This is a genomic window from Luteimonas sp. BLCC-B24 (assembly GCF_028550595.1).
Classification (GTDB): domain Bacteria; phylum Pseudomonadota; class Gammaproteobacteria; order Xanthomonadales; family Xanthomonadaceae; genus Luteimonas.
Genome location: NZ_JAQQGN010000010.1, coordinates 1 through 57,671 on the forward strand (window position 1 = coordinate 1; position 57,671 = coordinate 57,671).

Consider the following 57,671-nt stretch of genomic DNA (forward strand, 5'->3'; position numbering starts at 1 on the left):
AACCCACCAACCCAAAGTACCCTTCAACCCCGGGCTCTCCCAGTAACTCGTGGTACGGCTACTGGGGGCAGGTCAATCTCGTCACGGATGCCTTGACGTATGCGCGGTTCTACGCCGGCACACGCCACTCGCCTGCGTGCACGGAGGTTCCCGAGTGATCGACTCGTTCCATCGTGATGCGAAGTGAAGCCGGTGCGTTATCCATCCGATCACGCGGCCACTCAGGGGACGGTCACCCGAACCTGCCGGGGACACATCGAACGCGCCCTGGCGCTACTCCAGTCCAGCCGCGCACCTCGCTGTCAGCGCGTCGAGCTCGGCAAACAGCACTGGATCCGGGGCGACGAAATTGAAGCAGGACTTCCCCTGCATGCGCCCGCGCAATCTCTCGCTGAGCCCCGACAGAAGCGCCGGGTGCTCGTAGATCGGCATCAGGTGATAGCTGACGTAGGACTTCTTCGTCTGCACGGCCCCGAAAAACGCCGGCTTCGCGCCAGGTGCCGATGCAAGCCGCTCGATATAAAGGTTGCCCGGCTCGTCGACCTTGATCGACATGCCGTCCGTGTGCCTGCGCAAGATACTGGACAACGAGGCAAAGACTGACTCGGCTTCTTTCATGACAATCTCCGCGCCTCACCGGGATGAGAAGTGACCCTGGCACAGCTCCCATCTCGAATAACTGCCGTCATCCCCGCGAACGCGGGGATCCAGCGACTTCAAGCCTTTGAATCCCAGAGCCGCTGGATTCCAGCTTTCGCTGGAATGACGGCGGAATTCTTCAGACCTTCCTTAGCGACGAAGGGACTACCGAAGCTCACTGCGTAAATTTTTGGCACTACTAGTCACTTGAACCGCCTCCGCCCGAGTCCGTGAAGTCGGACGATGCAGGGATCCAGCCTTGTTGCGGCTGACCACCGTCGCCAGGTGTGTAAAGTGGTTCGAAGCCCTTATCCGGCCCATAGCCCCCTTGGCTGCGCACGAAGAGCAGGAGACCGGCAGCCCCTAGAGCTGGTAGAAGCCACACGGCAACGAGTTGAAGCATCAATTGCCTTCTCGTTGGATAGTTGCTCCTCGCAACTGCAATCGTGGCAAGTACATTCAGCGCAACAAGAGCGATGACTAGGATTGATAACCAGATCACGTTCAACCTCCAAACCGCCTGACATCAGATTTCTCCTGGTCCCGTGCATGGGCCAAACCGACAAATGAGAGAAGCCTTCGGGTGCGGTGTCCACCCTGGCCCGGATCGCAACGCCGATCCAACAAAACCGATTACGGAAATGCAGTCTGGCAACGCCTGAATCACCGAATCAATCTGGCGAGTGGTCCTGCAGCAAGATCGAAAAAACCGGCAACAGCAAATGCCTGACGCTCAAGGCGCGGAGATCATGCACTCGGGGTTGACGGGAAGCTCCTTACGGAATTGTTAGCCCGCTCGCCGTGCTATGCGATGGTCAGCTGGCACGGTAGCGGAGATCTTACGTAGCTCGGCGACCGGGAATGAAAGCAATGCTTTGCCGATTCCCTTCCTGTGTGAGTAGCGCTCATAGATGAGCTCGCCGGGGCCATTGTAGATCTCCTCATAATCGCCGTTCGGGTGAAGTTTGAAGCCAAGGTAAAAATCCGGAATGCTTTTAAAGGTCAGCGACTCTTTAAAGGTGGCTTTAACTTGGACGAGACGTCCGTCTGGCGTTACTCCGTCATGTTTCGCTTGCGAGACATCATGAGCCGTCATGTCGTATTCAAGTGCGGCAATGACCTCGCCGATATCTCCAACTAGACGTCCGTCGATAGTAAAGACTCGGTTCGGAAAGGCCTCTTTGAGACGATCGATGCCTTGGAAGATAAGTTCAAGTGATTAAGTTATAGCGCGGCGATGTGTCATAGGGGCTAACACCTGAATTAAGTCGACTTGCGGAGCAAGTTCGGCTTGAATTAATTGTTAGGCCGCATTCTAGCGAGCTTTGACATCTTGCACTCGCAGAACTTCGCCCGCGCGAAGGCGCTGCCGAAGGCCTTTTATCCTCTGGCGCTCCTGCCGATGGGCTCGCCATTCGCCTAGCGCCATTGACGATGCAAGAGTGACGCTGGCCAAAAGGACGAGCGGAGCAATCGCGGCGCGGTCATAGCCGGTGGGGAGAAGGTAGACGACAAGAAGGGAGCCAACAAAGAAGAGAACGCCGCCCAAGACGCACGCAACCACTCGGGCTGCAAAAGCACGTCGCAAGGCCATCTCAACGTTACCTAGTCGCTGTTCAGTGATGAGGTTAACATCTGTCATGCGGCCTAACGCTTGAGTTAAGCCGCGCCGCGAAGCGGCGTCGGCTTGAATGAATTGTTAGGGCTCACCCCGAAAGAGCGGACGTGCCCATTGTCATCGCTCCAAAAAACAGCTTCTTGATCAGTTCCCCCACTGTAGCTCTAGCTCCATCGTCCAGCGCCTCTGACAACTGCTGGGCAATAGGGCGCCGCTCCAACGACTCGTCCACGGTTGAAGGCACGGCCCCGAGAAGCGTGAAGCCCTTCAACGTTAGGACCGCATCGGGAAATGTAGTCACTGGCTGGTCAAGGGTTCTCAGATTGGGGGAGTACTGAGCAAAGCCCTCACGCACCAAGAAGTTCATAGAGTTAGCCGAGTCCTCGGTGTAGATGCGGAAGGCCTCGTCATCTGGGCTGTTGAGAAGCTCAGAAACCTCATGGCCAATTGATCGCGTCACGAGCAGACAGGGATTTGGAAACTCTTGATAGAGGCGATCCAAAATCCGCGCGGTGAGCTCCTGAAAGATCTGAATGTTGCGCGGGTCTGTCATGTGAGCCCTAACACTAGGTAGCGCTCAAAAAGCGCGATATGCACCGATGGTCCACAAGGCCAACCTCGGCGTCAATGACGAATAAATGCCCGCCGGTCAAGCATTTGCATAGCGGCTGCTCCGATCCGAGCCGCCCGCGCCCGCTTTGCATATGGAACAATCTGAGCGGCTTGCCAGCAGGCAGCTCGAAAAGTGCGATATGCGTATCCTGCCGTGCCGCCTAACAGCAGAGTCGGCGTTGAAGGTGAAGGATGAACCTGTGCCCCCGGTCGGTACGCACTCCGGCAGCACGTACCGGCGGGCCCGCCCGGCACTGTAAAATCGCCGTCTTTTGCGCGCCGCCCCCTTGGATTCCCCGCCCCGCCCCGCCCTCCACGGCCCGACCTTCATCCGGCTGCTGGCCCGCCTGACCGACGACACGCTGCCGCAAAGCGGCCCGGCGCCGGCCGAGCGCTTGAGCCAGTGGCTCGACTGGACGCGGGCGGTGGCGCTGTCGAAGGCGCTCGACGCAAAGCCGGCCGATGCTGAACACGGCGCGCAAGTCCTTGATCGCGATGACGCGGCCGTCTGCGCACAGGCGCGGGCGACGTTGCTGGCCGCGATCAGCGGAGCGCCGGAGCTGGCGATCCCGCAGCCGCAGGCGGTCGGGTCGTCGGACGATGCCGAAGCGCTGCCGCCGGCGCCGGTGGAGTTTGCGCCGTTCCGCCAGCGGCATCTGGCCCTGCAGCGCTCGATGCTGATCGCGACGGGCCGGTTGCGCGGCGATCTGCGCGAGCGGCTGGCGCAGCGTTCACCCGAAATGGCGCGGCTGGCCGAGCTGGACGCGGTGATGGAGGGCGCACTGAGCCCGCGCGGGCACGCACTGCTCGGCGCGGTGCCCGCGCTGCTCGAGGCGCATTTCGAGCGCTTGCGCACGGGCGCGGGCGCGTCGGCCGCGGATCCGTCCGCGGACTGGCTCGATGGTTTTCGCAGAGACATGCAGAGCGTGCTGATCGCCGAGCTGGATGTCCGTTTCCAACCGGTCGAAGGGCTGCTCGCAGCGCTTCGCACCCACTGACGCAGTGCTTATGTCCTCACGCAGTCGCATCACCGCTCTTCTTCCCGCGTTCGCGTTCGCCCTCGGCCTGGCCGTGGTGGGCTGGATCGCGATCGGCTACATCGGCTCTAACACGCTGGCGTTGGCCGCCGCGTTGTTGATCGGTGCCTGTTACATCGCCGGTGGCCTGGAGCTGCTGCGCTACCGGCGGGCGACGACCACGCTGGCCGACGGCGTGGCGCAATTGCGCGAACCGCCGGCGTCGCTGGACACGTGGCTGGGCGGGCTGGACGCCGGCCTGCGCAATGCGGTGCGCCTGCGCATCGAAGGCGAGCGCGTCGCGCTGCCGGTGCCGGCGCTCACACCGTATCTGGTCGGCATGCTGGTGCTGCTGGGCATGCTGGGCACGCTGCTGGGCATGATGGTGATGCTGCGCGGTACCGGCATGGCGCTGGAGACGGCGACCGACCTGCAGGCGATCCGCGATTCGCTGGCCGCGCCGATCAGGGGCCTCGGCGTCGCGTTCGGCACCTCGGTCGCGGGCATCGCCACCTCGGCGATGCTGGGCCTGGCCTCGGCGCTGCTGCGCCGCGACCGCGCCCGCGTGGTGCAGCAACTGGACGTCGCCGCGGCGACCACGCTGCGCACGCACTCGCAGGCGCACCAGCGCGAGGAGACCCTACGCCTGCTGCAGCAGCAGACCGAGGTGATGCCGGCGCTGGTGGAGCGGCTGGGCGCGATGATGGCGACGATCGAGCAGCAGAGCGCGGCCAGCGGCGAGCGCTACGCGGCCAGCCAGGACGCCTTCCATACCCGCACCGAAGCGGTGTACACGCAGTTGGCCGCCTCGGTGGAACGCGCGCTGCAGACCAGCGTGGCCGACAGTGCGCGCGCCGCGACGGCCGCGCTGCAACCGGTGTTCGAAACCACGATGGCCGCACTGTCGCGGGAAACATCGGCGCTGCAGGCGACGGTGGCCGAGGCGGTGGAGCGCCAGCTCGCCGCGCTGACCGCCGGCTTCGACGCCTCGACCGCACGCGTGAGCGAGCGCTGGCAGCAGGCCGTGGACGGCCAGCAGGCCGCGAACGACACCCTGGCGCGCGACCTGCGCAGCGCGCTCGACGGCTTCAATGCGACTTTCGAGCAGCGCGCGAGCGGCCTGCTCGGCGATGTCGCCGCGCGCCTCGACGCGACGACCGCGCAGACCACCGCGCTGCACGACACCGTGACCGGCGCCGTCGACCGGCAGCTGCAGGCGCTCACCGCCGGCTTCGACGCCTCGACCGCAGGCGTGGCCGAGCGCTGGCAGGCCGCGCTCGACGCGCAGCAGGCGGCACAGGCCGTGTTGGCCGCCGATCTGCGCCGCACGCTCGACGGGGTCGGCGAGACCTTCGCGCAGCGCGCGACCGCACTGGTCGACGGCGTCGCCACGCGTCTCGATGCGACCGCCGGCAGCGTGAGCGCGGCCTGGGCCGACGCACTCGACAAGCAGGCCGCAACGAATGATGCAATGAGCGCGCAGCACCAGCAGGCGCTGACCACCGCCGCAGCGGCGTTCGAGACGCATTCGGCAGCGTTGCTGCAGAAGGTGGACGCCTCGCACGTCAAGCTGCAGACCGCGCTCGCCGCGCAGGACGCCCAGCGCCTCACCGCGTGGACCGACAGCCTCACCGCGATGGGTACCGCGCTGCGCGAGGACTGGACACAGGCCGGCGCCGACACCACGCGCCAGCAGCAGGCGATCTGCGACACCTTGGCGCGCACCGCCGACACCATCGGCGCGCAGACACAGGCGCATGCCAGCGAGACCATCGCCGAGATCTCGCGCCTGGTCGACACCGCCTCCGAAGCGCCGCGCGCGGCGGCCGAAGTCATCGCCGAACTGCGCCAGTCGCTGTCGGAGAGCATGGTGCGCGACACCGCGATGCTGGAAGAACGTACACAGATGCTGTCGACGCTCGACACCCTGCTCAGCGCGGTGAACCACGCGTCCACCGAACAGCGCGCGGCGATCGATGCACTGGTGGCGACGTCCGCCGATCTGCTGGAACGCGTGGGCACGCGCTTCACCGATCACATCAGCGCCGAGACCGGCAAGCTCGACGGCGTGGCGACGACGCTCAGCGTCGGCGCGGCCGAAGTGGCGAGTCTCGGCGAGGCCTTCGGCGCCGCGGTCGAGGTCTTCGGCGAATCGAACCAGCAGCTCGCCACACGCCTGCAGGGCATCGAGGAAGCACTGGAGAAATCGCTGGCACGCAGCGACGAGCAGCTGGCGTACTACGTGGCCCAGGCGCGTGAGGTGGTGGATCTGAGCGTACTGGCACAGAAGCAGATCGTCGAAGACCTGCAGCAGCTCGGCGCGTCGCGGGCCGCCTCCGCATGAGCGTCGAGCTGGACGGCGATCACGAGTCGACCGCGCCGATCTGGGCGGCGTTCGGCGATCTGATGTCGGTGCTGCTGGGCGTGTTCGTGCTGATCCTGGTCGGCGTGATCGGTGTGCAGCTGCAGCTGGAAATGAAGCTGGACGCGGAGATCGCCCAGCGCGAGGCGGAAGAGAAGCGCCGGCAGACGCTGGAACAGGCATTGGCCGCCCCGCTGGCCGCGGGGCGCATCACCCTGGTGGACGGCCGCATCGGCATCCGCGGCAGCGTGCTGTTCGCCGATGCGTCGGACCAGCTCCAGCCCGAGGGCCGCGAACTGCTGCAGAGCCTCGCCGGCCCGCTGGCCGACTACCTCGCCTCGCGCGACGAGATCCTCATGGTCAGCGGCTTCACCGACGACCGCCTGGTGCGCGGCGGCCACCGGTTCGCCGACAACTGGGAGCTGTCGGCGCAGCGCGCGCTCAACGTCACCCGCGCCCTGATCCGCGACGGCGTGCCGGCCGAATCGGTGTTCGCCGCCGCGTTCGGCGCGCAGCAGCCGGTGGGCTCGAACGACGATGCCGAAGGCCGCGCGCAGAACCGCCGCGTGGAAATGGCGCCCGTGCCACGCCTGCAGGCCGCCGCCCAGCCCGATGGCCGCTGATCGCACCGACATCGACGCGCTGCTCGCGGCCTGGCGCGCGTGCGGCGCCGACCGCATCGATCCGGTGGGCTTCCATCGCATCGCCGCACTGCGACGGCGAACAGCCGCGCGCAGCGGAGCCGCACGCCAGGCACTCGAAACGCAGCTGGCCGCACAGGCGGAGGCCTTCGGCCGGCAGTGGGAGGGTCGCGCCGTGGCCGGCGCGCGCGCCGCCGCTGGAATGGCCGATGCGTTCGTCGCGGACGCGGAAGGCACGCACGCGCAGGCACGCGCGCCGTCCGCCCTCGGCGCCCTGATCGAGGCGATGGCGGCCGACGGAGACATGGCGTCCGAAGACGCGTCGCGTCGCCTGCGGCGCGCGGCCTACCCCGAACTGCCTGCGCTCGAGGAGGTCCGCCGTCTCTGGTCGGACGTGCGCACGCGCAGCCAGATGCGTCGCTCGCTGGCGGCGCCGACCGAAGACGCCGGCCCGCTGAATTCGAGCCGGCTCGTGCATCGCGCACTCACCCGGATGCGCGACGTGTCGCCCGGCTACCTGCGGCAGTTCCTCGCCTACGCCGACACCCTGTCGTGGCTGGAAACGCTGCAGGACGCCGGTGTGCTGGCCGGCAAGGCGCCCATTCCGACCGCCGCCGGCAAGCCGCGCGCGAAAGCGAAGCCAAGGACGCGCAAGGGGTAGCAGGGCTTCAGGCGCCGCGGCCATGACGAAGCTGGCGGAGGCAGGGCGGGACCGGTTCCCGCGCGGGCTGATGGCGTGTGCGCTCGCGTCGGACACGCCGTGCCGTGTGGCCGCCCGCGGGCCCGATGGGGCCTTCCCTGAGGGCGGCGCGCGCCCGGTGCGCGCCGGCGGCGGGTCGGGTGAATCGTTGCCTGCAGCCCAGCCGGTATCGGCGCGCCTGCCCTGAATCGCTCAAGGCCTTGCGCCGCAACGGGATTTTCCGCAGAATGGCCGGCTCGTTGCGTCCAGCCCATGGCGACATGGCCTGACCGGCGGCCCGGAAGCGCGATTCCCGGCCGCGGAGCACGAGGCGTCACCCCACCCGTATCGCGCGATGGCCACGCCATCGGGGCCGCCATCTCCCTGGCTAAGGGCGATATCAATTACTTCGAGGTGCGTAATGTCCCGAGTCTGCCAAGTCACCGGCAAGCGTACGACGCATGGCAACAACGTGTCGCATGCCATGAACAAGACCCGTCGCCGCTTCATGCCCAACCTGCATGAGCGTCGTTTCTGGGTGGCCAGCGAGAACCGCTGGATCAAGCTGCGTGTTTCCACCAAGGCCCTGCGCACCATCGACAAGAACGGCATCGACGTCGTCCTCGCCGAGCTTCGTGCCCGCGGCGAAAAGGTCTGAGGAGTTAGAACATGGCAGGCAAGCGCGACAAGATCCGTCTGATTTCCTCGGCCAACACCGGGCATTTCTACACCACGGACAAGAACAAGAAGAACACCCCCGGCAAGATGGAGATCAAGAAGTACGATCCCGTCGTCCGGAAGCACGTGATCTACAAGGAAGGCAAGATCAAGTGATGCACGGCCCCGCGCTTCAGCGCGGCTGACGTTGCATCCTCCCCGCGCAGGCGGGGATCCGGAAGCCCGCCGCAAGGCGGGCTTTTTTGTGCCTGCGGCCCGTGCGCAGAACGGAGCCGCCGAAAGGTCAGCCCCGCGCGGGCGGAAAACGCTGTTCAACAGCCGAATGGCTGATCATCCAACGCTTCTAAACGGAACCCACCGAAGGCGGGTGTGTGCGCCGAGGCTGCGCGCACGGGGCGCGTGGCGGTCCGAAGGTCATGCTGCGCAGGCGGGAAACGCTGATCGACAGCCCACCGGCTGGTCACTCAGCGCGTCCACACAAGCTGCGCACGCGGCGCGTGGCGGGACCTGGACCCTCCGGGGCGCACGGCGCCGCCGTGACCATGCAAGCACGCCCGTCGATCGTCCATGCCCATCCGACACGCCCGCCGTCGCACAATCGGCGCATGCACTGGCCGGCACTGAACCTGGGCCTCGCGATCCTGATCGCCGACTGGCTGATCCGGATCGCCGCCCTGCTCTGGATACCCGCACGCACCCGTCCCGCGGCCGCGCGCAGCTGGCTGCTGCTGATCGGGTTCGTGCCGCTGGCGGGCCTGCCGCTGTATCTGCTGTTCGGCCATCCGTGGCTGTCGCGTACGCGGATCGAGCGCCAGCGTCTGGCCTCGCAGGTGATCCGCGACGAGCAACGGCCGCTCGCCGAGCTGCGCTGGACGCCGCCGCCCCACGGCGCGTCGGCCGAGATGGCGCCGCTGCTCGAGCGCCTGGGCGCCTTCATGCCCACCCACGGCAATGCGGTGCGGCTGCTCGACGACTACGCCGCCTCACTCGACGCGCTGCTGGCCGACATCGACGGCGCGCAGGCGCGCGTGCATCTGCTGTATTACCTGCTGTTCGACGATGCGGCCGGGGATGCCGTCGTGCATGCGCTCGAACGCGCCGCCGCGCGCGGGGTGCGATGCCGCGTGTTGCTGGATGCGGTGGGCGCCAAGCGCGGTCTGCGCCGGTACGCAAAGCGCCTGCGCGCAGCGGGCGTGGAGGTGCATGCGATGCTGCCCGGCGGTCTGCACTGGCGGCGCAGCGGTCGCATGGACCTGCGCAATCACCGCAAGGTCGCGGTGATCGACGACACGGCCGCCTACGTCGGCTCGCAGAATCTCGCCGAACCGGACTTCATCGCCGGCTTTCCCAACCGCGAACTGGTGGCGCGTGTGCAGGGCCCGGCACTGGCGCATCTGGAGGCGGTGTTCGCCAGCGACTGGTTCATCGAGACCGGCGAGCGGCTCGAAGTCGCACCGACCACCGCGCTGCCCGATGCCGATGTCGCGGTGCAGCTGTTGCCCAGCGGCCCGGCGTATCCGTTCGAGAATGCGCGCGACACGGTCAACGCGCTGATCCATCTGGCGCGGCGCCGGCTGGTGCTGGCCACACCCTACTTCGTGCCCGACGACGCCACGCTGACCGCGCTGCGCATCGCCGCCCTGTCGGGCGTCGACGTGCAGCTGATTCTCTCGGCCAGCAACAACCAGCCGCTCACGGCCTGGGCGCAGAAGGCCTACTACGGCGAGCTGCTCGAAAGCGGCGTGCGGATCGCGCTGTATGCGCCGCATTTCCTGCATGCCAAACACATGAGCATCGACGACGACATGGCCCTGCTGGGTTCGATCAACCTCGACATCCGCTCGTTCGCGCTGAATGCCGAGATCGGCCTGCTGGCCTACGACCGTGACGTGGTCGCACACATGCGCCGGATCGAAGCCGATTATCTGGCCCATGCCACGCCGGTCACGCTGGACGACTGGAACCGCCGGCCGCACTGGCGACGCAGCCTGGAAGGCATCGCGCGGCTCGCGGATTCGTTTCTCTGACTGACACAGCACGCGCGTGCCGCAAGGCGCGGGCACGTGCGGCCGGGCGATGGGAGCGGAACGGGGGATCAGTATCTCGGGACGGCCCGCGCGCGCCTGCAGGGTGCGTCGCGGACGAAGCAGCCCCCAGCGGCGGAGCATCGCTCGCGGTGCCGCGCGCCTAGGAGACGGGCCGCGGACGATGCACGCGGAGTGCCGGCGGACGGGACGCGGTCAGAAGCCGCCGCCGGCGTCAAGCCAGGCCTGTTCCTCGGGCGTACTGAGACGGCCGAGCGCACGGTTGCGATGCGGGAAGCGGCCGAACCGCGCGATCACGTCGAGGTGGGCCTGGGCGTAGGCGCGGTACTCCGCGTTGTCGACATCGGCGAACAGCTGCACCGACAGGCGCTGGTCCTCCATCGCTTCGGAATGCTCGAACGGCAGATAGACGAAGCTGCGCAGATCGGCCGCGACGTCGCGATCGAACCCGGCGTCGACCATCGTGCGCGCGTGCTGCAACGCCAGACCGTCGGTCGCGAACGCATGGGCGCTGCCGCGGAAGATGTTGCGCGGGATCTGGTCGAGCAGGATCAGCAGTGCCAGACCGCCCTCGGCCGTCTCCAGCCAGTCGTCGCATTCGCGCCGGGCGGCAGCGAAGTGCGCGTCGCGGAAGCGGCGGTCGCATTCGCGGTCGAAGGCCTCGCCGCCCTTGAACCACTTGGCGGGGCCGGCGTCGGCCCAGAAGTCGAGAAGGTCGTGCGGGTGTGTGTGCATGCGCCCAGCCTAACCCGGCGGCCGGCATCGTGACGTCGCCGGGGTGGCAGGCGCGCCCTATACTCGCGCCCGCCTCTTCCGCCCCGGACTCCACCATGCGCCCGATCCGCCTGCTCACCGCCGCTCTGCTCACCACTGCGTTCGCGCTGGCGGCCTGCACCGGGGCGAAGGACGCCGAGCTGGCCCTGATCGCCGCGCCCGCGACCGGCGATGTCTACGCCGCCGAACTCAGCGAATTCTCCGGCTACGGCTTCACCGACGACGCAGGCAAGACCATCGAGCCGGCCTACGGGCTGCTGAAGGTGGTGGCCGTGGACGGCGACGACGTCGTGGTGATCACCGAGAGCAGCGCCGTCGACGACAAGGCGCCGTCGCGCCAGGCCCTGCGCGGGGATCTCGCCGCGGTCGCGTTCGACGACAGCGAGGAAATCCCGCTCAGCGGCGCCCAGCTGCGCGAGGCCTATGACGCCGGCCACATCTACGCCGTGCGTCGCCCCACCGCGCCCTGACGGCGGCGCGGCCGTCCGTGCGATGCCGCGGGCCCGACGAAGCGCGCCGCGTGCGCGCGAGCCGGCCTATTCGTCGAAGCGCAGATGGCGCACGGACTTGCCGTGCCGGCGGATCAGCTTCAGCGCCTCGATGCCGATGGTGATGTGGCGCTCGACGAAATCGGCACTGACCAGCGCATCCGAGGCCTCGGTCTTGACGCCCTCGGGAATCATCGGCTGATCACTGACCAGCAGCAGGGCGCCCGAGGGAATGCGGTTGGCGAAGCCGGCGGCGAACACGGTGGCGGTTTCCATGTCGATCGCCATGCAGCGCATCGCGCGCAGGCGCTCCTTGAACGCGCCGTCGTGTTCCCAGACGCGGCGGTTGGTGGTGTAGACGGTGCCGGTCCAGTAGTCGTGGCCGAGGTCGCGGATCATCGTCGAGACCGCGCGCTGCAACGCGAACGCGGGCAACGCCGGCACCTCGGGCAGCAGATAGTCGCTGCTGGTGCCCTCACCGCGGATGGCCGCGATCGGCAGCACCAGGTCGCCGAGCTGGTTCTTGCGCTTCAGACCGCCGCACTTGCCGAGGAACAGCACCGCCTTGGGCATGATCGCCGAGAGCAGATCCATCACCGTGGCGGCATTGGGACTGCCCATGCCGAAGTTGATCATCGTGATGCCGTCGGCCGTTGCACTGGGCATCGGCCGGTCCAGGCCCACCACCTCGGCGCCGGTGAGCCGGGCGAAGTGGTGCAGATAGCCGCCGAAGTTGGTCAGCAGCACGTGTTCGCCGAACCGGTCCAGCGGCACGCCGGTGTAGCGCGGCAGCCAGTTCTCGACGATCTGGTCTTTTTCTTTCATCGGTCGTCTCCTGTGTCGGCCCATTCTCGCATCGCCGCATGCGCCGCACGAGCGCACCGCGGTCGGTGACGCCGCGGCGGGCGCGGGTACACTCGACCCCGCTTCACGCCGTCGTCCTGCTCCGGCCCATGCGCCGCGCCGACGACGTCCGTCACCATCGCACCGGGGAAATTGCCGATGTATCGCGTCCTGTCCGCCGCTCTCGCGGTCGCACTTCTGGGTGGCTGTGCCACCACCTCCACACCCGCGCGCGGCGACGCCGCGGCGCCGTCCACGGCCTACGCCAGCACCTATGTGCCGATCGCGTCGCACCCGGTGCTGATCAGCGGCGCCACGGTGCTCACCGGTGACGGCGGTCGCCTCGAGAACGCCGACGTACTGCTGCAGGACGGCCGCATCGCCGCGGTGGGCACCGGCTTCGAAGTTCCGGCGAACGCGCAGCGCGTCGACGGCACCGGCAAATGGGTCACGCCCGGCATCATCGACGTGCATTCGCATCTCGGCGTGTATCCCAGCCCCGGCGCCAGCGCGCACAGCGACGGCAACGAGGCGACCGCGCCCAACACCGCGCAGGTGTGGGCCGAGCATTCGGTGTGGCCGCAGGATCCGGGCTTCGGCGCGGCCCTGGCCGGCGGCGTCACCACGCTGCAGATCCTGCCCGGCTCGGCGAACCTGGTCGGCGGCCGCGGCGTGACCCTGAAGAACGTCGCCGCCACCACCGTGCAGGCCATGAAATTTCCGGGCGCGCCCTACGGCCTGAAGATGGCCTGCGGCGAGAACCCCAAGCGGGTCTACGGCGAGAAGGGCGGCCCGGCCACGCGCATGGGCAATGTGGCCGGCTATCGCCAGGCGCTGATCGACGCCACCGAATACCGCCGCACCCAGGCCGGGGATTCGCCCGGCAAGCGCGATCTGAAACTCGAGACGATGGCCGGTGCGATGGACGGCGACATCCTCGTGCACATCCACTGCTACCGCGCCGACGAGATGGTGCAGATGCTCGACCTGGCGCAGGAATTCGGCTTCCGGGTCACCGCGTTCCACCATGCGGTGGAGGCCTACAAGATCGCCGACCGTCTGGGCGCCGACGGCGTCTGCGGCGCGCTGTGGGCCGACTGGTGGGGCTTCAAGATGGAAGCCTTCGACGGCATCCAGGACAACATCGCCATCGTCGACCGCGCGCCCGGCGGCTGCGCGATCGTGCATTCGGATTCCGACGAAGGCATCCAGCGCCTCAACCAGGAGGCCGCCAAGGTGATCGCCAGCGCACGGCGGGCGGGCATCGAGATCACGCCCGAGCACGCGATCCGCTGGGTGACCGAGAACGCGGCGCGTTCGCTCGGCGTGCTCGAGCGCACCGGCACGCTGACGCCCGGCAAGATGGGCGACGTGGTGCTGTGGAACGGCAATCCCTTCAGCGTCTACGCGCTGGCCGAACAGGTCTGGATCGACGGCGCGCACGTGTACGACCGCACCGATCCGGCGCGTCAGCCGGTCTCGGATTTCATGCTCGGCCAGGGCGCCGCAACCACCGGAGGTGCACGATGAACCGTCATGTTGCGAAGCGGCGCGTGCCGCGCACGATGGCCCGCCTGTTGATCGCCGGCGCGCTGCTCGCGGCGACATTGCCCGTTGCCGCGCAGTCGCTGCTGATCCGCGGCGCCACCGTGCACACCGCCGGCGCCCAGGGCTCACTGCAGAACACCGACGTGCTGGTGCAGGGCGGGCGCATCGCGGCGATCGGCACCGGCCTCACCGCCGGCGACGCGCCGGTGATCGAGGCCAACGGCCGGCCGCTGACGCCCACGCTGTTCGGCGGTGTGACCGGCATCGGCATCGAGGAGGTCTCGGGCGAGAGCGGCACCCGCGACGATCGCCTCGCGCTCGGCCCGGCCAGCGACATGGCCGTGCGTCCCGAGTTCGACGTCACCCTCGCCTACAACCCGGATTCGATCGTCATTCCGGTCGCGCGGGTGGAGGGCATCGGCTTCACCCTGATCTCGGCCGGCAGCGCGAGTTCGATCATCGGTGGCCAGGGCGCGGTGATGCGGCTCGACGGCAGCGTGGATCCCGCCGGCCCGAAGGTGCTGTATCTCGCCCTCGGCAGCGCCGGCGCGGGCCAGAGCGGCACCTCGCGCGCCGCGCAATGGATGCTGCTCGACCAGCTGATCGACGAGGCACGCGGCCGCGTGCCGGCGGACTCGCACGTCGCCGCGCTCACGCCGGCCGGCAAGCGCGCACTGGCGCCGTATCTCGACGGGCGCGGCACGATCGTCGTCGGCGTCAACCGCGCGTCCGACATCCGCCAGTTGCTGCGCTGGTCGCAGCGTCACGGCCTGCGCATCGCGATCCGCGGCGGTGCCGAGGCCTGGCGCCTCGCGCCCGAACTGGCCTCGGCGCAGGTGCCGGTGTTCGTCGATCCGCTGGCCAACCTGCCGGCGGATTTCGACCAGATCGGCGCGACGCTGGAGAACGCCGCACGCCTGCAGGCGGCCGGCGTGCGCGTCGGCTTCGCCCAGGCCAGCGACGCTTCGCACAATGCGCGCAAGCTGCGTCAGCTCGCCGGCAATGCCGTCGCCCACGGCCTGCCCTGGGACGCGGGTCTGGCCGGCCTGACCCGCGTGCCGGCCGAGACCTTCGGCGTCGGCGATCGCATCGGCACGATCGCCGTCGGCCGGACCGCCGATCTGGTGCTCTGGTCGGGTGACCCGCTGGATGTCGCCAGCACCGCCGACCAGGTCTGGTTCGATGGCCGCGCGATCCCGATGCGGTCGCGCCAGACCGAACTGCGCGACCGGTATCTGCATCCGGCGACGCCGGCCGACCAGGGCGGACTGCCGCGGGCGTACCGCACGCGCTGACCGGCCGGGCGCGTCGGGAATCGACGCGCCCTGCGTCTTCGCCAAGGCCGGTGCCGCACCGCACCGGCCGGTCGCATGCTTGCCTCTGTCGACGCGCAAGCAGTGGCCGCGGCGGGTGAACGCCGGCGCGTCGTGGTCCAGGTCACGCCACGTCACGCGCCGGCGTCGTCGCGCGCCGGGCATGCCGGGACACCCTGCACGCACACGCGCTGCGGGAACGCGCTCGCGCGCGATGCCGTTCCGGACGGGCGCCGCGCCGGCGCGTCCGCCGCAGTCCGTGCGACCGGAGGCGGTGCCGATGCGGCGCAGCGACCCTCAGCGTGCGTCGGGCGGAATTTCGTCCGGATCCGGGTCCACCGCCAGCTTGCCGGCGATCAGCACCGCCTGGGTGCGATTGGACGCGCCGAGCTTGCGCAGCACGGCGGTCATGTGCGCCTTGACCGTGGCTTCGGAGACATGCAGTTCGTAGGCGATCTGCTTGTTGAGCATGCCGTCGCCGAGCATCTGCAGCACCCGGAACTGCTGCGGCGTGAGATCACGCAGGCGCGCGGCGACATCGTGCTCGTGCGAGGTGACCGCCGGCGCGGACACGGCGGCCTCGGGCACGAACCGGTCACCGTCGAGCACCTGCACCACGGCGCGACCCAGCGTCTCGGCATCCGCCGATTTCGGCACGAAGCCGGCGGCGCCGTGGTCGAGTGCGCGACGCATGACCGCAGGCTCTTCGCGGGCCGAGACCATCAGCACCGGCAGCTGCGGGTATTGCGCGCGCAGATGCACCAGCGCGCTGAAGCCGTGCACCCCGGGCATGTTGAGATCGAGCATCAGCAGGTCGGCGTCCGGCTCGGACTCGACCATCGCGTACAGCGCGTCCACGTTGTGCGCCTCGCGCAGCCGCGCGTCCGGCACGGCGCGCGAGATCGCCCCGCGCAGAGCCTCGCGGAACAGCGGATGGTCATCGGCGATCAGCAGGGTGGTCATCGGCGCGGGTGATGCTCTGGAAAGTGACGTGCGGCGTGCAACTGCGGAACCCGGCTGAGCGCGCGGCCGGCGATGATGGGCGGCCGGGACGCGCCATGCACCCCGCGCCCCGGCCCCGCCTCGCCTGCCGCGGGGCGATGCCGCGCGGCACCCCGAAGCCGGGGCCTGCCCTCGTGCAGCGCCGGGGCCATGCTCAGCCCTGCGGGATGTAGCGGTCCTTGACGAGTGCGTCGACGACGCCCGGGTCGGCCAGCGTGCTGGTGTCGCCGAGCTGGTCGGGCGCGTTCTCGGCGATCTTGCGCAGGATGCGGCGCATGATCTTGCCCGAGCGGGTCTTCGGCAGGCCGGGCGCCCACTGGATGTGGTCGGGCGAGGCGGTCGGCCCGATCTCGGTGCGCACGTGCTTCACCAGTTCCTTGCGCAGTTCCTCGGTGTAGTCCTCGCCGGCCTTGAGGGTCACGTAGGCATAGATGCCCTGGCCCTTGATGTCGTGCGGAAAGCCGACCACCGCGGCCTCGGCGACCTTCGGGTGCAGCACCAGGGCGCTCTCGAGTTCGGCGGTGCCGATGCGGTGACCGGAGACGTTGATGACGTCGTCGACGCGGCCGGTGATCCAGTAATACCCGTCCTCGTCGCGGCGGCAACCGTCGCCGGTGAAGTAGCTGCCGGGATAGGCCTTGAAGTAGGTGTCGATGAAGCGCTGGTGGTCGCCGTAGACCGTGCGCATCTGGCCCGGCCACGAATCGGTGATCACGAGGTTGCCCTCGGCGGCGCCTTCGAGCACGGTGCCATTGGCGTCGACCAGCGCGGGCTGCACGCCGAAGAACGGCTTGGTGGCCGAGCCGGGCTTGGTGTCGACCGCGCCGGGCAGCGGCGAGATCAGAATGCCGCCGGTTTCGGTCTGCCACCAGGTGTCGACGATCGGACAGCGGCCGTCGCCGACGACATCGGCATACCAGCGCCAGGCCTCGGGATTGATCGGCTCGCCGACGCTGCCGAGCAGGCGCAGCGACTTGCGCGAGGTCTTCTTGACCGGGCCCTCGCCCTCGCGCATCAGCGCGCGGATCGCGGTGGGCGCGGTGTAGAAGATCGTGACCTTGTGCTTGTCGATGACGTTCCAGAACCGCGAGACGTCGGGATAGTTCGGTACGCCTTCGAACATCAGCGAGGTCGCGGCATTGCACAGCGGGCCGTAGACGATGTAGCTGTGGCCGGTGACCCAGCCGACGTCGGCGGTGCACCAGTAGACATCGTCGTCGCGCAGGTCGAACACCGCCTCGTGGGTGTAGCTGGCGTAGAGCAGATAACCGGCGGTGGTGTGCAGCACCCCCTTGGGCTTGCCGGTCGATCCGGAGGTGTAGAGGATGAACAGCGGATCTTCCGCGTTCATGCGCTCGGGTTCACAGGTGTCGGGCTGGCTGTCGACGACGGCGTCGTACCAGCGGTCACGTGGCATCTGCATGTCGACGGCGCCGCCGGTATGGCGCACGACCAGCACGGTTTCGACGGTCTGGGTGCCGGGCAGCTTGAGCGCCGCGTCGACGTTCGCCTTCAACGGCACGGTCTTGCCACCGCGCAGGCCTTCGTCGGCGGTGATGATCAGCTTGCTGCCGCAGTCGCCCACGCGATCGGCGATCGAATTGGGCGAGAAGCCGCCGAAGACCACCGAATGCACCGCGCCGATGCGCGCGCAGGCCAGCATCGCGACCGCGGCCTCGACGATCATCGGCAGGTAGATGGTGACCCGGTCGCCCTTGCCGACGCCGAGGTTGCGCAGCGCGTTGGCCAGTTTGCACACGCGCGCGTGCAGCTCGCGGTAGCTGACGTGGCGGGCGCCGGTCTCGGGGCTGTCGGGCTCCCAGATCAGTGCGGTCTTGTCGCCCTTCGTGGCCAGGTGGCGGTCGAGGCAGTTGACGCTGACGTTGAGTTCGCCGTCCTCGAACCAGCGGATGCGGAAATCGGCCGGATCGAAGCTGACGTTGCGCACGATCGTCGGCGCACGGTCCCAGTGCAGGCGCTTGGCGGCCTCGCCCCAGAACGCATCCGGCGCCTGCACCGATCGCGCGTAGTCGCGCGCGTAGTCGTCGGGGCCGATGGTCCCCGGGCCGGCGAATCCGGCGGGAACCGGGTGGATTTCTGCGGAATTGGACATCGCGGGGGTACCTCCTTCTGACGCGTCCGACCAGTGTGCCGTATCCGTCCGAATGCCGGTCTAGACCTTGGTCTAAGCGTGTCGCCGGCGTGCGGGTATCGACCAATGGCGAATGGGCGTGCCCCCGGCATCGGTGCAGTCTCCGTGACGGACCGGGCTGCGGCGCGTTGCCGTTGGCCGATTTTCAGTTGACCCGTGGGAGGGGAGCGATGACACAGACACACCAGGCACGGCCGCGCCTGTTGGCCACTGCGGTGCTCACCGCACTGATGCTGCCCGGCGCCGCATTCGCGCAGACCGCCAAGGAGCGGGAGCTGGAAGCGCGCGTCGCGCAGCTCGAGCAGATGGTGCAGCAGCTGGTCGCCCAGCAGCAGCAGACCGAAACCGCAGTGACCGAAGTGCGTACGGCCCAAGCCGCGCAGCCGGCACCGGCGCCCGCGGCCGCCACAGGCACCGGCGCTGCGGCACCGATCCAGACGACGACCATCGTGCCGACCTCCGGCTCGACGTTCACCGTCGGCGGCATGATCCGCACCGACGGCCTGGTCACCAAGACCACCGACGGCGCGATCGGCAAGGGCACCGCCGGCCGCGACTTCTACGTGCCCGGCGCGATTCCGGTCGGAGGCAACGGCCCGGACACCTATTCCGACGCGCATCTGAAGTTCTCGCGCCTGTGGTTCGACGCCAGTACCGTGCTCGGCACCGGCGACAGGCTCGGCGCCCGTGTCGAACTCGATTTCTTCGGCGGCGCGCTCGGCAACTCGGCGGCCACCAACACCTACGGCGCCACGCTGCGCCATGCGTATCTGACCTACAACAACTGGCTGGTCGGCCAGACCTGGTCGAACTTCATGGACACCGCCGCGTTGATCGACGCGGTCGACTTCGTCGGCCCGACCGATGCGGTCGTGTTCGTGCGCCAGCCGCAGCTGCGCTACACCAGCGGCCCGTGGGCGGTGTCGATCGAGAGCCCGGAAACCACGGTGCAGCCCTTCGGCGGCGGCGCCCGCGTGATCGCCGGCAACAACAGCGCGATTCCCGACGTGGTCGCCCGCTACACCCACAAGGGCGACTGGGGCCACGTCAGCGTCGCCGGCATGGCGCGGCAGCTGAAGTACGAGCCCGTGGCCGGCAGCAACAGCACCGACACCGGCTTCGGCGCGACCGTCAGCGGCCTGGTCAAGCTCGGCGACAGCACCGACATCCGCTACCAGGTCAGCGGCGGCGAAGGCATCGGCCGCTACATCGGTCTGGCCACGGTGCAGCAGGATGCGATGGTGGATTCGGCCGGCAATCTCGACGCGCTCGGCGGCTGGGCCGGCTATGTCGGCCTGCGCCAGGTGTTCAGCCCGCAGGTGCGCGGCAATCTCTACTACGCACGCTCGCAGTGGGACAACGACACCACCTGGACCGGCTTCGGCGTGACCCGCAAGGTGCATTCGCTGCACGCCAACATGATCTGGTCGCCGGTGCCGCGCCTGGACTTCGGCGTCGAGGCGATCTGGGGTGAGCGGACGCTCGAGTCCGGCGTCGACGGCGAGCTGATCCGCCTGCACACGATGGCGCGCTACACGTTCTGATCCGGACGCGGATCCGCCGACCGGGTCCGCGCTCCGAACGTCCGCCGGGACGGGTCAACTGCTTCCAGCGCCGCGCCGGCAGCGGCGCCGCACTGCACCGCCGCTTCGCCATCGCCCATCACGCTTTCGAGGGGGAACGAACATGTTGGACAAAACCGCAAGCAACTACTGGAAGGCCAATCTCAGGATCATCGGCATCTGCATGTCGATCTGGGCTCTGGTCTCGTTCGGATTCGGCATCATCCTGCGGCCGCTGCTCAGCGGCATCCGCATCGGTGGCACCGATCTGGGGTTCTGGTTCGCACAGCAGGGCTCGATCCTGGTCTTCATCGCCCTGATCTTCTTCTACACCTGGTACATGAACCGGCTCGATCGCGAGTACGGCGTGGACGAGCAATAAGGACCGCGACCCATGGATCAGTTCACCATCAATCTCATCTTCGTCGTCGGCACGTTCCTGCTCTACATCGGCATCGCGATCTGGGCCCGTGCCGGCTCCACCTCCGAGTTCTATGCGGCCGGCCGCAGCGTCAATCCGGTGGTCAACGGCGCCGCCACGGCCGCGGACTGGATGTCGGCGGCCTCGTTCATCTCGATGGCCGGCCTCATCGCGTTCGTGGGCTACGGCAACTCCAGCTATCTGATGGGCTGGACCGGTGGCTACGTGCTGCTGGCGCTGTTGCTGGCGCCGTACCTGCGCAAGTTCGGCCGCTTCACCGTGCCCGACTTCATCGGTGACCGCTTCTACAGCCGCAGTGCGCGTCTGGTGGCGGTGGCGTCGTTGCTGATCATGTCGGTCACCTACGTGATCGGCCAGATGACCGGTGCAGGCGTGGCGTTCTCGCGCTTCCTGGAAGTCGATGCGACGACCGGCCTGCTGATCGCCTCGGGCGTGGTGTTCGTCTATGCGGTGCTCGGCGGCATGAAGGGCATCACCTACACGCAGCTCGCGCAGTACGTGGTGCTGATCATCGCCTACACGATCCCGGCGGTGTTCATCTCGCTGCAGCTCACCGGCAACGCGATTCCGCAGCTGGGCCTGTTCTCCACGCATACCGAATCGGGCCTGCCGCTGCTGGCCAAGCTCGACCAGGTGCTGCTGGAACTGGGCTTCCAGGACTACACCGGCAATCACGGCTCGACGCTCAACATGGTGCTGTTCACCATGTCGCTGATGATCGGCACCGCCGGTCTGCCGCACGTGATCATCCGCTTTTTCACGGTTCCGAAGGTCTCCGACGCACGCAAGTCGGCGGGCTGGGCGCTGGTGTTCATCGCCCTGCTCTACACCGTGGCCCCGGCCGTGGGTGCGATGGCGCGTCTGAACATCATCACCACGATCTATCCCCAAGGCACCGAGAACGCGTCGATCACCTACGACGAGCGTCCGGACTGGATGCACAACTGGGAACAGACCGGCCTGCTGAAGTTCGAGGATCTCAACGGCGACGGTCGCATCCAGTACTACAACGGCGCGAACGAGGAGTTCGCCGCAGTCGCCGAGTCGCGCGGCTGGGCGGGCAACGAAATGGTGACCTTCAACCAGGACATCCTGGTGCTGGCCAATCCCGAGATCGCGCAGCTGCCCGGCTGGGTGGTGGGCCTGATCGCCGCGGGCGGTCTGGCGGCAGCCTTGTCGACGGCGGCAGGCCTGCTGCTGGCGATCTCGTCGGCCATCAGCCACGACCTGATCAAATCCACCTTCAAACCGAACATCTCGGAGAAGGGGGAACTGCTCGCGGCGCGCATCTCGATGGCGGTGGCGATCGTGGTGGCGACCTGGCTGGGACTCAATCCACCCGGCTTCGCCGCACAGACGGTCGCACTGGCATTCGGGCTCGCGGCATCGTCGCTGTTCCCGGCGATCATGATGGGCATCTTCTACAAGCGCATGAACTCCACTGGCGCCATCGTGGGCATGCTCGTGGGTCTGATCTCGACCTGCCTGTACATCTTCACGTACCTGGGCTGGTTCTTCATTCCCGAGACCAACATGCTGCCCAACACGCCCGACAACTGGCTGTTCGGCATCTCGCCGCTGTCGTTCGGTGCGGTGGGTGCGATGCTCAACTTCATCGCGGCCTACGTGACCATGCTGTTCACCAAGCCGACGCCGGAGCGCGTGCAGGAGCTCGTGGAGAGCATCCGCGTGCCCCGCGGCGCCGGGGCCGCCGTGAATCACCACTGATTCCGGTACCCGCGTGACCCACGGCCCGTCCTTCGCTCTGCGAGGGGCGGGCCGTTCCATATCCGCAGCCGGGTTCCGCCCCGGGTGCGGACGTCCGCTGCACCGGGGACGTCGACGGCCGGGCGTGCGCGCCCGCGCACGCCGTCGCGGATCCCACCGATACTTGGGCGATCGCCCTCGCCGCGCGGCCCTCGCCTCGCGGCCACGCTCTGACAGGACCTTCCATGCTGCTGGAATTCATCGCCATCATCGCCGCCGGCTTCGGCCTGGCCGGCCTCGCCCTGATGCTCAACGTGCTCCTCCGCAAGCGCCTGCCGGGCTGGGTGATGCCCGCCTCGGCCGGCGTCGGCATGCTCGCAATGGCCGTATGGCTGGAGTATTCGTGGCTCGACCGGGTCACGGCCAACTACCCGCAGGAGGTGGAGGTGGCGTCCACCAATGCAGTGCGCGCCTGGTACCGCCCGTGGACCTTCGTCGTGCCCCAGGTCAACCGCCTGATCGCGATCGACCACCGCTTCGACCGGCGCAATCCCGCGCACCCCGATCAGGTGCTGACCCAGGTGCTGCTGGTCGGTCGCTGGGAACCGTCGCGCCAGTTCGCCGTGGTCTTCGACTGCGCGGCCCGGCGCCGCGCCGACCTCGTCGATCAGGTCCGTTTCGCCGAAGACGGCTCGCTCGAGAACGCGCAATGGCGCGTGCTGCGCGAGGACGATCCGGTGCTGCGCGCCGCCTGCCGCGCCTGAGCAAGCCGCCCGGACCGCGTGCCGCCCGCATTCCAGCCGGAATCGGCTCGCCTCATGCGTGACGTATGCCGCTGCCGGTCGTGCGGCCCCGTATGACGCGGCGGGCATCGTCCCGGTTGCGCACGCCATTCCGACCGCGGGCGCCGCGCGCAACACACCCCAGTGCCCGTTGGTGCCCGGGCGTCACGCCGCCGCTCAGCGCTGCGGCGGTGCCGCGAGTTCGCGGGTATCTAGAAAGCCGTCGCGGTTGATGTCCTGGCGGTTGAACGCGGCCGCCAGCTTGGCCATGTGTTCGGCCAGCGTGATCGGGCGACCCTTGCCGCCCGGCAATTCCTCGGGCGCCAGCACGCCGTCGCCGTTGCGGTCCATCTGGTCGAACGCATAGCGCATCCAGGCCTGGTACTCGGCCAGCGAGACGCGGCCGTCGCCGTCGGTGTCCATGCGCTCGAGGTAATCGCGCGTCTGGGTGACCTGGGCCGATGCCGCGCCGGCCAGTCCCATCGACAGCAGGACCGCGCATGCCCAGGCCGGCTTTCGAGCGGGCGCGACACGCGGCACGTCGGGCAGCCGCGCGCTCAGGCGCGAACGCTCTGCAGCGAATACCCCTTCAGCCGCGCCGAATACTCCTGCAGCGCGCGGATGCCCGTGGCCTCGGCCTCGCGGCACCAGGCCTGCAGGTGATGCAGGGCATCGGCCGCATTGTGCGAACGCGCTTCGAGCACCGCCGACAGGCGCGCACGGTATTCGACCAGGGTGCGGATGCGCGGACGCTGGTCCACCCATTGCTGGAGCTGAGCACGCGCGTCGGGCTGCAGCCATCGGCCGTCGTCCACCAGGCCCTTGCGCAGCTTGCGGGGCAACAGCGCGCGCAGCCGGGCACCGGCGGCCTGCGCTTCTTCGCGCAGCGCCGGTGTCAGCACGTTGCGCTGGTAGTCGGTCATGGCCTGGAAGCGGTGCGTGAGCAGCGCCTTCATCGTGTCGGTATCCGGGACGTGGATGTTCGGGCGCACATCGAGCGACGGCGCGACCCGGAGCACCTTGGCCAGGCCGACGGACTCGAGGCCACGGATCACCATCCAGCCGATGTCGAATTCCCACTTGCGCAGCGCGAACTTCGCCGACGAGGGAAACGCGTGGTGGTTGTTGTGCAGTTCCTCGCCTCCGATCCATACGCCCCACGGGGTGAGGTTGGTCGCGGTGTCGGTGGTCTCGAAGTTGCGGTAGCCCCACCAGTGGCCCAGCCCGTTGACGACACCCGCGGCCCAGAACGGGATCCATGCCATCTGGATCGCCCACACGGCAACGCCCTTGAAGCCGAACAACGCGAAGCTGACGAACAGCAGCAGCGTCGGGCCGAAGGTCGCCCACGGCGTGTAGAGCCTGCGTTCGATCCAGTCGTTCGGCGCGCCCTTGCCGTACTGCTCGATGTCGGCGCGCATGCCGCGCGCCTCGCGGTACAGCTCCACGCCTTTCCAGAACACGGTCCTGATGCCCTTGAAGCGCGGGCTGTGCGGATCGTCCTCGGTCTCGCACTTGGCGTGATGCTTGCGATGGATCGCCACCCACTCGCGCGTGATCATCGACGTGGTGAGCCACGTCCAGAACCGGAAGAAGTGCGCGATCACCGGATGGAAATCGACACCGCGATGTGCCTGGCTGCGGTGCAGGTACAAGGTGACGGCGAAGATCGTCAGCTGCGTGGCGATCAGCAGATACACCAGCATCGCGCCCCAGCCGAACTGGAGCAGGCCACCGGAGAGAAACTCGGACAGGGAAGCGGACATGGCGCGCGCGGCTTGATGAGGTGAACGCGTCCATGATGCGTCCGGCCCCGGGGCTTTGCCATCCCTGCGAGACCGTATGGGGCCACGGGGGTTCAGTCTCGCCGCGCCGCAGTCCGCATTCAGCGCGGCGCCACATCGCACCGCGCCACCGGCGTGTTTGCTGCCCGGTGCATTCGCCCCGCATCGCAGCACGCCTGCCGGCGAACCCTGTGCGATAGTCGGCGCGCATCACCGCTGTTCAGTCTTGGCATACCGACTCTGGGAGGGGTTCCATGCTCGAGCAACACGGTTTGTGGCTGGCACTGGGCTGTGCCGTCATCGCGATTCTCTACGGCGTGATCTCCGCCGCCTGGATCAACCGGCAACCCGCCGGCAACGCACGGATGCAGGAGATCGCAGGTGCGATCCAGGAAGGCGCCCGCGCGTATCTCAACCGCCAGTACCTGACCATTTCCGTCGTCGGCGCCGTGCTGTTCGTACTGATCGGCGTGTTCCTGGGCTGGGCCACCGGCATCGGCTTCCTGCTCGGCGCGGTGCTGTCGGGGGCGGCGGGCTACATCGGCATGAACGTCTCGGTGAAGGCGAACGTGCGCACCGCCGAGGCTGCGCGGCGCGGCATCGGCGCGGCGATGGACGTCGCGTTCCGCGGCGGTGCGATCACCGGCCTGCTGGTGGTCGGGCTCGGCCTGCTGGGCGTGGCCGGTTACTGGATGCTGTTGCCGCGCTTCGGCATCGCCGGCGAGGCGGCGCTGCACGCGCTGGTGGGCCTGGCCTTCGGCAGTTCGCTGATCTCGATCTTCGCGCGCCTGGGCGGCGGCATCTTCACCAAGGGCGCCGATGTCGGCGCGGACCTGGTGGGCAAGGTCGAGGCCGGCATTCCCGAGGACGACCCGCGCAACCCGGCGGTGATCGCCGACAACGTCGGCGACAACGTCGGTGACTGCGCGGGCATGGCGGCGGATCTGTTCGAGACCTACGCGGTCACCGTGATCGCGACGATGCTGCTCGGTTTCCTGATGGCGTCGACCGTCGGCGGCAACGGCGTGCTGTATCCGCTGGTGCTCGGTGGTGCGTCGATCCTGGCCTCGATCGTCGGCACGTTCTTCGTGAAGGTGCAGGCCGGCGGCTCGATCATGGGCGCGCTGTACAAGGGCGTCATCGTCTCGGGCGTCATCGCCGCGGCGCTCTTCTGGCCGATCACCCAGCAGCTGATGGCCGACAACACCCACGGCGCCACCAATCTCTATCTGTGCGCGCTGATCGGACTGGTGCTCACCGGCGCGATCGTCTGGATCACCGAGTACTACACCGGCACGCAGTACGCGCCGGTCAAGCACATCGCGCAGGCATCCACCACCGGCCACGGCACCAACATCATCGCCGGCCTGGGCGTGTCGATGAAATCGACCGCGATGCCGGTGGTCGCGGTGTGCTTCGCGATCTGGGCGTGCTTCTCGTTCGCGGGCCTGTACGGCATCGCGATCGCGGCGACGGCGATGCTGTCGATGGCCGGCATGATCGTCGCGCTCGACGCCTACGGCCCGATCACCGACAACGCCGGCGGCATCGCCGAGATGGCGGAGCTTCCGTCGGAAATCCGCGACATCACCGACCCGCTCGATGCGGTGGGCAACACCACCAAGGCGGTGACGAAAGGTTACGCGATCGGCTCGGCGGCGCTCGCGGCGCTGGTGCTGTTCGCCGACTTCACCCACAACCTGGAAGCGAAGTATCCGGGCACCGAGTTCCGCTTCGACCTCGCCGATCCGGCGGTGATCATCGGTCTGTTCATCGGCGGCCTGATTCCGTATCTGTTCGGCGCGATGGCGATGGAAGCCGTGGGCCGTGCGGCGGGCGCGGTGGTCGAGGAAGTGCGGCGCCAGTTCCGGGAGATTCCCGGAATCATGCAAGGCACCGGCAAGCCGCAGTACGACCGCGCCGTCGACATGCTGACGAAGTCGGCGATCAAGGAAATGATCGTGCCCTCGCTGCTGCCGGTACTGGTGCCGGTGGTGGTGGCACTGGGCATGAACGCGCTGATGGGTCCGGGCGCCGGCATCCGCGCGCTCGGCGGCCTGCTGATCGGCACGATCGTCACCGGCCTGTTCGTCGCGATCTCGATGACCACCGGTGGTGGTGCATGGGACAACGCCAAGAAGTACATCGAGGACGGGCATTTCGGCGGCAAAGGCAGCGAGGCGCACAAGGCCGCCGTCACCGGCGACACCGTCGGCGATCCCTACAAGGACACCGCGGGCCCGGCGATCAATCCGCTGATCAAGATCATCAATATCGTCGCATTGCTGCTGGTGCCGCTGCTCTGATGTCGCCCGGCGCAGGACGACAGCACGTCCCTCATCGGCACGGGTGAGGGGCGCAGCAGGTCAGGGCCGGCCTGCCCCGCGTCGCCACGCGCACGCCTCGCGCGGCGCGCGTGCTCACTGGAAAGCGTGCGCAGCAAGATCGAACCACGGCGTGCACACGAGACGCTGCCGGTCCGCCAGTTCGAAACTCGCCTGCCAGACCTCGACCCCACCCACGCGCTCCGGGCTGCTGAAGGACGCGGGATCGAATTCCACGACGCCCAGGCACCAGCGCAGGCGCTTCGGCGGATCGAGTGTCGTCGGCGAGGCGCGGAAGCGGCCTTCGAGCACGCCGCCGGCGTCGACCCGGGCGGCCAGCGGCACCGGCGGAAGCGTCGGCGAGGGCGACGGCAGGGCGCGCGCGATATGGGACAGGGTGACGTCGCCCGCACCCTCATCACGCGTGCCCGGCGCGCCGACGTCGCCCGTCGCCTGTCGACCCGTCAACACGCCATGGCGGTCGCCGCGGTCGAATACCGCCAGCGGCGTCGCGCCGGTGTTCTGCAGCCGGTAGCGCACCTCGACCGGCGCGCCCGGCCGCACGTCGAATTCGACGTCGAGGGCGACGCCATCCGCGTCGATCCGGGTGCTCTGGGCTGACATTTCGGAGGTCTCGCTGGCGTGGGAGGCGCGGGCGTTCGGCGTCTGCGCACAGGCGGTGGAGGCGATCGCAAGAGACAGTGCCACGATCACGGCAAGCCGGGAACGAACGGATCGACACGGGGCGTCGGATGGCATACGGGGTCCTCGGACGACGGCAGGCGCCAGCGTAGCGACGCGCGCGGCGCCGCGTGTTCACATCGCGTCACGCGGTGCCGCAGACGGCGCGCGAAGCCCGCTCACTCAGGGCAGTGCGTAGCTCGGGCGTTGCTCGAATCCCATTTCGCCGCGCATGCCGTTCTCGGTCAATGCCTGCGGATTGGAACTGGTGACCCGCCCGTTGCCGTAGTCGTACTCGGGATGACTGCTGGGCAGGCCGACGGCCTGGCGCTCGAGATTGGGCACCCCGGCCGCGGCATCACGCGCGTCGTCGGGCGTCGCGGTGCCGGTGAACGCCCCCGGCATGAAGGTGCCGGTGACGCCGTTGAAGGCGTGCGACATCTCGTGATACAGGATCACCGACGGCGCCGGCAGATCCTCGACGAAGAACTGCGGGTTGTAGGAGATCGTCACGTCGGTCGCCGGCCCGGCCTGCCCGTTCCGGATGTAGCCGGGCACCATGCTGGCGTAGCCGTTCTGCTCGTTCTGCAATTCGCGGATGGTCACGACATGCCCGCTCGCGGCCGCCTGGTCGAATTCGGCCAGCATCTGCTGCCCATTGGGCGAGGCGCGCAGCATGTCGATATCGGCCTGCACACGGCTCACGAACGCCTCGGTCCCTTCGATACGCACGCTGCGGCCGAGGGCGGGATCGATGGCGACGTTGACCACGGTGGTCCGCCCGCCGTTCTCTGCGCTGATGCGGTCGCCGATCGCCTCGCTGGCGTAGACCACCGCGTTGCCGCCCTGGTTGACGACGGTGCTGTCGGCGCCGGCATACACGCGTGTGTCGCCGGTCCCGGTGAGGATGGTGTTGGTGCCGGTGCCGCCGATCAGCACATTGTTGCCGGCCACGCCCTCGATCCGGTCGTCGCCCGCACCGCCGTCGACGTAGTCGATGCCCCGGCCGGCGGTGATGCGGTCCGCGCCGTCGCCGCCGTAGAGCACGTTGCGACCCGCACCGTCGACGCGGAGGGTGTCGTCGCCGGCGCCGCCGTCGACGTAGTTGTTGCCGGCACCGACGGTGATCGTGTCGCTGCCGGTGCCGCCGGTGATGCGGTCGTTCCCCGAGCCGAGCGCGGTGATGGTGTTGTCGCCGCTGCCCCCTTCGATGACGAAGTTCACCGCCACGCCTTCGGCCACCTCGATGGTGTCGTCGCCGTCGCCGCCGCGGATGGTGATCTCCTGGCCCGAGGCCAGTTCCACTGCGTACTGTTCGCCGTTCACCTCGAGGGCGAGCGCGCCATCGCGGCCGGGCGTGACGCGCACGCGGTCGTTGCCGTTCCCGGTGGCGATCACCAGCTGGTCGGACACGGCGTACAGCTGGCCGCCCTGCTCGACCGCGGTGCGTTCACGGGTGATCGTCACCTCGGCCGACTGGTGCAGCGGATCGATCAGCACCGGTTTGCCATCGGTGGTCTGCGAGCGCGTGCGCCCGCCTTCGTTCGTGGCCTCGCCGTCGATGCGGGTGGCGCCCGCGTCCGCGCCGCCGTTCGTGCCCGTGCGGTCGGCCGCCGGGTCCCACGGCGTCTGTCCGATCATGCCCGGATCGAGACGGGCCTGCGGGTCGAACGAGGGTTCCCACACGCTGGCGCGGGTCTGGGAGGCGGACTGCGGATCGAACGAGGTCATGGCCGGGGCACCTGGGCGAGTGGATCGGAGGTCCATATGTACGCCGCCGTATGGCGCGGCCACACTGGGGCGTGCCCTTGGTCGGACGCCGGTCCGACCGTTGCAGCCGAAACCGTCGATCGCCGCAGCGCAGCATCGTTGGCCTTAGAATGGCGCCCCTTTCACGTCAATGGATCGCAGCATGGGCCTCGACTCCGTCCCCACCGGCAAGAACCCGCCGGACGAAATCAACGTCATCATCGAGATCCCGAAGGATGCCGAGCCCGTCAAGTACGAGGTCGACAAGGAGAGCGGCGCGATCTTCGTCGACCGCATCCTGTCCACGCCGATGCGCTATCCCTGCAATTACGGCTACGTGCCCAACACCGTCTGCGGCGACGGCGATCCGGCCGACGTGCTGGTGGTGCTGCCGCTGCCGCTGATCCCGGGTTCGGTGATCCGCTGCCGTCCGGTCGGCGTGCTGAAGATGACCGACGAGGCCGGCAGCGACGAGAAGATCCTCGCCGTACCGGTGGAGAAGGTGTTCGGCGGCTACGCCCATGTCGACGACCTGGACAAGGTGTCCGGCCACTGGCTCGAGCGCATCGGCCACTTCTTCGAGCACTACAAGGATCTCGAGAAGGGCAAGTGGGTCAAGATCAGCGGCTGGGGTGATGCGGCCGAGGCCAAGGCACTGCTCACCGACGCGATCGCCGCCTACAAGGCGCAGTAACCACTGCGCGGGCGCAGCGCCCGTCACAGTTCCCGACATCGCGCCGGTGCGCAGCCGGCGCGATTGCTACTATCGCCGCTGCCACCACCAGGTGTGTGTCGTGGCGATCAGGGGGTTCCATCGTGCGTATTCTGTTCGTGGGCGGCGAAGACAGCCTGCCATCCGATCTCACCGCCCTCGTGGCCGACATGGACGACAGCTGGGAGGTCCAGCGCGCCGCGGACGGAACCTCGGCCACGGCGCTGATTGCCGACAGCCCGCAGGACGTCGTCGTCGTGGCCCCTGCGCTGCCGGACATGCCGGTCGCCACGCTGCTGGGCCAGGTGCGCACGCTGCGTCCGGAAACCTCGCGCATCGCCGTGTTCGGCGGCCAGCCGCCGGCGCGCGTGCTGTCGCTCGCCCACCGCTTCCTGCCGCTGCCGGTCGGCGAGGCCCAGCTGCTCGAGGCCATCGGCAGTCTCGAGGAACTGCGCGAACTGCTCGACAATCCGGCCCTGCGCGAGCGCATCGGCCAGATCGAGAAGCTGCCGTCACCGCCGCAGACCTACATCGCGCTGGCGCACGCGCTCGAAGCGGAAGAAGAAACGAGCGCCAGCGACATCGCGCAGCTGATCGCCGGCGATCCGGCGATCGCGGCGAAGGTGTTGCAGCTGTGCAATTCCGCCTATTTTTCCGCGGGCCGGACCATCACCGACTTGCGCTCGGCCGTGACCCGGCTGGGCATGTCGACCATGCGCGACCTCGTCCTGGCCAGCGAAGTCTTCGCCCACGGCGGGCGCAGCGATCTGGATCGCCCGGCGATGCAGCAGCGCGCGCTCGTGGCCTCGCAGCTCGCGCGGCGCATGCTGCCCGAATCGAGCGCCGAGCTCGGCGCGACCGCCGCCCTTCTGGCCGACATCGGGCTGTTGCTGCCCGGCATCCGTGACGAACGTGCCGATCCGGATACGCAGCCGGCCGATGCACCCGGCCATACCGAAGCCGGCGCCTACCTGCTCGGCCTCTGGGGCCTGCCGATGCCGATCATCGAGGCCGTGGCCTTCCAGCGCGACCCCGCCCGTGCCGGCACGCGCAGCTTCTGGGTGACCGGCGCCGTCCACGTCGCCACCGCGCTCGCCGCCGGCGAACCCGTGCGTGAGGACTATCTCCAGCGCACCGGCATGCTCGACAAGCTCGACGGCTGGCGCGGACACGCCGAGCGCCTGCTGGGCATCGACGAGTCCCAGCACGCCTGAGGATCCGCCCGCGCGCCGGGCGTTTCTCTTGTCACGGTGCGTCGACGGCGATCTTCCGCCGTGCGAAGCGGCGCGCTGCGTCCGCGTGCGTCGTCCGCCGTGCATGACCTCCACCGACACGCGCCGAGCCGCGGGCGCGATATGCCCCGGGTTCACGCCGGCCTCGATCGGGGACGAGACAACGCACCGCGCTCGCCGGCGCATGATGTCCCGCATTCGGAGCGGCCGGAACTCGAGAACAAAAAAAGGCGGGCCCGAAGGCCCGCCTTTCTGCGTTTCAGGATCGCGGAGCGATCAGAAGCGCTGGGTATAGCGCATGTACATGAAGCGACCGATGTCGAACTCCGGGTAGTACGGGAAGCCCGTGCTGACGTTGCCGCCGTTGAACATGATGGCGGCTTCGCGATCGAACACGTTGTCGACGCCGAGCGACACCGTCGCATCCCACGGTGCGTTGTACGACACCTGCAGGTTGTGGAAGGTGTTCGAACCCAGGCGATTGCGCGGCGCGGTTTCGCCGTTCTGGTAGCGATCCGGATCCGAGCACGGACGGTTGGCCACGCAGCCGTCGTTGATGCCCGAGTAGTAGCGCATGTTCCAGGTCGCGTTCCAGTCCTCGTTGATCTCCCAGTTGGTGCTGAGCGTCGAACGGATGCGGAAGTAGCCCGGATCACCAGCGCCGCCGACGAAGATGTCATCGCCCGCGGAATTCTGGCCCAGCGTGTCGTACTGCGCCAGGTAGCTGGTCTGCCAGTCGAACGTGAAGCGGCCAAACGCCGTGTCAGCCATGCGGTAACGCGCACCGAAGTCCCAACCCTCGGTTTCCAGCTGTCCGAGGTTGGTCAGGCCGTAGAACATGTCCGAGATGTGGCCGTCGGCGGCACGGGTCACGTTCGCGCAGCGGCTCGCATCACCCAGCACGTAGCAGTCGCGCAGGATGCGGTTGACGCTGTCCTGGATGATGTAGTTCGAGAGCTTGTAGTTGTACCAGTCCAGGCTCAGCGTCAGGCCCTCGGCGAAACCGGGGCTCCACACGATGCCCGCAGTCCGGCTGATCGACGACTCGGGTCCCAGATCCGGGTTGGAGCCGGAAAGGAACTGGTCCGGCGTCTGGCACGGCCACGAGGTGCAGGGCACGAGGCCCTGGCCGAGCTGAACGTAATCCGGTGCCACGCCAGCCGCCGTACACGCCGCATTGCCGGCAACGCTGCCCGGCACGCCGACCGAGCACGGGTCGGTATAGCTTTCGAAGCTGCCACCGATACCGCCGTACAGGTTGTCGATCGACGGCGCACGGAAACCCTGCGCCCACGTCGCGCGCACCGCCACCGAGTCGATCGGGCGCCAGATGAAGCTCGCCTTCGAGTTGGTGGTGTCACCGAAGTTGCTGTAGTCCGAATAGCGCGACGCCAGGTTGAGGGTCAGCTCCTGGGCGTACGGCAGGTCGGCGAGCAGCGGGATGTTAAATTCGAGGTAAGCCTCGTTGACCTCGTACTCGCCCTGGGTGGTGGTCGCCGGCAGGCCGGTCGAGTTGCCACTCTGGTTGAACGCGTCCGGCACGAAGCGGCCGGTCTCTTCACGACGTTCCAGACCGAACGCGAAACCGAAATCGCCTGCAGGCAGCTCGAACAGACCACCGCTCAGGTTGGCGGAGTAGATCTTCGAGCTGGTCTCGCCGGTGTCGGTGTAGGTCGGGAACAGGAAGTTCTGGACGTCCGCGTTCGCCAGTGAGCCGGGACCCTCGACGCCGAACGGCAGCAGCGGGTTCCACGGCGTGCAGCCGGCGACCACGTTGCCCACGGTGCCGCAGCGCGCGACGCCGCTGGCATCGATGAACGAGGGACCAAGGGCCGGTGCGGTAGCCAGCAGGCTGGCGTCACCGTAACCGGTCTTCGTGACCTCGTTACGGTTGTTGGCGTACGTCACGTTCCAGTCCCACGGACGCTCGTTCACATCGAAGTAGCCGCTCAGGCCGGCGACGACGCGGAACGTGGTCAGCTCGCTGCGCGTGGTACGCGGCACTTCCCACAGGCGGCGACGGAACTCGATGTCTTCACCGACCGGGTTGAACACGCTGTCACCCGAGAGCGGAGTGTCGAACGCGAGCGACTGGTAGGGATAGCCGGCGATCTGCTGATCGGTCGAGCGCTTGTTGTAGAGGATGTCGGCGTTGAAGGTGACGCGGTCGGTGAGGTCGTAGTTGATGTTGGAGAACACCGACTTCCGCTCGAGACCCGTCTGCACGAACATCTGCTGGTTGGCGTTGGCGTTGAACGCAGCGGTGTGCGGCACGTAATCCGCGCGGTTGGCCGGATTGCCACCCGGACGCAGCGTCAGCCAGGTCTCGGTCGCCTCGTCGAACCACGAGCCGTTCTGGCTCACCGGGCTGAAGCCCGAGCCCGGATAATCCGGACCGGCGTTACCGAACGCGCTGAAGAAGCGATCGCCGGCCAGGATCGGGTCGGCCTCCATGAACTCGGCGGAGATCGTGATACCGCCGCGCTCGTTGCTGGTACCGAACGTGCCGGAATAGATGGTCTCGCCGCCGTCCCCCTGGCTGAACTGACCGTACTGCACCGAGGCTTCCGCACCGTCGAAGCGCGAGCGGGTGATGACGTTGACCACCGCGGCGATCGCGTCGGAGCCGTACAGCGCGGACGCGCCGTCCTTCAGGATGTCGATGCGCTCGATCGCAGAGACTGGAATCTGGCTCAGATCCTGGAAGCCGCCGGTGGTCGCGCCGAGACGGACGCCGTTGATCAGCACGAGGGTGCGAGTGGCGCCCAGGTTACGGATGTCGATGTAGTAACCACCGACGTTCTCGCCCGACGCCAGGGCGTCGGCACGCGAGATGGACGGCGAACCCGCCGAGGAGATGTTCTGCAGCAGGTCGGCAACGGTGGCCTGACCCGAACGCGAGATGTCCTCGCGCGAGACCGTCAGGATCGGCTGCGAGTTCTCGATCTCGACGCCACGAATGCGCGAGCCGGTGACCTGGATGCGATCGAGGTTGGTGGCACCGGTGGCGGTCGCCTGTTCCTGGGCGGACACGGCCGCCGGCACGAGGGCCGTCAGCACCGCGAGGGGCAGGAGGCCCTTGCGCAGTGCGGGAGTGCGAAGATTCTTCAAGTTCTCTCTCCAGAGTGTGTGTTGCGTTACTGACGCGTTAAAAACGCCTTCAGCACGGTACGGGGCCAGCCTCTGTTCATGCCTTGCCATCACCGCCCGGTGTGTTTGCCGAATCTGGCGCCCCACGTGAAAACGCCCCAGTGGCGGGCGGTCCGTCACCGGGGCGCAACAGCGACGCGTTATGGAATCTCACACCGCGGTAGCGGTCGCCTTGGCAGCGCGCGCGGCGCGATAGCGGCTGGCCGACATGCCGTGGTGGCTCTTGAATGCACGCGCGAAGCTGCAGCAATTGTCGAAGCCGGTGGCCGCCGCGACCTCGCCGATCATCATCGACGTGGTGCGCAACAACAGCCCCGCGCGCTCCAGACGCAGACGCACCGACAGGGCCTGCGGGCTCTCGTCGTAGAGCGCATGGAACGCCTTGGAGAAGTACCAGCTCGAAAAGCTGGTGAGATCGGCGAGCTCGCTGATGCGCACCACGCGATCGCTGTTGCCTTCCAGATACAGACGCGCGCGCTGCATGCGGCCGAACACCTGCCGCTTGCGCAGCCTTGACCGGCCGGGGCATCGGCGCACGCGGGCCGCCAGGTCGCGCTGGACGGCGGCCAGTTGCAACAGCAGCGGACGCACCGCCACCCCGTCGTCACCCGCGGCCGCGGCGCCGCGCCACAGGCGCAGCAGCATCCGCAGGTCCTGCGCGGGGACCCGGCCACGTCCGGCATACAGGCTGCCGTCGTTGAGCGCCTGCAGACTCTCGAGCGCGCGTGCATCCAGGGCGACGCCGATGCAGACGCCTCGGGCCCCCGTCTGGATCAAGGGCGTGGACTCCTTCTCGAAGGCCATCCAGTCGCCGCAACGCATGCGGAACCGGCCCTCACGCGACTCGATCCAGCCGTCGCCGCGCACCTGCACCCAGATGTTGAACACCGGCGCCGTGACCTGGACGGCGCCGAGGCGCGCGGCCCCGACACACTGGGCGGATCCCTGGGCCGATTCGAATTGCAACACGTGACCGCGGGTCGACCAGAGAGACGCTTGCATGGACACACCGTTCAACGAAGGGGGACGGTGTTATGCCTGTCGCGACAGCGCTCTGCCCGAATGCCGACCAAAACTTTGCCGAAATTGTTGCCGCATGTGACCCGAAAAAGTTACGAAACCTTTTTCCTCATGGACAACAACCACTTAGCGAGCGTCTCATCGGCCCGCCGCGCCCCGGGAAGCGGCATGAATCCGATATCCGTGCCGTCCTCGGATGCGATGGAGATGGCCCAGGCGTCGACCGCCGTGCTGTACCCGTTGGTCGCGCTGCGATGCGGTTTGGATATGCAACGCGAGGCGCCCGGTACGAGGGCATCGGGCGCGACCTCGAAGAACGTCAGCCGGGTCCGGCAGGCCGCGTCGCCGTCGAGGTAGGACAGCCGGCCGTCCGGATCCACGTTCCAGGCGCGGTACCACCAGCGGGTCGGGAGCACATCACTGTGCTGGCGGACACTGGCGGCCGAAAGCGCGGTATCCGCCGACCACAGCCCGTTGCCATCCAACCGGGTGAACAGCACGCGCTGGCCCGCCGCATCGAAGCGGACCTGGGACACACCTTCGATCCGCCCCAGAACGTCCCAGCGGTCACGCGCGTAGGCCACCAGTGCCACGCGCCCCTCCCCGTCTTCCTCGACCACCAGCAACTGGTCCTCGGGGCCGTACGCGGCCTGCATCGGCCGGCCGCCCGGTATCTGCAGGACGGTGGTGTGCCCGGTCGCCGGCTCGATCTCCAGGGCCGACGCCTTCCCGTCTGCATCCAGCGCCAAGGTCAACAATCGCCTGCCATCCTGCGACCAGAGCGGTGCTTGCCGGGTGTCCGGCCGCACGCCCTCGATCGGGCGCAGGGAATCCGGGCGGCGCAGATCCGCCCACCACAGTTCGAAGCGGCCGGCACGGTCCGAGGTGAACGCCAGTTGCTGGCCATCGGGCGACAGGGTGGGCTGCGTGTCGCGTCCCGAGGACGCGAACAGGGGCGTGTCCTCGCCGGTCGCCGCGTCGATGCGGCGGATGCCGAAATGCGGCCGCCGGTGCACGAACGCCAACATGCCGCTCTGCGCCGAGATGGCCGGCGCCTGCGCGTCCTCGATGCCGAGATCGGCGAACGTGCCGGAGTCGGCGTCGAGCAGATACAGCCGCGACTCGTGATCGACGCGGATGCCGAACACGATGCCGCGGCTGTCGGGCGCCCAGGCCAGGCCGCGCATCTCCGCGCCGAGCCGGGTCAACTGTTCCGCCTTGCCGCCATCGATGGGGATGCGCCAGACATCGCCCATCTGGGGATTGCGGACGAAGGCGATCCAGCGCCCGTCCGGCGAGACCTTCGGCACGGCATCCAGATCGCCCGGCCGCGCCTCGTAATCGAGTTCGCGCCAGCGCCCGTCGACCGGATTCAGCACCCGCATGCGCCCGCCGTCCGGCACGCCCGTCATCGTGCCGAACAACAGCCCGCTGCCGTCCGGCAGCCAGTCGAAGCTCAACAGCTCACTGCCGTCGCAGCGTGCGATCTCGCGCTCGTCGCCGGCGCCGGTGGCCGCGATCAGCATCACGCGACAGGCTCCGTCCTCGCTGCGCCTGGCAAAGGCGATTTCGCGGCCGTCCGGAGACCAGGCGGGGAGATCATCGCGATCACCTGGTCCCGGGCGGCTCAGGATCCGCGGCGCGGCGCTGGTCGTGGTCTGCACCCGGATGGCCGCACTCTCGCCGCCGTCGGCCGTGGGCGATGCGGAATACGCAACCATCGACGCATCGGGGGACAGGGTCGGCGAGAGTTCGAAGCCGGCGGCGTTGGTGATCAGGCGGTAGGGCCGCCCCGGACCGGCAAGAGGCTCGACGCGCGGCGCGGCACCGTCGCCCGGCGCGGAGACCAACGTCAGGCCGGCGACGACGCCGGCCAGCAGGGCCGCGGCGGCCACCGCGAGCAGCCAGCGTGCGCGGGGCCGGGCGACCGGGGCTGCCGCGCCCGGCCCGGCCGTCGGCACAGAGGCGGGAACGAGCGCGGCGAACGCCGGGTCGGTCACGCGGCCCGGTGCGGACTGCACGCCGGCATCGACCGGCACTTCGACGACCGTCTCGATCGCCTCGACCGGCACGGTCAACCGGTAGCCGGTCTTGGCGATCGTCTCGATGTACCGCCGCCCTTCGGCCGCGCTCACGGTGCCGGCGCCGAAGGCCTTGCGCAGCTGCGTCACCGCCTGGGTGAGGACGTCGTCGCCCGGCAGCGTATCGGGCCAGGCCCGCGCGAGCAGATCGCCCCGCGTCCACACGTCGCCGGGGGTTTGCGCCAGCAGGCGCAGCACCGCGATGGACTTCGGCGTCACGCGCGCGATGTTCCGGGCACCGGGCACGGCGATCTCGCGCGTCGCGAAGTCCACCGTCGCGGCACCGATGCGCAGCCGGAGCGGCGTCTGATCGTCGTGGAAGGGGCTGGTGCTGGACATCGAAGGGCCGGATCTACTCGGCGCACACAATAGCGACCGCCAACTGAATCGAATGCAAGGTTCGCGACAGACTCCGCACAGCGCCTGTCACATTCCGTCAGGTCTCCAGCCCGATTCGAGTGACTGGCCCGCTCGGCGCCCGGCGGCACGGAGTCACCGGCCCGCGCAGCCCTCCTCGGGGCGCCGCGCAGCCGCCCCGCATTGCCCGGTCGCCCGGTAGAGCCCCGCTTGGACTGCGGCGCGCCGGTTGACGTCCATGCCTCGATCCGGCGAACGCGGCGTATGGCCAACGAAAAAGCGGGCCTCTCGGCCCGCTTTCATATCCAGCGCATCGACTCGGCAGCGTTACATCGGTGCGCCGCGCATGCCTGCGCGATGCGGATAGTTGGCGAAGATCTCGGCGATCGTCGCGTTCACCCGCTGGGCGCGCTGGTCCGGCCGCATGTTCGCGACCCGACCGACCGCAATGCCTTCCCACACCAGCCGCTTCTGCCGGGCGTCGACGAGATCGACGTTCATCGTGCCCTCGGTGTAGCGGTACACCTGTGTGCGCTCGTTCCAGTACGGCACCGCGAAATAGGCGCGGTGGCGATAGCTGTAGTAGTAGCCGTAGTCGACCGTCGGGTAGCTGCTGACGTCGGTGCGGCGCTCCAGATAGGCATTGATGTTCACCCACAGATCCGGATCGGTCTCGGTGTAGGTATAGCCGCGACGCTCCATCTCGGCGCGCACGGCGGCCTTGGCCAGCGCACTGGTCTGGGTCTCGTAGCCTTCGCTCTCGATCGCCAACGGCGTGTAGAACGACCAAGTGCGATAGACCGAGAAATCGGCACGAGGATCGGCCTCGGTCGTGATGCGTGGCCCGGTGGCGCAGCCGGCGAGCAGGACGAGCCCGCACAGCGCCACGAGCCAGGCGGCGAGGCGTTTGGACGTGGTCATGAGGAAATCTCCCTGTGGATTGGCGGATCGTGCGGCGGCGTGTCGATACCGGTCCTGAACATACGCCTGCGCCGGTCATGCGGATGCGAGGGTGGCGGGCATCGATTCAGCCCGCCCCCTGTTCATTCAACCGGGACGATAGACCTCGGCGCCCTGGGCGCGGAATTCCGCGGACTTTTCCGCCATGCCGGCCGCCAGCGCGTCCTCGGTGCCCACGCCGTGCTCGGCCGCGTAGTCGCGCACATCCTGGGTGATCTTCATCGAGCAGAAGTGCGGGCCGCACATCGAGCAGAAGTGGGCCGCCTTGTGGGCGTCCTTGGGCAGTGTCTCGTCGTGGAAGGACTCCGCCTTCTCCGGGTCGAGCCCGAGATGGAACTGGTCCTGCCAGCGGAACTCGAAGCGCGCCTTGGACAGTGCGTTGTCACGCACCTGGGCGCCCGGGTGGCCCTTGGCGAGGTCGGCCGCGTGCGCGGCGATCTTGTAGGCCATGATGCCGTCGCGCACGTCCTCGCGGTTGGGCAGGCCCAGGTGCTCCTTGGGCGTGACGTAGCAGAGCATCGCCGTGCCGTACCAGCCGATCATCGCCGCGCCGATCGCGCTGGTGATGTGGTCGTAGCCCGGCGCGATGTCGGTCGTCAGCGGTCCCAGCGTGTAGAACGGCGCCTCGCCGCACTCGCGCAGCTGCTTGTCCATGTTCTCCTTGATCAGCTGCATCGGCACGTGGCCGGGGCCTTCGATCATGGTCTGGATGTCGTGCTTCCACGCGATCTTGGTGAGCTCGCCCAATGTTTCCAGTTCGCCGAACTGCGCGGCATCGTTGGCATCGGCGATGCAACCCGGACGCAGGCCGTCACCCAGCGAGAAGGCCACGTCGTAGGCCTTCATGATCTCGCAGATGTCCTCGAAGTGTTCGTAGAGGAAGCTCTCGCGGTGATGCGCCAGACACCACTTGGCCATGATCGAACCGCCGCGCGAGACGATGCCGGTCACCCGCTTGGCGGTCAGCGGCACGTAGCGCAGCAGCACGCCGGCATGGATCGTGAAGTAGTCCACGCCCTGCTCGGCCTGCTCGATCAGCGTGTCGCGGAAGATCTCCCAGGTCAGCTCCTCCGCGCGGCCGTCCACCTTCTCCAGCGCCTGGTAGATCGGCACCGTGCCGATCGGCACCGGGGAATTGCGGATGATCCATTCGCGCGTTTCGTGGATGTGCTTGCCGGTCGACAGGTCCATCACCGTGTCGCCGCCCCAGCGGATCGACCACACCAGCTTCTCCACCTCCTCGGCGATGCCGGAACTCACCGCGCTGTTGCCGATGTTGGCGTTGATCTTGGTGAGGAAATTGCGGCCAATGATCATCGGCTCGCTTTCCGGATGGTTGATGTTGCTCGGCAGGATGGCGCGGCCGCGCGCGATCTCGTCACGCACGAACTCCGGCGTGATCACCTGCTGGATGCTGGCGCCGAAGGCCTCGCCCGGATGCTGCTGGCGCAGCAGCGCGTCGCGCACGAGTTCGAGGCGCTGGTTCTCGCGGATCGCGACGTACTCCATTTCCGGCGTCACGATGCCACGGCGCGCGTAGTGCATCTGGGTGACGTTGGCGCCGGCCCGCGCCACGCGCGGCAGCGTGCGCGCAGGGAAGCGCACATGCGCGAGCTTCGGGTCGTGTTCACGCCCGCGGCCGAATGCGGAGCTCAGCGCGGGCAGCAGCTCGGTATCGCCGCGCTCCTCGATCCAGCGCGCGCGCAGCGGCGCCAGCCCCTTGGCGAGATCGATGGCGGCATCGGGATCGGTGTACGGACCCGAGGGGTCGTAGACCGTGACCGGCGGATTGTCCTCACCCCCGAACAACGTCGGCGTGCGCGTCTGCACGATTTCGCGCATCGCCACGCGCAGGTCCGCGCGCGAGCCTTCGACGTGAATCTTGCGCGAGCCGGGAATCGGGCGCGTCACCGACTCGGACAGCCATTCGGTCTGCTGGATCAGCGGAGAGGGCACTGCGTTCATGGTCTTCGTCCTGTGCGAGCCCGATCGGGCGGGACGAAGCGGCGGCGCAGCCCGCACTGCGACATCCGGAAGCACGGACGCATGTCGGGCTGCGAAGCTTCCCTACGCCGGTATCAACCGGATCAGGTTCGAAGGGACTGTCTCAACCGGCCACGCCGGTACCCCCGCTTCAGCGCGCATTAGACCGCGAAAGCGCCGACGGCACCAGCGCAGGAACGGGGCTCAGTCCAGGGCGTAGCCGAGGCGGAAGCCGCCCCAGTGCCGGCCGTTGACGAACACCGGCACCGAGAGGTCGAACATGATCTCGCCGGTGTCGCGGCGGTAGACCTGCAGCCGGAAGGGATCGGTGTGCGCGCCGACGCTGCGGCCGACGCGATCGCCGAAGATGCGCTTGGTGCGGTTACCGACGAGGTCGATGTCGCGCCGGCCGGTCAGCGGCTTGGAGAACCGCAGGTTGTGGGTGGGCACGTAGCCGTCCGGGTTGGCGCAGATCGCGAACGCGATCCACGGATGCGCCTCGAGCACCGGCTCCTGCAGGGGCGGCAACACCCGGTCGCACAGGCCGTCGAAGGCCGTGTGGAACCGGGGCGGCTCGATGTCGGGGATCGGCGTGTACTGGCGCTCGAACAATGCATCGGCGCCGATTTCGCCGCGTGCGATCGCGGACTCGAGCGCGCGGCCGATCTCCGACGCGGTCGCCGATGCGAGCTCGCGCACGCGGGCATGCCGGGCCACGCGCATGGGATCGGGCGGCAGCTTGAACAGGCCCACGCAATCCTGCAGCTCGGCGACGCTGCGTCCCAGCGCTTCGCTGCGGCTGGCCACGCAGGCGGCGCGCTCCAGGTTGTTGCGGCCGAGGCCCGTCGCATGTTCGACCGCGGCATCGATCGCCGCGATTTCCGCATCCTGGGCGCCGATACGTGTGGCGACCGACGCCATGGCGCCGCCCGCCCGCGCCAGCAGTTCGCCGACGTCCGCCAGCACGTGTCCGGTCTGCTGGGCGGACGCGGTGCCGTCGGCAAGCGCGGCCACCGTGCTTTCGACGATGTCGCGGACCTCGCGCGAGGCCTTGGCCGCGCGCTCGGCGAGCAGCCGGATCTCGGTCGCCACGACGGCGAAACCGCGCCCCGCCGGACCGGCGTGCGCGGCCTGGATGCCGGCGTTCACCGACAGCAGGTTGGTCTGCATCGAGACGGCGTCGATCACTTCGATGACCTCGGTGGCGCGCGTGACCCGCCGTTCCACCTCGCGGATCGCCTCGCCGAGCTCCGCCGCCGCCACGTGGCCGGCACGCACGCTGGCGTCGGCGCGGGTGGCTTCCTCGCGAACCGCCGCCAGCTCGGCCGCAGCGGCATGCACGCCGTCGGCCAGGCGGCGACTGGCGGCCAGCACCTCGCCCAGGGCGTCGACCTGGGCCTGCGACTGCTGCACCAGCCGGTCGTTGTCCGCGACCACCTGGGGGACCGCACCCGCGATCTCCACCGACAGCGACACCGCCTGACGAATGGCCTCGGTGAGGTTGCCGAAGCCGGCAATGAGGTGGCAGTCCGCCGCCAGCACGGCCTCGTCGGCCAGATCCAGATCCAGATCGCAAGCCGCCAGACCGGCGCCGACCCGCGCCAGCAGCCGCCGGGCCGGATCGGCCGCGGGCACGCCGGAAGACGCCGCCGTCATCGGCGCCGACATCGAGGCGGCATGACGCTGCAGCAGCGCCGCGGTCTCGGCGTGCGGCAGCGACACCAGCCAGCCCTCGCCGTCGCGTCGATAGCGCAGACGGCGCGCCGCATCGGTGCCCGGTGCGACCCACACGCCTTCCGCGCCGTGCAGCGCCTCCGGGCGCACGCCCCAGGGGGCCGGCCAGCCCGGCGCCGGTCGCGCTTCCAGTCCCAGCAGATCCCGGGCGGCCGCATTCGCGGAGACGATGCACGCATCGCGGTCCAGGCGCAGCAGGCCGACCGGCGCATCGGGCAGCGCGTCGCCGTCCGGAACACCCGCGCTCGTCTCGATCTGTGTCATCGCATCCCCCGCCCGCTTCAATGCAATCGTTAGCGGCCATCATGCCGGTGATTTGAGCAAGCGCCCGCGCGCGTACGCCGGGCGGTGACCGACGGTTACAGCACCAACCGTTGACACCGCCCGAAGTGACGTGCTGTTGTGCGCCCATGACGCACCGCACCACGCACTCGCCGCGCAGCGCCGCTCCCGGCCAGCCCGTCCCGGGCACGTCGGTGATGGGCGACGTCATCACCACGATTACCCGCACGATTACCACCACGACCACCACCGGCACCGGTACCACCGGCCCCGGGATGTGGACGCGCGCCGCCAGTTGATCTGACCTCGCCCGCTCCGCATCCCCGCCACGGGATGCGGATCGGCGATCCCTCCCGAGCGAAGACGCGGAGCCCCAACGGAGCTCCCCGATGTCCGCTGTCCTGTCCGAATCCCCGGCCGTCGATACACCGGCCGTTGCCGTCCTCGCCTGCCACGTGCACAAGTTCGGCGGCAGCAGCCTGGCCGATGCCCGCTGCATCGGCGCCCTGCGGGATCTGATTCCACCCGATGCCCGCCTGCGACCGGTCGTGGTGTCGGCGATGCACGGCACGACCAACGCGCTGGTGGCACTCGCGGACGCGGCGGTCGCGGGCGGTGACTGGAAGCCCGGCTGGGACGCATTACGCCGGCGTCATCTCGACACCGCGCAGGCCTTCGAGGTCGGAGACGGCGGCCCCCTGCACCTGGCGCTGGAGGGCGAGTTCGTGCAGCTCGCCGAAGACCTGCAGGCGCTGGCCGGGGGCGACGGAGACGCCGTCGCGCTCGCCGCACGTGTGCACGGCAGCGGCGAACTGCTGTCCTCGCATCTGGTGCAGGCGGCGCTCGGCGCAGGCTGGCTGCGCCTCGACGCACGCGATGTCCTGGTGGTGCAGCCCGGGGAGATGGGCGCGGTGGTCGACTGGGACGCCAGCCGCTCGAAGCTCGCCCGGTGGCGACTGGCCCACGGCGCGCGCGACCTGGTGATCACCGGCTTCGTCGCGCGCGACGGCGAAGGCCGTTCGACCACCCTGGGCCGCAACGGCAGCGACTACTCCGCGGCGATCTTCGCCAATCTGTTCGATGCCGACGCGCTGACCATCTGGACCGATGTCGACGGCGTGCTGTCGGCGGATCCGCGGCTCGTGCCCGACGCCGTGTGCCTGGACGCGATGTCGTATGCGGAAGCCTGCGAACTCGCCTACTTCGGTGCCAAGGTGCTGCACCCGCAGACCTTGGCACCGGTCCAGGCGCGCGGCGTGCCGGTGCGCATCCGCAACAGCCGCAACCCCGCCGCGCCCGGCACGCTGATCGCGCCCGACGGCGCGCCGGCGGCGTCACCGGTCAAGGGCCTGACCCTGGTGCGCGATGTCGCCGTGCTCGAACTCGTCGGCAACGGCCTGGTTGGCGTGCCCGGCATGGCCGAGCGCCTGTTCGCGGCGCTGCACGGCGCCGGCGTGTCGGTGACGATGATCTCGCAGGGCTCGTCGGAACATTCGATCTGCTGCGTGGTGCGCGCCGAGCAGGCCGAACGGGGCCGCGCCGCCATCGCCGGCGCCTTCGCCGAGGCGATCGCCGACGGTCAGGCGCAGGGCGTGACCGTCACGCCTGATCTCTGCGTGCTGGCCGCGGTGGGCGACGGCATGGTCGGCACCCAGGGCGTGGCCGCGCGGCTCTTCGACGGGCTGGCCCAGGCGCGCGTCAACATCCGCGCCATCGCGCAGGGCGCCAGCGAGCGCAACATCTCCGTCGCGATCGCACAGGACGACGCCACCCGCGCGTTGCGCGCCGCGCATGCCGCGTTCTGGCTGTCGCCGCAAACAGTGTCGGTCGGCGTGATCGGTCCGGGCCATGTCGGCAAGGCGCTGCTGTCGCAGCTGGCCGAGGTGCTGCCGGGCCTGAAGTCGCGCTCCGGGGTCGACCTGCGGCTGCGCGCCGTCGCCTCGAGCCGGCGCATGGCGCTCGAGGACACCGCGATGGATCCGGCGTCCGCCGCCGCACGCCTGCACGACGACGATGCGCAGGCCTGCGATCTCGATGCGTTCGCCGCGCATGTCCGCGCCGGGCATCTGCCGCACGCGATGATCGTCGACTGCAGCGCCAGCGACGCGGTGGCCGCGAAATACGCCGACTGGCTCGCCGCCGGCATCCATGTGGTCACCCCGAACAAGCACGCCGGCAGCGGCGACTGGGCGCGCTACACGGCGATCGCCGAGGCGCGGCGCCAGGGCAGCAGCCGCTTCCTTTACGAAGCCACCGTCGGCGCCGGCCTGCCGGTCGTGCTGACGCTGCGCACGCTCATCGACACCGGCGACACGCTGCACGCCATCGACGGCATGCTCTCGGGCACGCTGGCGTGGCTGTTCAACAGTTTCGATGGCAGCCGGCCATTCTCCGAACTGGTCCGCGAAGCGCGCGCGCTCGGTTACACCGAGCCCGATCCGCGCGACGACCTGTCGGGGCTGGACGTCGCGCGCAAGCTGGTGATCCTCGCCCGCGAGGCGGGACGCCCGCTGTCGCTGGCCGATGTCGCGATCGAAAGCCTGGTGCCCGACGCCCTGCGCGATGTCGATGTCGACACCTTCCTCGCCCGCGCCGGCGAACTCGACGCCCCGATGCAGGCGCGGCTCGACGCTGCGCGCGCCGCGGGCTGCGGGCTGCGCCACATCGCCAGCCTCGACCGCGACGGCCGCGCCACGGTTGGCGTGCAGGCACTTCCGGCCGATCATGCGTGCATGCATACCCGCCTGACCGACAACCTGGTGCAGTTCACCACCACCCGCTACGCCGAGAATCCGCTGGTCGTCCAGGGCCCGGGCGCCGGTCCCGAGGTCACCGCGGCCGGCGTGTTCGGCGACGTGCTGAGCATTGCCCGGTCGCTCGGCGCGGGCCCGCGGAGGTCGGCATGAGCGGGAGCGCGACCGCGTTCGCGCCGGCCAGCGTCGGCAACATCGGCGTGGGCTTCGACCTGCTCGGCCACGTCGTCGACGGCCCGCGCGACATCGCGACCGTGCGCCGCATCGACGCGCCGACGGTGCGCGTCGCCGCGATCCACGGCGACGTGACCGGCGCCGACCGGCTGCCCCTGGAGGCAGCGGACAACACGGCCGGACGTGCGCTGATCGCGCTGCGTGACGCGCTGGGACTGGCGCACGGCTTCGAGATCGAACTGCACAAGGGCATCCCGCTCGGATCCGGTCTCGGCGGCTCGGCCGCGTCCTGCGTCGCCGCCCTGGTGGCGGCCAATGCGCTGCTCGATGCGCCGCTGGCGCGCGAGGCGCTGTATCCGTTCGCACTTGACGGCGAAGCCGTGGCCAGCGGCAGCCGTCACGGTGACAACGTCGCACCGATGCTGCTCGGTGGCGTCGTCATGGCGACCGCCGATCGCGCGATCCGGCTGGATACGCCTGAGTGGCTGCATGCGGTCGTCGTGCACCCCGACCAGATCCTCGAGACACGACGCTCGCGCGCGGTGCTCGCCGAACCCTTCGACCTGCACACGGTGGTCGCGCACAGCACGCATCTGGGGCTGTTCCTGACCGGCCTGCAGCGCGGCGACGCCGCGCTGCTGCGCGTGGGCCTGCGCGACGTGCTGGTCGAGCCGCGCCGCGCCGCGCTGATTCCGGGCTTCCGCGCGGTGCAGCAGGCCGCCTTCGACCACGACGCGATCGGCGCGAGCATTTCCGGCGGCGGCCCCAGCGTCTTCGCCTGGTTCGCGTCCGAGGCCGCAGCGCGCGCGGCAGCCGGCGACATGCGCGCCGGCTTCGTCGAAGCGGGCTTCGGGGCGCGGGCCTATGTCTCGCCGGTCGCCGGGCCGCGCGCGGCGCTCGTCGACGCGCCGGCACGGTCGATGCGGTCGGCAGAGGCGAGCGCATGAACTTCGTCAGCACGCGCGGCGGTGTACCGCCGACCCCGTTCGATGTCGCGCTCGTGGCCGGCCTCGCCCCGGATGGCGGCCTGTACGTGCCGGAGACCATTCCGCAGGTCGATCTCGATGTTCCGCGGGCCACACTGGCCGACACCGCGGACGCGGTCCTCGCGCCCTACTTCGCCGGCTCGCGGCTGCGGCCCCGGCTCGCGGCGCTGTGCCGCGAGGCCTTCGCCTTCGATGCGCCGCTGAGGCCCCTGCGCGGGCCGGGCGATCACGTGCTCGAGCTGTTCCACGGGCCGACGGCTGCGTTCAAGGATTACGCCGCACGCTTCCTGGCCGCTGCGCTGGGTGAATTGCGTGCGCCCGACGCGCCGGCGACGACGATCGTCGTCGCCACCTCCGGCGACACCGGCGCCGCCGTCGCCGCGGCGTTCCATCGCCGGCCGGGCTTCCGCGTCGCGATCCTGTACCCCGACGGCAAGGTCTCGCCGCGCCAGGCGCACGGCGTCGAATGCTGGGGCGACAACGTGCAGGCGTACCGCGTGAACGGCAGTTTCGACGACTGCCAGCGCCTGGCCAAGCAGGCCCTGGGCGACACCGCACTGCGCGCCGAGCGCCCGCTGGGTTCGGCGAACAGCATCAGCCTCGGGCGGCTGCTGCCGCAGGCGGCGTACTACGCGCACGCCGCCGCGCATCACCGGGCCGCGCATGGCCGGGCGCTGCACGTCGTCATACCCACCGGCAACCTCGGCAACGCCTGCGCCGCGCTGCTCGCCCAGCGCATGGGCGCGCCGATCGGCGGCCTCCATCTGGCCTGCAACGCCAACGACACCCTGCCGCGCTTTCTCGCCGGCGCGGACTACGCACCGCAGGTCACGCGCGCCACGCTGGCGAACGCGATGGATGTCGGCGCACCGAGCAACATCGAACGCCTGCGCCACTGGTTCGCCGACGACGCCACGCTGCGCGCGACGCTGCAGGCAACGACCGTCGACGACGCGACGATCCGCGCCACCATCGCTGCTGCGCCCGCGCGCCACGGCATCGTCGCCTGTCCGCACACCGCGACCGCGCTGCATGTGCTGGAGACCCTGCGGGCATCCGGCGACACGCGGGACTGGTCCGTGGTGGCGACCGCGCACCCGGCGAAGTTCGACACGGTGGTCGAATCCCTGGTCGGGCATGCGGTCGAGGTGCCCGACGCCTTGGCGGCGTGTCTCGCGCGACCGGCGAGCGCGATCCCGCTGGATGCGGACTTCGATGCGTGGCGGAACGCCCTGCGCGCGGGATAAGGACGCGATGCACGTGGCAGCGACCGGGATGGGAGTTGCAATGCCTGCTCGACCGGACGCCGCGGACGCGCCTTGACGGACTGACGCCCCGACGGTTTGACAACGACGGCATCGCATCAGCGCGAACCGCATGACCTGCCGGCAGCTTCAAACAGCCGCCATGGCTGTCGTATGGCGGCCCGGTGATCCGGTGACCTCACCGCGCCGCAACCCGCACATGAAAACGCCTCCCGCCCACGAGGGACGGGAGGCGTCACGACACGCGATCAACGGTTGGGATTGACCCTGAGCTGCTTCGCATCGACGGCGCGCACGCCTTCGATCTCGCGTGCCACTGCCGTGGCGCGGTCGATCTGCGCCTGGCTGTCGACATCGCCCGACAGGCTCACGGTGCCGTTCGCGGTTTCGACGCTGATGTCGAGCCCCGCGACATCGCTCTCCGCCAGCAGACCGGCCTTGACCTTGGTCGTGATCCAGGTGTCGGACATCGGCTGGTTGGACTCGGTGTTCGCCGCCGTCGTGCGCTCGGAGCGGTCGGCGGTTTCCTGCGCGGCTGCCGCACCGGCGAACACCAGCGCACCGGCGAGCGCGGACGTCATCAGGGTCTTGCTGAGCTTGGACGCATTCATCGTTCTGGACTCCAGTCGTTCGGGTGTCGGCGAGTGTCCGCACGCCGCCGTGCCAGGGAAGTGAAGCCGCGCCGCCCGCCGCGTCCGCGTTCACGAACCGCTGATCGACGCGTTGGTATCTGCCTGCCATGCCCAAGACCCTCACTACCGCCGCATGTCCGGTCGACGATCCCATCCGAATCGCCCGGCTCGCCGGCCTGCGCTGGGTCAGTGACACCGAACCGGGACTGCGCCGTATCCGCGCCGGCAAGGGCTTCGCCTATCGCGACCCGGACGGCAACGCCGTGCGCGACGCGACCACGCTCGAGCGGGCGCGCCGGCTCGCGGTGCCACCGGCCTATACCGACGTGTGGATCTGTGCGCTCGAGAACGGCCACCTGCAGGCGACCGGGCGCGACGCACGAGGGCGCAAGCAGTATCGCTACCACCCCGACTGGAGCGAGGTGCGCGGCGACGGGAAGTTCGACCGGATCGTCGCCTTCGGCACCGCACTGCCGAAGCTGCGCCGCGCGCTGCGGCGCGACCTCGCGCTTCCGGGCCTGCCGCGCGACAGAGTGTTGGCCATCGTCGTCTCGCTGATGGCGCAAACCTTCGTGCGCGTCGGCAACGACAGCTACACGCGCAGCAACGGGTCGTACGGGCTGACGACATTGCGCAACCGGCATTTCGAGTTCGTGCGCGCGGGCCGTGCGCGCCTGAAATTCCGCGGCAAGAGTGGACAGGAGCAGGAAATCACCCTCGACGATGCCAAGCTGACGCGACTCGTACGGAAAGTGCAGCAGCTACCCGGCCAGGCGCTGTTCCAGTATCTCGACGACGACGGCACGCGCCACGGCATCGACTCGGGCATGGTCAACGACTATCTGCGCAGCGCCATGGGCGGCCCGTTCACCGCCAAGGATTTCCGCACCTGGGGCGGCACGCTGATGGCGTTCAGACGCTTCGCCGCGATGCCGCTGCCGGAAGGCCGGCAGGGCGGCGCACCCAGCGAGCGTGCACTCGCCACCCAGGAGAAGATCGTGATTGCCGACGTGGCGGATGCGCTCGGCAACACGGTCGCGGTCGCGCGCAAGGCCTACATCGATCCGGTGTTGTACGCGGCCTGGCGCGACGGCAGCCTGCAGCGCGCCGCCGGCAATGCGCGCGGCGCACGGCAGTGGGAGGCCGCCTGCCTGAAACTGCTGCGCCGCCGACATCGCCTCGCACGTCGCAAATGAGCGTGCCCGCGCCGATTTAGTTGGCGAAGTAACTGTTGACACCCTGCATAGCGCCATGGTTTTCTCGACCCATGACGCAGCGCAACACCCGCACGCAGACCGTCCAGGCCGCCGACCCCGGCGCCGGTCTGCCGCCGCGCCTGCTCACCGCCAGCATTCTCCTTCTCGTACTCCTTATTACCGTCCAGACAGGCGCGGGGATGGGGTTTGCGTAGCAGATAGCAGACACCCAAGGTCGAAACACCGAACCCCGTGCCGACAGGCCCGGGGTTTTTTTTCGCCCGAACACCGCCCTCCCATCGCACCTCAACCAGCGGATGTCGTCCATGTCACAGTCCAAACCCACCATCGCCATCGTCGGCTACGGCAGCCAGGGCCGCGCGCACGCGCTGAACCTGCGTGATTCCGGGTTCGACGTCACCATCGGCCTGCGCCCCGGCGGCCCGACCGAGCAGACGGCCAAGGCCGACGGCTTCAGCGCGAAGACGCCTGCCGAGGCCGTCGCCGATGCCGACCTGGTCGCGGTGCTGACGCCCGACATGGTGCAGAAACAGCTGTACGCCGATGTGCTGGCCCCGCACATGAAACGAGGCGCGTGCCTGCTGTTCGCGCACGGGCTCAACGTGCATTTCGACATGATCGCGCCGCGTGCGGATCTGGACGTGGTGCTGGTCGCGCCCAAGGGGCCGGGCGCCCTGGTGCGGCGCGAATATGAGATCGGCCGCGGCGTGCCGTGCATCTACGCCGTGCACCAGGACCCGAGCGGCACTGCCGAGCAGCTGGCGCTGACTTATGCCGCAGGCCTCGGCGGCGCGCGCGCGAACATCATCAGGACCACGTTCAAGGAAGAAACCGAGACCGACCTGTTCGGTGAGCAGGCCGTGCTGTGCGGCGGCGCGTCCTCGCTGGTGCAGGCCGGGTTCGAAACCCTGGTCGAAGCCGGCTACCAGCCCGAGATCGCGTATTACGAGGTGCTGCACGAGCTCAAGCTGATCGTCGATCTGTTCTACGAGGGCGGTATCACCCGGATGCTGGAATTCGTGTCCGAGACCGCGCAGTACGGCGATTACGTCAGCGGCCCGCGGGTCATCGACGCCGGCGTCAAGGCGCGCATGAAGGACGTGCTGACCGACATCCAGAACGGCACCTTCACCAAGAACTGGGTGGCCGAATACGAAGCCGGCCTGCCGAACTACACGAAGTACAAGCAGGCCGATCTCGAGCATCCGATCGAGCAGGTCGGCCGCGAGCTGCGCGCCAAGATGGTCTGGCTCGATGCCGGCGCCGATGCGAAGGCCGCCACGCCCGATCCGCGGAAAGAGGCCGCCTGATGAACGGCGCCCGCTGGCTGGTGCAGGCCCTGGAAGCCGAAGGCGTGGACACGCTCTTCGGCTATCCGGGCGGCGCGATCATGCCCTTCTACGATGCGCTGCACGGCGCGTCACTGAAGCACGTACTGGTCCGCCACGAACAGGGCGCGGCCTTCGCCGCGAACGGGTTCGCACGCGCCAGCGGCCGCGTCGGTGTCTGCGTGGCGACATCCGGCCCCGGCGCCTCGAACCTGGTGACCGGCATCGCCGACGCGATGCTGGATTCGGTGCCGATGGTGGTCATCACCGGCCAGGTGGCGACGCCGCTGATGGGCACCGACGCGTTCCAGGAACTGGACGTGTTCGGCATGACCCTGCCGATCGTCAAGCACAGCTTTCTGCTGCGCAGCGTCGACGAACTGCCCGACGTCGTCCGCGAGGCCTTCCGCATCGCGCGTTCGGGCCGACCCGGGCCGGTGCTGATCGATCTGCCCAAGGACGTGCAGATCGGCGACGCCGGGCATCTCGGCGCGCACGTGCCTTCTGCGGCCGAGTCCGTGCCGGCCTGCGCGGACCACGCGCTGCACGAGGCCGCCGCGCTGATCTCGCAGGCCGAGCGTCCGGTGGTCTACGGCGGCGGCGGCATCGTGCTCGGCGATGCGCTGGAGGCGTTCCGCGAATTCGCCGACCTGACCGGCATCCCGACCGTGCTGACGTTGCGCGGCCTGGGCGCGCTGCCGCCGGCGCACCCGGCGAACATGGGCATGCTGGGCATGCACGGCAGCCGCGCGGCGAACCTGGCGGTGCAGGAATCCGATCTGTTGATCGTCGTGGGTGCGCGCTTCGACGATCGCGCCACCGGCAAACTGGCCGAGTTCGCACCGCTGGCGCGCGTCGTGCATCTGGACGGCGACGGCTGCGAGATCGGCAAGTTGCGCGAGACCGATGTCGCGGTGTGCGGCGATGTCGCGACGAGTCTGTCGCGACTGGCCGCACCGTGCGCAGCGCAGATGCAGGGCCGGCATGCCGCCGCCCGTGCCGCATGGCGGGCGCTGTGCGCGCAGCGCCGCGAGACCTTCGCCGCGCGCTACGACGCACCCGGGGACGCGGTCTTCGCGCCGGCGCTGCTCAAGCGCATGAGCGAGCTGGCGTCCGATGCGACCGTCGCCTGCGATGTCGGCCAGCACCAGATGTGGGTCGCGCAGCACTGGCGCTTCGATCATCCGCGCAAGCACCTGACCAGCGGCGCGCTGGGCGCGATGGGCTTCGGCCTGCCGGCCGCGATCGGCGCGCAGATGGAGGACCCGTCGCGCCGCGTGGTCTGCGTCAGCGGCGACGGTTCGTTTCTGATGAACGTGCAGGAGCTGGCGACGCTGCGCCGCTACGGCCTGCCGGTGAAGATCATCCTGCTCGACAACCAGGCGCTGGGCATGGTGCGGCAGTGGCAGGAACTGTTCTTCGAGCGCCGCTATTCCGAGATCGACCTGTCCGATAACCCGGACTTCGCGCACGTCGCACGCGCGTTCGGCATCCAGGCACTGTCGGTCGACAAGGCCGCCGATGTCGAAGCCGCGCTGACGGCGCTGCTGGCCGTCGACGGCCCGGCGCTGCTGCACGTCGCCATCGACACCGCCGCCAATGTCTGGCCGCTGGTGCCGCCGAACCACAACAACGCGCAGATGCTCGATGCCGACGAGGTCGCCTCGCTCGACACCGGCGCAGCTCCGCCCGCGGCCACCTTCAAGGAATCGAGCCATGCGTTACCGGTGTGAGTTGACCCTGCGCCGTGCCGAAGGTGCGCTGGTGCGCGTGCTGGGCACGACCGAACGCCGCGGCTTCCGGCCGCTGTCGTTCGAAGGCGACGCGCCCGACGACGGCGACCGCTGGCAGTTGCGCATGACCGTCGAAAGCGATCGTGCGCCGGCCGCCCTGCAGGGCCAGCTGGCCAAGCTCTACGACTGCCTGTCGGTGGAGGTCTCACCGTGTCGTTGAACGTCATCGCCGAGGCCGCGCCCACGCCTGCGCCGGCGGTTGCGGAGGCGGCTGCGCCGGCGCGCACCCTGGCCTGGTTCGACGGCGCGCTGCACGACGTGGAGGCGCTGCAGGCCGGCCTGACCACGCACGCGATGCACTACGGCAGCGGTGTGTTCGAAGGGATTCGCAGCTACGCGACCGCCGAGGGCGCGGCGGTGTTCCGCCTGCCCGAGCACATGGCGCGCATGCGCGAAGGCGCCGCGCTGCTGGGCATGGCATTCGATCCCGCCCGGGCGACCGACGCCGTGCTGGAGACGCTGCGCGCGAACCGGCACCGCGACGCCTACATCCGTCCGCTGGCCTGGTTCGGCGAGGGCGGCTTCGGCCTCGATGTCGAAGGCCACAGCGAACACCTGATGGTCGCCACCACCGCCACCCGCGTGCACCTGGCCGGCGCGCGCGCGCGCCTGGGCATCAGCACGTGGCGGCGCAATCCGGCCGATTCACTGCCGCCGCTGAAACTGTGCGGCGCGTACATCAATTCGATCCTGGCCAAGCGCGAGAGCAAGGCCCGCGGGTTCGACGAAGCCTTGTTCACCGATGCGGCCGGATACGTGGTCGAGTGCACCGGCGCCAATGTGTTCATGGTCACCGGGGGCCGGATCACCGCGGTCGTGCATCGCGATGCACTGCCGGGTATCACCCGCGACACCCTGATCGCGCTGAGCGGCGCCGAGGCACGCGCGGTCACGGTCGACGAACTGCGCGATGCCGACGAGGTCTTCGCCTGCGGCACCGCGGCCGAGGTCGCGCCGGTGCAGGCGATCGAGGACCGCCGCTACGGCGACAACCCGGTCACCCGTGAACTGGCCGCACTGTATGCGCGCGTGGTACGCGGCGAGGCCGAGACCGGCCGCGGCTGGCTGACGGTGGTCTGACCCATGATCGATGCCGACGTACGCCGCGCGCCCTCCGTCACCGCCAGCGACGTGCTGGCGGCGCAGGCGCGGCTGCGCCGCTATCTCGACGTCACGCCGATGCACTACGCCGAGCGCTTCGGCTGCTGGCTGAAGCTGGAGAACCTGCAGCGCACCGGCTCCTACAAGGTGCGCGGCGCGCTGAACGCGCTGGTGGCCGCGCGTGAGCGCGGCGACGAGCGCACGGTCATCACCGCCTCGGCCGGCAACCATGCCCAGGGCCTGGCCTGGGCGGCGTACCGGCTCGGCGTGCCGGCGATCACCGTGATGCCGAAGACCGCGCCCGACACCAAGATCGCCGGCGTCGCCCACTGGGGTGCGACCGTGCGCCTGCACGGTGAGACCTACGACGAGGCCAAGGCCTTCGCCGCGGAGCTGGCGGCGCAGAACGACTTCCGCCTGCTGTCGGCGTTCGACGATGTCGACGTGATCGCCGGCCAGGGCACAGTGGGGCTGGAGATCGCCGCCCATCTGACCCCCGATGTCGTCATCGTGCCGATCGGCGGTGGCGGCCTGGCATCGGGCGTCGCGCTGGCGTTGAAATCACAGGGCGTGCGCATCGTCGGTGCCCAGGTCGAAGGCGTGGACGCGATGGCGCGCGTCCTGCGCGGTGACGACGCGCCATTCGCCCCGGTGGCGACGCTGGCCGACGGCGTGCGGGTCAAGGCCGCCGGCCACATCACCCGCGGTCTGCTAGCGGACCTGCTCGACGACATCGTCATCGTGCGCGAAGCCGAACTGCGCGAGACGCTGGTGCGGTTGGCGCTGGAAGAGCACGTGATCGCCGAAGGCGCCGGTGCACTGGCGCTCGCGGCCGGGCGACGTGTCGCCGGCAAGCGCAAGGTGGCGGTGGTGTCGGGCGGCAACGTGGACGCGCGCGTGCTGGCGGCTCTGCTGTCCGACGTGCGGCCCCGTGCGCCGCGCAAGCCGCGCCGGCGCGTGCGCGACACCGGGGCCGCACGCGGCACCACGGCAGCCGTGCCGGTCGCCGTACCGCGCCGGCGCAACGATCTCGCGCCGCGGACGGCATCCACGGCCACCGGCAGCGAACCCCGACTTCGTCCCGCGACGCCGCCTTCCCGCACGACCGAGCGCACGCAGCACCGCATTCCCGAGGACGTTCCCGCATGACTTCACCCGACATCATCCGCATCTTCGACACCACGCTGCGCGACGGCGAGCAGTCACCCGGCTGCAGCATGTCGCCGCAGCAGAAGGTGGTGATGGCGCGCGCACTCGACGCCCTGGGCGTCGACATCATCGAAACCGGCTTTCCGGCGAGTTCGGAATCCGATCGCGACGCCACACGGCTGATTGCACGCGAGGTCCGGCGGCCGACGCTGGCCGTGCTGTCGCGTTGCCTGCCGGCCGACATCGAAGCCTCGGCGCGGGCGCTCGAAGGCGCGGCCAGGCCGCGGCTTCACGTCTTCCTGTCGACCAGTCCGCTGCACCGTGAGCACAAGCTGCGCATGGGCAAGGACGAGGTGCTGGAATCGATCGCCCGCAACGTCGCACATGCGCGGCGCCTGATCGACGACGTCGAGTTCTCGGCCGAGGACGGCACCCGCACCGAAGAGGACTTCCTGGCCGAATCGATCGCGATCGCGATCGCCAATGGCGCGACCACCATCAACGTGCCGGACACCCTGGGCTACACCACGCCCGACGAGATCCGCGGCCTGTTCCAGCGCCTGATCGCCGACATTCCCGGTGCACGCGACGTCGTGTTCAGCGCGCACTGCCACAACGATCTGGGCCTGGCGGTGGCCAATTCGCTGGCCGCGATCGAAGGCGGCGCGCGCCAGGTGGAATGCACCGTCAACGGCATCGGCGAGCGCGCCGGCAACTGCGCGGTCGAGGAACTGGCGATGGCGCTGAAGGTACGCAACGCCTACTACGCGCTGGACACACGGATCGACACGCGTCGACTGGTCCCGACCTCGCAGCTGCTGACCCGCCTGATCGGCATGCCGGTGCAGCGCAACAAGGCGATCGTCGGCGACAACGCGTTCGCACACGAATCGGGCATCCACCAGCACGGCATGCTGCGCCACCGCGGCACCTACGAGATCATGAATCCGGCCGATGTCGGCTGGCCCGATTCGAAGATGGTGCTGGGCCGCCACAGCGGCCGCGCCGCGGTGGGCCATCGCCTGCGGGCTTTGGGCTATACGCTCGAGGACGGCCAGATGGACCAGGTGTTCGAGGCCTTCAAGGCGCTGTGCGAGCAGCAGCGCGTGGTCGACGACGACGACCTGGAGCGGCTGATGAACGGGGGCGTGCCGAGCCAGGGCTTCCGCCTGGCCTCGATGACCGTCAGCGATCGCGGCCAGCGTGCCAGCGCGCAGATCGAACTGTCCGATCCCGACGGTCGCACGATCACCGAGAGTGCGCTGGGCGACGGGCCGGTGGATGCGCTGTTCGCCGCACTGGCCGCCGCCACCGGCGTCGACCTGTCGCTGGAGAGTTACCAGGTGCACAGCGTCGGCATCGGGCGCGACGCGCGCGGCGAAGCCAATCTGAGCGTCCGCCACGAAGACGCCGCCGGCACGAGTGTCGCATTCAAAGGCACTGGCACCAGCCGCGACATCATCGAAGCGAGTGCGCTGGCCTGGCTGGACGTCGCCAACCGCCTCCTGCGCCGGCGCGCCGAAACTTCGCCGGGCGCGCAGCGGACGGCGGCGCATGCCTGATCGACAGCGTCGATGTGCGGCGGCACGGGCACAGCCGCACCGGACCGCACCCCGCACCAGGAGCGCGCGTGCGTGCGCTCCACGGACCACTCCCCGTCGCGCACCCGCGCACGCCTCCACACGACACCCATCCCGATGACCACCCCTGCACCGAAAACCCTGTTCGACAAGCTGTGGGACGCCCACGTGGTCGTCCCCGAAAGCGACGCCGCGCCCGCGGTGCTGTACATCGACCTGCACCTGATCCACGAGGTCACCTCGCCGCAGGCCTTCACCGAGCTGCGCGCCCGGGGCCTGGCGCCGCGTCGCCCGGACCGCACCAAGGGCACCATGGATCACTCCACGCCCACCCTTCCGGCCGACGCGGACGGCCGCCTGCCCTACTTCACCGAGGCCGCGCGCGCGCAGGTGGACACGCTGGCCGCCAACTGCGCCGAGTTCGGCATCGAACTCTTCGACATGGATTCCGACAGCCGCGGCATCGTGCATGTGATCGCGCCCGAGCAGGGGTTCACCCTGCCCGGCATGACCATCGTCTGCGGTGACAGCCACACCTCGACACACGGCGCCTTCGGCGCGCTGGCCTTCGGCATCGGCACGAGCGAGGTCGGCAACGTGCTGGCCACGCAGTGCCTGCTGCAGCGCAAGGCCAAAACGATGTCGATCACCGTCGACGGCGCGCTGGCACCGGGCGTCGGCGCCAAGGACGTGATCCTGCACATCATCGGCGTCATCGGCGTCAACGGCGGCACCGGCCAC

47 protein-coding genes, 1 pseudogene and 1 riboswitch (1 of these 49 running past the window's edge) are annotated in these 57,671 nt (G+C 69.1%); of the genes and pseudogenes, 30 read left to right on the forward strand and 18 right to left on the reverse strand.

What is annotated here, in order from left to right; translation table 11 throughout:
* Nucleotides 1-273: 273 nt before the first annotated feature.
* The 3 genes from PQS31_RS15675 to PQS31_RS15685 all read right to left on the reverse strand — a co-directional run bounded on the left by PQS31_RS15675 (nt 274) and on the right by PQS31_RS15685 (nt 2,810).
* Entirely contained in the window at nt 274-618 is a 345-nt protein-coding gene (locus PQS31_RS15675) for a hypothetical protein (RefSeq protein WP_272763725.1), read from the reverse strand.
* Between the two features lie 808 nt (nt 619-1,426).
* Nucleotides 1,427-1,735, reverse strand: coding sequence for a hypothetical protein (locus tag PQS31_RS15680; protein WP_272763726.1), 309 nt, complete (start codon nt 1,733-1,735; stop codon nt 1,427-1,429).
* A gap of 610 nt (nt 1,736-2,345) precedes the next feature.
* Entirely contained in the window at nt 2,346-2,810 is a 465-nt protein-coding gene (locus PQS31_RS15685) for a hypothetical protein (RefSeq protein ID WP_272763727.1), read from the reverse strand.
* 346 nt (nt 2,811-3,156) lie between these two features.
* On the opposite strand from PQS31_RS15685, the gene PQS31_RS15690 reads away from it, so the two are divergent.
* The 7 genes from PQS31_RS15690 to cls all read left to right on the forward strand — a co-directional run bounded on the left by PQS31_RS15690 (nt 3,157) and on the right by cls (nt 10,272).
* Complete coding sequence (locus PQS31_RS15690) at nt 3,157-3,867, forward strand: DUF3348 domain-containing protein (RefSeq protein ID WP_272763729.1); 711 nt, start codon at nt 3,157-3,159, stop codon at nt 3,865-3,867.
* A gap of 10 nt (nt 3,868-3,877) precedes the next feature.
* Nucleotides 3,878-6,229 (forward strand): DUF802 domain-containing protein, encoded by a 2,352-nt coding sequence (locus PQS31_RS15695; protein ID WP_272763731.1) that lies wholly within the window; start codon nt 3,878-3,880, stop codon nt 6,227-6,229.
* Complete coding sequence (locus PQS31_RS15700; RefSeq protein ID WP_272763733.1) at nt 6,226-6,870, forward strand: OmpA family protein; 645 nt, start codon at nt 6,226-6,228, stop codon at nt 6,868-6,870. Before PQS31_RS15695 ends, PQS31_RS15700 begins: the two co-directional genes overlap by 4 nt.
* On the forward strand, nt 6,860-7,549 hold the full coding sequence (locus PQS31_RS15705) for a DUF2894 domain-containing protein (RefSeq protein ID WP_272763735.1): 690 nt from the start codon (nt 6,860-6,862) through the stop codon (nt 7,547-7,549). The genes PQS31_RS15700 and PQS31_RS15705 overlap by 11 nt, the downstream gene beginning before the upstream one ends.
* Before the next feature lie 439 nt (nt 7,550-7,988).
* Nucleotides 7,989-8,225: a 50S ribosomal protein L28 gene (rpmB, locus tag PQS31_RS15710; RefSeq protein ID WP_096209782.1), complete on the forward strand. Its 237-nt coding sequence runs from the start codon at nt 7,989-7,991 to the stop codon at nt 8,223-8,225.
* Nucleotides 8,226-8,236: 11 nt separating this feature from the next.
* Nucleotides 8,237-8,401, forward strand: coding sequence for a 50S ribosomal protein L33 (gene rpmG / locus PQS31_RS15715; RefSeq protein ID WP_047137659.1), 165 nt, complete (start codon nt 8,237-8,239; stop codon nt 8,399-8,401).
* A gap of 449 nt (nt 8,402-8,850) precedes the next feature.
* Entirely contained in the window at nt 8,851-10,272 is a 1,422-nt protein-coding gene (gene cls / locus PQS31_RS15720) for a cardiolipin synthase (protein ID WP_272763740.1), read from the forward strand.
* A 213-nt stretch (nt 10,273-10,485) separates the two neighbouring features.
* Here the strand turns inward: cls and PQS31_RS15725 are convergent, their stop codons facing one another.
* Entirely contained in the window at nt 10,486-11,025 is a 540-nt protein-coding gene (locus tag PQS31_RS15725) for a DUF924 family protein (protein ID WP_272763742.1), read from the reverse strand.
* Nucleotides 11,026-11,120: 95 nt separating this feature from the next.
* Here PQS31_RS15725 and PQS31_RS15730 point away from each other — a divergent pair, with 95 nt between their 5' ends.
* A complete protein-coding gene (locus tag PQS31_RS15730) occupies nt 11,121-11,534 on the forward strand; it encodes a hypothetical protein (RefSeq protein WP_272763744.1) in 414 nt (137 codons plus the stop codon).
* 66 nt (nt 11,535-11,600) lie between these two features.
* Here the strand turns inward: PQS31_RS15730 and PQS31_RS15735 are convergent, their stop codons facing one another.
* Nucleotides 11,601-12,377: an AMP nucleosidase gene (locus PQS31_RS15735; protein WP_272763746.1), complete on the reverse strand. Its 777-nt coding sequence runs from the start codon at nt 12,375-12,377 to the stop codon at nt 11,601-11,603.
* A gap of 177 nt (nt 12,378-12,554) precedes the next feature.
* Here PQS31_RS15735 and PQS31_RS15740 point away from each other — a divergent pair, with 177 nt between their 5' ends.
* Both PQS31_RS15740 and PQS31_RS15745 read left to right on the forward strand, forming a co-directional pair.
* Nucleotides 12,555-13,925 (forward strand): amidohydrolase, encoded by a 1,371-nt coding sequence (locus PQS31_RS15740; RefSeq protein ID WP_272763748.1) that lies wholly within the window; start codon nt 12,555-12,557, stop codon nt 13,923-13,925.
* A gap of 35 nt (nt 13,926-13,960) precedes the next feature.
* Entirely contained in the window at nt 13,961-15,238 is a 1,278-nt protein-coding gene (locus tag PQS31_RS15745) for an amidohydrolase family protein (RefSeq protein WP_272763837.1), read from the forward strand.
* Nucleotides 15,239-15,553: 315 nt separating this feature from the next.
* On the opposite strand, the gene PQS31_RS15750 is transcribed toward PQS31_RS15745, so the two are convergent.
* Nucleotides 15,554-16,219: a response regulator transcription factor gene (locus PQS31_RS15750; RefSeq protein WP_272763750.1), complete on the reverse strand. Its 666-nt coding sequence runs from the start codon at nt 16,217-16,219 to the stop codon at nt 15,554-15,556.
* 193 nt (nt 16,220-16,412) lie between these two features.
* Nucleotides 16,413-18,371, reverse strand: a complete 1,959-nt coding sequence (gene acs, locus PQS31_RS15755) for an acetate--CoA ligase (RefSeq protein WP_272763752.1) — start codon at nt 18,369-18,371, stop codon at nt 16,413-16,415.
* 209 nt (nt 18,372-18,580) lie between these two features.
* Between acs and PQS31_RS15760 the strand changes: the two genes are divergently transcribed.
* The 4 genes from PQS31_RS15760 (at nt 18,581) to PQS31_RS15775 (ending at nt 22,885) form a co-directional block, all read left to right on the forward strand.
* Complete coding sequence (locus PQS31_RS15760) at nt 18,581-19,954, forward strand: DcaP family trimeric outer membrane transporter (RefSeq protein ID WP_272763754.1); 1,374 nt, start codon at nt 18,581-18,583, stop codon at nt 19,952-19,954.
* A 142-nt stretch (nt 19,955-20,096) separates the two neighbouring features.
* A complete protein-coding gene (locus PQS31_RS15765; RefSeq protein ID WP_180545693.1) occupies nt 20,097-20,354 on the forward strand; it encodes a DUF4212 domain-containing protein in 258 nt (85 codons plus the stop codon).
* Between the two features lie 12 nt (nt 20,355-20,366).
* Entirely contained in the window at nt 20,367-22,142 is a 1,776-nt protein-coding gene (locus PQS31_RS15770; protein ID WP_272763755.1) for a sodium:solute symporter family protein, read from the forward strand.
* A 224-nt stretch (nt 22,143-22,366) separates the two neighbouring features.
* A complete protein-coding gene (locus PQS31_RS15775; protein WP_272763757.1) occupies nt 22,367-22,885 on the forward strand; it encodes a hypothetical protein in 519 nt (172 codons plus the stop codon).
* Between the two features lie 195 nt (nt 22,886-23,080).
* Here PQS31_RS15775 and PQS31_RS15780 read toward each other — a convergent pair whose 3' ends face one another.
* Together PQS31_RS15780 and PQS31_RS15785 are read right to left on the reverse strand one after the other, a co-directional pair.
* Nucleotides 23,081-23,386, reverse strand: a complete 306-nt coding sequence (locus PQS31_RS15780; RefSeq protein ID WP_272763759.1) for a hypothetical protein — start codon at nt 23,384-23,386, stop codon at nt 23,081-23,083.
* A 74-nt stretch (nt 23,387-23,460) separates the two neighbouring features.
* The gene (locus tag PQS31_RS15785; RefSeq protein WP_272763761.1) at nt 23,461-24,669 is read right to left on the reverse strand and encodes a fatty acid desaturase; all 1,209 of its coding nucleotides are present in this window, start codon (nt 24,667-24,669) and stop codon (nt 23,461-23,463) included.
* Nucleotides 24,670-24,941: 272 nt separating this feature from the next.
* Between PQS31_RS15785 and PQS31_RS15790 the strand changes: the two genes are divergently transcribed.
* Nucleotides 24,942-26,993, forward strand: a complete 2,052-nt coding sequence (locus PQS31_RS15790) for a sodium-translocating pyrophosphatase (RefSeq protein WP_272763762.1) — start codon at nt 24,942-24,944, stop codon at nt 26,991-26,993.
* A 114-nt stretch (nt 26,994-27,107) separates the two neighbouring features.
* On the opposite strand, the gene PQS31_RS15795 is transcribed toward PQS31_RS15790, so the two are convergent.
* Together PQS31_RS15795 and PQS31_RS15800 are read right to left on the reverse strand one after the other, a co-directional pair.
* The gene (locus PQS31_RS15795) at nt 27,108-27,719 is read right to left on the reverse strand and encodes a hypothetical protein (RefSeq protein ID WP_272763763.1); all 612 of its coding nucleotides are present in this window, start codon (nt 27,717-27,719) and stop codon (nt 27,108-27,110) included.
* Nucleotides 27,720-27,875: 156 nt separating this feature from the next.
* Entirely contained in the window at nt 27,876-29,423 is a 1,548-nt protein-coding gene (locus PQS31_RS15800; protein WP_272763765.1) for a M91 family zinc metallopeptidase, read from the reverse strand.
* A gap of 181 nt (nt 29,424-29,604) precedes the next feature.
* On the opposite strand from PQS31_RS15800, the gene ppa reads away from it, so the two are divergent.
* Together ppa and PQS31_RS15810 are read left to right on the forward strand one after the other, a co-directional pair.
* Nucleotides 29,605-30,135 (forward strand): inorganic diphosphatase, encoded by a 531-nt coding sequence (gene ppa, locus PQS31_RS15805; protein ID WP_272763767.1) that lies wholly within the window; start codon nt 29,605-29,607, stop codon nt 30,133-30,135.
* Nucleotides 30,136-30,257: 122 nt separating this feature from the next.
* On the forward strand, nt 30,258-31,367 hold the full coding sequence (locus tag PQS31_RS15810) for an HDOD domain-containing protein (protein WP_272763769.1): 1,110 nt from the start codon (nt 30,258-30,260) through the stop codon (nt 31,365-31,367).
* 294 nt (nt 31,368-31,661) lie between these two features.
* Here the strand turns inward: PQS31_RS15810 and PQS31_RS15815 are convergent, their stop codons facing one another.
* From PQS31_RS15815 to PQS31_RS15840, 6 genes are all read right to left on the reverse strand, one after another.
* Nucleotides 31,662-34,496 carry a TonB-dependent receptor gene (locus tag PQS31_RS15815; protein WP_272763771.1) on the reverse strand — a complete coding sequence of 945 codons (2,835 nt, stop codon included), beginning with the start codon at nt 34,494-34,496 and terminating at the stop codon, nt 31,662-31,664.
* Nucleotides 34,497-34,685: 189 nt separating this feature from the next.
* Nucleotides 34,686-35,537, reverse strand: coding sequence for an AraC family transcriptional regulator (locus PQS31_RS15820; RefSeq protein WP_272763773.1), 852 nt, complete (start codon nt 35,535-35,537; stop codon nt 34,686-34,688).
* A gap of 110 nt (nt 35,538-35,647) precedes the next feature.
* Nucleotides 35,648-37,975: a winged helix-turn-helix domain-containing protein gene (locus PQS31_RS15825; RefSeq protein WP_272763774.1), complete on the reverse strand. Its 2,328-nt coding sequence runs from the start codon at nt 37,973-37,975 to the stop codon at nt 35,648-35,650.
* Nucleotides 37,976-38,320: 345 nt separating this feature from the next.
* Nucleotides 38,321-38,914: a DUF4136 domain-containing protein gene (locus tag PQS31_RS15830; protein ID WP_272763776.1), complete on the reverse strand. Its 594-nt coding sequence runs from the start codon at nt 38,912-38,914 to the stop codon at nt 38,321-38,323.
* Between the two features lie 126 nt (nt 38,915-39,040).
* Nucleotides 39,041-40,918 (reverse strand): phosphomethylpyrimidine synthase ThiC, encoded by a 1,878-nt coding sequence (thiC, locus tag PQS31_RS15835; protein ID WP_272763778.1) that lies wholly within the window; start codon nt 40,916-40,918, stop codon nt 39,041-39,043.
* Between the two features lie 81 nt (nt 40,919-40,999).
* A riboswitch (TPP riboswitch) is annotated at nt 41,000-41,094 on the reverse strand.
* A gap of 46 nt (nt 41,095-41,140) precedes the next feature.
* The gene (locus PQS31_RS15840) at nt 41,141-42,934 is read right to left on the reverse strand and encodes a methyl-accepting chemotaxis protein (protein ID WP_272763780.1); all 1,794 of its coding nucleotides are present in this window, start codon (nt 42,932-42,934) and stop codon (nt 41,141-41,143) included.
* A gap of 146 nt (nt 42,935-43,080) precedes the next feature.
* Between PQS31_RS15840 and PQS31_RS15845 the strand changes: the two genes are divergently transcribed.
* The 4 genes from PQS31_RS15845 (at nt 43,081) to thrC (ending at nt 48,112) form a co-directional block, all read left to right on the forward strand.
* Nucleotides 43,081-43,251, forward strand: a complete 171-nt coding sequence (locus PQS31_RS15845) for a hypothetical protein (RefSeq protein WP_272763781.1) — start codon at nt 43,081-43,083, stop codon at nt 43,249-43,251.
* Nucleotides 43,252-43,341: 90 nt separating this feature from the next.
* A complete protein-coding gene (gene thrA / locus PQS31_RS15850) occupies nt 43,342-45,858 on the forward strand; it encodes a bifunctional aspartate kinase/homoserine dehydrogenase I (protein WP_272763782.1) in 2,517 nt (838 codons plus the stop codon).
* The gene (locus PQS31_RS15855; protein ID WP_272763783.1) at nt 45,855-46,826 is read left to right on the forward strand and encodes a homoserine kinase; all 972 of its coding nucleotides are present in this window, start codon (nt 45,855-45,857) and stop codon (nt 46,824-46,826) included. Before thrA ends, PQS31_RS15855 begins: the two co-directional genes overlap by 4 nt.
* Entirely contained in the window at nt 46,823-48,112 is a 1,290-nt protein-coding gene (thrC, locus tag PQS31_RS15860) for a threonine synthase (protein WP_272763784.1), read from the forward strand. Before PQS31_RS15855 ends, thrC begins: the two co-directional genes overlap by 4 nt.
* A gap of 266 nt (nt 48,113-48,378) precedes the next feature.
* Here the strand turns inward: thrC and PQS31_RS15865 are convergent, their stop codons facing one another.
* A complete protein-coding gene (locus tag PQS31_RS15865; protein WP_272763785.1) occupies nt 48,379-48,741 on the reverse strand; it encodes a BON domain-containing protein in 363 nt (120 codons plus the stop codon).
* Between the two features lie 128 nt (nt 48,742-48,869).
* Between PQS31_RS15865 and PQS31_RS15870 the strand changes: the two genes are divergently transcribed.
* The 9 genes and pseudogenes from PQS31_RS15870 to leuC all read left to right on the forward strand — a co-directional run.
* Nucleotides 48,870-49,958, forward strand: a complete 1,089-nt coding sequence (locus PQS31_RS15870) for a DNA topoisomerase IB (protein WP_272763786.1) — start codon at nt 48,870-48,872, stop codon at nt 49,956-49,958.
* A 71-nt stretch (nt 49,959-50,029) separates the two neighbouring features.
* Nucleotides 50,030-50,173, forward strand: a complete 144-nt coding sequence (locus tag PQS31_RS15875; protein ID WP_272763787.1) for a hypothetical protein — start codon at nt 50,030-50,032, stop codon at nt 50,171-50,173.
* A gap of 111 nt (nt 50,174-50,284) precedes the next feature.
* A complete protein-coding gene (gene ilvC, locus PQS31_RS15880) occupies nt 50,285-51,289 on the forward strand; it encodes a ketol-acid reductoisomerase (RefSeq protein WP_272763789.1) in 1,005 nt (334 codons plus the stop codon).
* Nucleotides 51,289-53,040, forward strand: a complete 1,752-nt coding sequence (ilvG, locus tag PQS31_RS15885) for an acetolactate synthase 2 catalytic subunit (protein WP_272763791.1) — start codon at nt 51,289-51,291, stop codon at nt 53,038-53,040. The genes ilvC and ilvG overlap by 1 nt, the downstream gene beginning before the upstream one ends.
* Entirely contained in the window at nt 53,024-53,260 is a 237-nt protein-coding gene (locus PQS31_RS15890) for an ACT domain-containing protein (protein ID WP_272763793.1), read from the forward strand. Before ilvG ends, PQS31_RS15890 begins: the two co-directional genes overlap by 17 nt.
* A complete protein-coding gene (locus PQS31_RS15895) occupies nt 53,251-54,180 on the forward strand; it encodes an aminotransferase class IV (RefSeq protein WP_272763794.1) in 930 nt (309 codons plus the stop codon). Before PQS31_RS15890 ends, PQS31_RS15895 begins: the two co-directional genes overlap by 10 nt.
* Before the next feature lie 3 nt (nt 54,181-54,183).
* Nucleotides 54,184-55,218, forward strand: a pseudogene (locus PQS31_RS15900) (threonine dehydratase); the annotation flags it as partial.
* A gap of 128 nt (nt 55,219-55,346) precedes the next feature.
* Nucleotides 55,347-56,912, forward strand: a complete 1,566-nt coding sequence (locus PQS31_RS15905; RefSeq protein ID WP_272763796.1) for a 2-isopropylmalate synthase — start codon at nt 55,347-55,349, stop codon at nt 56,910-56,912.
* Nucleotides 56,913-57,047: 135 nt separating this feature from the next.
* A protein-coding gene (gene leuC, locus PQS31_RS15910; RefSeq protein WP_272763798.1) for a 3-isopropylmalate dehydratase large subunit crosses the window boundary here: on the forward strand, nt 57,048-57,671 show its start. Its footprint extends 810 nt past the window's final position; only the first 624 of its 1,434 coding nucleotides appear in the window; its start codon is at nt 57,048-57,050; its stop codon lies beyond the right edge, outside the window.

Excerpts from the sequence above, each read along its gene's own strand:
- PQS31_RS15745 (WP_272763837.1), top strand. The coding sequence starts at position 13,961 with ATGGCCCGCCTGTTGATCGCCGGCGCGCTGCTCGCGGCGACATTGCCC.
- PQS31_RS15770 (WP_272763755.1), top strand. The coding sequence starts at position 20,367 with ATGGATCAGTTCACCATCAATCTCATCTTCGTCGTCGGCACGTTCCTG.
- PQS31_RS15800 (WP_272763765.1), bottom strand. The coding sequence starts at position 29,423 with ATGACCTCGTTCGATCCGCAGTCCGCCTCCCAGACCCGCGCCAGCGTG.
- thiC (WP_272763778.1), bottom strand. The coding sequence starts at position 40,918 with ATGAACGCAGTGCCCTCTCCGCTGATCCAGCAGACCGAATGGCTGTCC.
- PQS31_RS15780 (WP_272763759.1), bottom strand. The coding sequence starts at position 23,386 with ATGGGACTGGCCGGCGCGGCATCGGCCCAGGTCACCCAGACGCGCGAT.
- PQS31_RS15765 (WP_180545693.1), top strand. The coding sequence starts at position 20,097 with ATGTTGGACAAAACCGCAAGCAACTACTGGAAGGCCAATCTCAGGATC.
- PQS31_RS15700 (WP_272763733.1), top strand. The coding sequence starts at position 6,226 with ATGAGCGTCGAGCTGGACGGCGATCACGAGTCGACCGCGCCGATCTGG.
- thrA (WP_272763782.1), top strand. The coding sequence starts at position 43,342 with ATGTCCGCTGTCCTGTCCGAATCCCCGGCCGTCGATACACCGGCCGTT.
- PQS31_RS15875 (WP_272763787.1), top strand. The coding sequence starts at position 50,030 with ATGACGCAGCGCAACACCCGCACGCAGACCGTCCAGGCCGCCGACCCC.
- PQS31_RS15725 (WP_272763742.1), bottom strand. The coding sequence starts at position 11,025 with ATGCACACACACCCGCACGACCTTCTCGACTTCTGGGCCGACGCCGGC.
- cls (WP_272763740.1), top strand. The coding sequence starts at position 8,851 with ATGCACTGGCCGGCACTGAACCTGGGCCTCGCGATCCTGATCGCCGAC.
- PQS31_RS15750 (WP_272763750.1), bottom strand. The coding sequence starts at position 16,219 with ATGACCACCCTGCTGATCGCCGATGACCATCCGCTGTTCCGCGAGGCT.
- PQS31_RS15735 (WP_272763746.1), bottom strand. The coding sequence starts at position 12,377 with ATGAAAGAAAAAGACCAGATCGTCGAGAACTGGCTGCCGCGCTACACC.
- PQS31_RS15845 (WP_272763781.1), top strand. The coding sequence starts at position 43,081 with ATGACGCACCGCACCACGCACTCGCCGCGCAGCGCCGCTCCCGGCCAG.
- ilvG (WP_272763791.1), top strand. The coding sequence starts at position 51,289 with ATGAACGGCGCCCGCTGGCTGGTGCAGGCCCTGGAAGCCGAAGGCGTG.
- PQS31_RS15870 (WP_272763786.1), top strand. The coding sequence starts at position 48,870 with ATGCCCAAGACCCTCACTACCGCCGCATGTCCGGTCGACGATCCCATC.
- PQS31_RS15675 (WP_272763725.1), bottom strand. The coding sequence starts at position 618 with ATGAAAGAAGCCGAGTCAGTCTTTGCCTCGTTGTCCAGTATCTTGCGC.
- PQS31_RS15820 (WP_272763773.1), bottom strand. The coding sequence starts at position 35,537 with ATGCAAGCGTCTCTCTGGTCGACCCGCGGTCACGTGTTGCAATTCGAA.
- PQS31_RS15865 (WP_272763785.1), bottom strand. The coding sequence starts at position 48,741 with ATGAATGCGTCCAAGCTCAGCAAGACCCTGATGACGTCCGCGCTCGCC.
- PQS31_RS15695 (WP_272763731.1), top strand. The coding sequence starts at position 3,878 with ATGTCCTCACGCAGTCGCATCACCGCTCTTCTTCCCGCGTTCGCGTTC.
- PQS31_RS15705 (WP_272763735.1), top strand. The coding sequence starts at position 6,860 with ATGGCCGCTGATCGCACCGACATCGACGCGCTGCTCGCGGCCTGGCGC.
- PQS31_RS15890 (WP_272763793.1), top strand. The coding sequence starts at position 53,024 with ATGCGTTACCGGTGTGAGTTGACCCTGCGCCGTGCCGAAGGTGCGCTG.
- PQS31_RS15840 (WP_272763780.1), bottom strand. The coding sequence starts at position 42,934 with ATGACACAGATCGAGACGAGCGCGGGTGTTCCGGACGGCGACGCGCTG.
- PQS31_RS15685 (WP_272763727.1), bottom strand. The coding sequence starts at position 2,810 with ATGACAGACCCGCGCAACATTCAGATCTTTCAGGAGCTCACCGCGCGG.
- rpmB (WP_096209782.1), top strand. The coding sequence starts at position 7,989 with ATGTCCCGAGTCTGCCAAGTCACCGGCAAGCGTACGACGCATGGCAAC.
- rpmG (WP_047137659.1), top strand. The coding sequence starts at position 8,237 with ATGGCAGGCAAGCGCGACAAGATCCGTCTGATTTCCTCGGCCAACACC.
- PQS31_RS15730 (WP_272763744.1), top strand. The coding sequence starts at position 11,121 with ATGCGCCCGATCCGCCTGCTCACCGCCGCTCTGCTCACCACTGCGTTC.
- PQS31_RS15740 (WP_272763748.1), top strand. The coding sequence starts at position 12,555 with ATGTATCGCGTCCTGTCCGCCGCTCTCGCGGTCGCACTTCTGGGTGGC.
- PQS31_RS15905 (WP_272763796.1), top strand. The coding sequence starts at position 55,347 with ATGACTTCACCCGACATCATCCGCATCTTCGACACCACGCTGCGCGAC.
- ilvC (WP_272763789.1), top strand. The coding sequence starts at position 50,285 with ATGTCACAGTCCAAACCCACCATCGCCATCGTCGGCTACGGCAGCCAG.
- PQS31_RS15760 (WP_272763754.1), top strand. The coding sequence starts at position 18,581 with ATGACACAGACACACCAGGCACGGCCGCGCCTGTTGGCCACTGCGGTG.
- PQS31_RS15855 (WP_272763783.1), top strand. The coding sequence starts at position 45,855 with ATGAGCGGGAGCGCGACCGCGTTCGCGCCGGCCAGCGTCGGCAACATC.
- PQS31_RS15775 (WP_272763757.1), top strand. The coding sequence starts at position 22,367 with ATGCTGCTGGAATTCATCGCCATCATCGCCGCCGGCTTCGGCCTGGCC.
- acs (WP_272763752.1), bottom strand. The coding sequence starts at position 18,371 with ATGTCCAATTCCGCAGAAATCCACCCGGTTCCCGCCGGATTCGCCGGC.
- thrC (WP_272763784.1), top strand. The coding sequence starts at position 46,823 with ATGAACTTCGTCAGCACGCGCGGCGGTGTACCGCCGACCCCGTTCGAT.
- PQS31_RS15680 (WP_272763726.1), bottom strand. The coding sequence starts at position 1,735 with ATGACGGCTCATGATGTCTCGCAAGCGAAACATGACGGAGTAACGCCA.
- PQS31_RS15825 (WP_272763774.1), bottom strand. The coding sequence starts at position 37,975 with ATGTCCAGCACCAGCCCCTTCCACGACGATCAGACGCCGCTCCGGCTG.
- PQS31_RS15830 (WP_272763776.1), bottom strand. The coding sequence starts at position 38,914 with ATGACCACGTCCAAACGCCTCGCCGCCTGGCTCGTGGCGCTGTGCGGG.
- PQS31_RS15790 (WP_272763762.1), top strand. The coding sequence starts at position 24,942 with ATGCTCGAGCAACACGGTTTGTGGCTGGCACTGGGCTGTGCCGTCATC.
- PQS31_RS15785 (WP_272763761.1), bottom strand. The coding sequence starts at position 24,669 with ATGTCCGCTTCCCTGTCCGAGTTTCTCTCCGGTGGCCTGCTCCAGTTC.
- ppa (WP_272763767.1), top strand. The coding sequence starts at position 29,605 with ATGGGCCTCGACTCCGTCCCCACCGGCAAGAACCCGCCGGACGAAATC.